51 protein-coding genes (2 of these 51 cut by a window edge) are annotated in these 56,769 nt (G+C 70.9%); 19 read left to right on the top strand and 32 right to left on the bottom strand.

Annotated elements, in window-relative coordinates; genetic code table 11:
* Positions 1-122: the 3' end of a phosphoglucomutase (alpha-D-glucose-1,6-bisphosphate-dependent) gene (pgm, locus tag ACFWH5_RS12190; protein ID WP_378834970.1), read on the top strand. It extends 1,522 nt beyond the left edge of the window; the window shows 122 of its 1,644 coding nt (coding positions 1,523-1,644); its start codon lies beyond the left edge, outside the window; its stop codon occupies positions 120-122.
* Positions 123-565: 443 nt separating this feature from the next.
* On the opposite strand, the gene ACFWH5_RS12185 is transcribed toward pgm, so the two are convergent.
* From ACFWH5_RS12185 to ACFWH5_RS12135, 11 genes are all read right to left on the bottom strand, one after another.
* Positions 566-1,672, bottom strand: coding sequence for a glycerate kinase (locus tag ACFWH5_RS12185; RefSeq protein ID WP_378834969.1), 1,107 nt, complete (start codon positions 1,670-1,672; stop codon positions 566-568).
* Complete coding sequence (locus ACFWH5_RS12180) at positions 1,669-2,694, bottom strand: LacI family DNA-binding transcriptional regulator (protein ID WP_378834968.1); 1,026 nt, start codon at positions 2,692-2,694, stop codon at positions 1,669-1,671. The genes ACFWH5_RS12185 and ACFWH5_RS12180 overlap by 4 nt, the downstream gene beginning before the upstream one ends.
* 9 nt (positions 2,695-2,703) lie before the next feature.
* The gene (locus ACFWH5_RS12175) at positions 2,704-3,480 is read right to left on the bottom strand and encodes a sugar phosphate isomerase/epimerase family protein (RefSeq protein WP_378834966.1); all 777 of its coding nucleotides are present in this window, start codon (positions 3,478-3,480) and stop codon (positions 2,704-2,706) included.
* 25 nt (positions 3,481-3,505) lie between these two features.
* Positions 3,506-4,372: a sugar phosphate isomerase/epimerase family protein gene (locus ACFWH5_RS12170; protein WP_378834965.1), complete on the bottom strand. Its 867-nt coding sequence runs from the start codon at positions 4,370-4,372 to the stop codon at positions 3,506-3,508.
* Entirely contained in the window at positions 4,369-5,538 is a 1,170-nt protein-coding gene (locus ACFWH5_RS12165; protein ID WP_378834963.1) for a dihydrodipicolinate synthase family protein, read from the bottom strand. The genes ACFWH5_RS12170 and ACFWH5_RS12165 overlap by 4 nt, the downstream gene beginning before the upstream one ends.
* 3 nt (positions 5,539-5,541) lie before the next feature.
* Complete coding sequence (locus ACFWH5_RS12160; protein WP_378834961.1) at positions 5,542-6,699, bottom strand: Gfo/Idh/MocA family protein; 1,158 nt, start codon at positions 6,697-6,699, stop codon at positions 5,542-5,544.
* Between the two features lie 117 nt (positions 6,700-6,816).
* On the bottom strand, positions 6,817-7,293 hold the full coding sequence (locus ACFWH5_RS12155; protein ID WP_378834959.1) for a MarR family winged helix-turn-helix transcriptional regulator: 477 nt from the start codon (positions 7,291-7,293) through the stop codon (positions 6,817-6,819).
* A gap of 70 nt (positions 7,294-7,363) precedes the next feature.
* Positions 7,364-7,804 (bottom strand): MarR family winged helix-turn-helix transcriptional regulator, encoded by a 441-nt coding sequence (locus ACFWH5_RS12150; protein ID WP_378834957.1) that lies wholly within the window; start codon positions 7,802-7,804, stop codon positions 7,364-7,366.
* A gap of 1 nt (position 7,805) precedes the next feature.
* The gene (locus ACFWH5_RS12145; RefSeq protein ID WP_378834956.1) at positions 7,806-9,440 is read right to left on the bottom strand and encodes a DHA2 family efflux MFS transporter permease subunit; all 1,635 of its coding nucleotides are present in this window, start codon (positions 9,438-9,440) and stop codon (positions 7,806-7,808) included.
* Between the two features lie 141 nt (positions 9,441-9,581).
* The gene (locus ACFWH5_RS12140) at positions 9,582-10,676 is read right to left on the bottom strand and encodes a substrate-binding domain-containing protein (protein ID WP_378834954.1); all 1,095 of its coding nucleotides are present in this window, start codon (positions 10,674-10,676) and stop codon (positions 9,582-9,584) included.
* Positions 10,673-12,565 (bottom strand): hypothetical protein, encoded by a 1,893-nt coding sequence (locus ACFWH5_RS12135; RefSeq protein WP_378834953.1) that lies wholly within the window; start codon positions 12,563-12,565, stop codon positions 10,673-10,675. Before ACFWH5_RS12135 ends, ACFWH5_RS12140 begins: the two co-directional genes overlap by 4 nt.
* A gap of 144 nt (positions 12,566-12,709) precedes the next feature.
* On the opposite strand from ACFWH5_RS12135, the gene ACFWH5_RS12130 reads away from it, so the two are divergent.
* The gene (locus ACFWH5_RS12130) at positions 12,710-13,726 is read left to right on the top strand and encodes a hydroxyacid dehydrogenase (RefSeq protein WP_378834951.1); all 1,017 of its coding nucleotides are present in this window, start codon (positions 12,710-12,712) and stop codon (positions 13,724-13,726) included.
* A gap of 13 nt (positions 13,727-13,739) precedes the next feature.
* Here the strand turns inward: ACFWH5_RS12130 and ACFWH5_RS12125 are convergent, their stop codons facing one another.
* From ACFWH5_RS12125 to ACFWH5_RS12100, 6 genes are all read right to left on the bottom strand, one after another.
* The gene (locus ACFWH5_RS12125) at positions 13,740-14,414 is read right to left on the bottom strand and encodes a DUF624 domain-containing protein (RefSeq protein ID WP_378834950.1); all 675 of its coding nucleotides are present in this window, start codon (positions 14,412-14,414) and stop codon (positions 13,740-13,742) included.
* A gap of 3 nt (positions 14,415-14,417) precedes the next feature.
* The gene (locus tag ACFWH5_RS12120) at positions 14,418-15,329 is read right to left on the bottom strand and encodes a carbohydrate ABC transporter permease (protein ID WP_378834949.1); all 912 of its coding nucleotides are present in this window, start codon (positions 15,327-15,329) and stop codon (positions 14,418-14,420) included.
* Complete coding sequence (locus tag ACFWH5_RS12115; protein ID WP_378834947.1) at positions 15,329-16,258, bottom strand: carbohydrate ABC transporter permease; 930 nt, start codon at positions 16,256-16,258, stop codon at positions 15,329-15,331. Before ACFWH5_RS12115 ends, ACFWH5_RS12120 begins: the two co-directional genes overlap by 1 nt.
* A 61-nt stretch (positions 16,259-16,319) precedes the next feature.
* Positions 16,320-17,603 (bottom strand): extracellular solute-binding protein, encoded by a 1,284-nt coding sequence (locus ACFWH5_RS12110; protein ID WP_378834945.1) that lies wholly within the window; start codon positions 17,601-17,603, stop codon positions 16,320-16,322.
* A 61-nt stretch (positions 17,604-17,664) separates the two neighbouring features.
* Positions 17,665-19,605, bottom strand: a complete 1,941-nt coding sequence (locus ACFWH5_RS12105; protein ID WP_378834944.1) for a DUF2264 domain-containing protein — start codon at positions 19,603-19,605, stop codon at positions 17,665-17,667.
* 165 nt (positions 19,606-19,770) lie between these two features.
* A complete protein-coding gene (locus tag ACFWH5_RS12100; protein WP_378834942.1) occupies positions 19,771-20,748 on the bottom strand; it encodes a LacI family DNA-binding transcriptional regulator in 978 nt (325 codons plus the stop codon).
* Between the two features lie 55 nt (positions 20,749-20,803).
* Between ACFWH5_RS12100 and galT the strand changes: the two genes are divergently transcribed.
* The 3 genes from galT to ACFWH5_RS12085 all read left to right on the top strand — a co-directional run bounded on the left by galT (position 20,804) and on the right by ACFWH5_RS12085 (position 23,834).
* Positions 20,804-22,039 carry a galactose-1-phosphate uridylyltransferase gene (gene galT / locus ACFWH5_RS12095; RefSeq protein WP_378834941.1) on the top strand — a complete coding sequence of 412 codons (1,236 nt, stop codon included), beginning with the start codon at positions 20,804-20,806 and terminating at the stop codon, positions 22,037-22,039.
* Between the two features lie 61 nt (positions 22,040-22,100).
* Positions 22,101-23,282 (top strand): galactokinase, encoded by a 1,182-nt coding sequence (gene galK / locus ACFWH5_RS12090; protein WP_378834940.1) that lies wholly within the window; start codon positions 22,101-22,103, stop codon positions 23,280-23,282.
* Between the two features lie 27 nt (positions 23,283-23,309).
* Positions 23,310-23,834, top strand: a complete 525-nt coding sequence (locus tag ACFWH5_RS12085; protein ID WP_378834938.1) for a GNAT family N-acetyltransferase — start codon at positions 23,310-23,312, stop codon at positions 23,832-23,834.
* 6 nt (positions 23,835-23,840) lie between these two features.
* Here the strand turns inward: ACFWH5_RS12085 and ACFWH5_RS12080 are convergent, their stop codons facing one another.
* The 4 genes from ACFWH5_RS12080 to ACFWH5_RS12065 form a co-directional block, all read right to left on the bottom strand.
* On the bottom strand, positions 23,841-25,160 hold the full coding sequence (locus ACFWH5_RS12080; RefSeq protein WP_378834936.1) for an MFS transporter: 1,320 nt from the start codon (positions 25,158-25,160) through the stop codon (positions 23,841-23,843).
* On the bottom strand, positions 25,157-26,074 hold the full coding sequence (locus tag ACFWH5_RS12075; protein WP_378834935.1) for a polysaccharide deacetylase family protein: 918 nt from the start codon (positions 26,072-26,074) through the stop codon (positions 25,157-25,159). Before ACFWH5_RS12075 ends, ACFWH5_RS12080 begins: the two co-directional genes overlap by 4 nt.
* Positions 26,074-27,207, bottom strand: coding sequence for an ROK family transcriptional regulator (locus ACFWH5_RS12070; protein ID WP_378834934.1), 1,134 nt, complete (start codon positions 27,205-27,207; stop codon positions 26,074-26,076). Before ACFWH5_RS12070 ends, ACFWH5_RS12075 begins: the two co-directional genes overlap by 1 nt.
* 240 nt (positions 27,208-27,447) lie before the next feature.
* Positions 27,448-28,878, bottom strand: a complete 1,431-nt coding sequence (locus ACFWH5_RS12065; RefSeq protein WP_378834932.1) for a gamma-aminobutyraldehyde dehydrogenase — start codon at positions 28,876-28,878, stop codon at positions 27,448-27,450.
* Positions 28,879-28,978: 100 nt separating this feature from the next.
* On the opposite strand from ACFWH5_RS12065, the gene ACFWH5_RS12060 reads away from it, so the two are divergent.
* The 3 genes from ACFWH5_RS12060 to ACFWH5_RS12050 are packed head-to-tail and all read left to right on the top strand — an operon-like array spanning position 28,979 to position 31,222.
* The gene (locus ACFWH5_RS12060) at positions 28,979-29,446 is read left to right on the top strand and encodes an Lrp/AsnC family transcriptional regulator (protein ID WP_378834931.1); all 468 of its coding nucleotides are present in this window, start codon (positions 28,979-28,981) and stop codon (positions 29,444-29,446) included.
* A 31-nt stretch (positions 29,447-29,477) separates the two neighbouring features.
* Positions 29,478-30,872 carry an NAD(P)/FAD-dependent oxidoreductase gene (locus tag ACFWH5_RS12055; protein WP_378834929.1) on the top strand — a complete coding sequence of 465 codons (1,395 nt, stop codon included), beginning with the start codon at positions 29,478-29,480 and terminating at the stop codon, positions 30,870-30,872.
* The gene (locus ACFWH5_RS12050; protein ID WP_378834927.1) at positions 30,869-31,222 is read left to right on the top strand and encodes a cupin domain-containing protein; all 354 of its coding nucleotides are present in this window, start codon (positions 30,869-30,871) and stop codon (positions 31,220-31,222) included. Before ACFWH5_RS12055 ends, ACFWH5_RS12050 begins: the two co-directional genes overlap by 4 nt.
* 31 nt (positions 31,223-31,253) lie before the next feature.
* Here the strand turns inward: ACFWH5_RS12050 and ACFWH5_RS12045 are convergent, their stop codons facing one another.
* Entirely contained in the window at positions 31,254-32,720 is a 1,467-nt protein-coding gene (locus ACFWH5_RS12045) for a PucR family transcriptional regulator ligand-binding domain-containing protein (RefSeq protein WP_378834925.1), read from the bottom strand.
* Positions 32,721-32,898: 178 nt separating this feature from the next.
* Here ACFWH5_RS12045 and ACFWH5_RS12040 point away from each other — a divergent pair, with 178 nt between their 5' ends.
* From ACFWH5_RS12040 to ACFWH5_RS12030, 3 genes are read left to right on the top strand one after another with little or no spacing between them, the layout of a single operon-like run.
* The gene (locus ACFWH5_RS12040; protein ID WP_378834924.1) at positions 32,899-34,383 is read left to right on the top strand and encodes a CoA-acylating methylmalonate-semialdehyde dehydrogenase; all 1,485 of its coding nucleotides are present in this window, start codon (positions 32,899-32,901) and stop codon (positions 34,381-34,383) included.
* A 24-nt stretch (positions 34,384-34,407) separates the two neighbouring features.
* Entirely contained in the window at positions 34,408-35,817 is a 1,410-nt protein-coding gene (locus tag ACFWH5_RS12035) for an aspartate aminotransferase family protein (RefSeq protein WP_378834922.1), read from the top strand.
* Positions 35,814-37,193, top strand: coding sequence for an aspartate aminotransferase family protein (locus tag ACFWH5_RS12030; protein WP_378834921.1), 1,380 nt, complete (start codon positions 35,814-35,816; stop codon positions 37,191-37,193). The genes ACFWH5_RS12035 and ACFWH5_RS12030 overlap by 4 nt, the downstream gene beginning before the upstream one ends.
* A gap of 72 nt (positions 37,194-37,265) precedes the next feature.
* Here ACFWH5_RS12030 and ACFWH5_RS12025 read toward each other — a convergent pair whose 3' ends face one another.
* Genes ACFWH5_RS12025 through ACFWH5_RS12005 form a run of 5 tightly spaced genes read right to left on the bottom strand, consistent with a single transcriptional unit; the run spans position 37,266 to position 43,079 of the window.
* Positions 37,266-38,921 (bottom strand): amidohydrolase, encoded by a 1,656-nt coding sequence (locus tag ACFWH5_RS12025; protein ID WP_378834919.1) that lies wholly within the window; start codon positions 38,919-38,921, stop codon positions 37,266-37,268.
* 1 nt (position 38,922) lies between these two features.
* Positions 38,923-39,783 (bottom strand): ABC transporter permease, encoded by an 861-nt coding sequence (locus ACFWH5_RS12020; protein ID WP_378834918.1) that lies wholly within the window; start codon positions 39,781-39,783, stop codon positions 38,923-38,925.
* Entirely contained in the window at positions 39,780-40,706 is a 927-nt protein-coding gene (locus ACFWH5_RS12015) for an ABC transporter permease (protein ID WP_378834917.1), read from the bottom strand. The genes ACFWH5_RS12020 and ACFWH5_RS12015 overlap by 4 nt, the downstream gene beginning before the upstream one ends.
* The gene (locus ACFWH5_RS12010) at positions 40,699-41,880 is read right to left on the bottom strand and encodes an extracellular solute-binding protein (RefSeq protein ID WP_378834915.1); all 1,182 of its coding nucleotides are present in this window, start codon (positions 41,878-41,880) and stop codon (positions 40,699-40,701) included. Before ACFWH5_RS12010 ends, ACFWH5_RS12015 begins: the two co-directional genes overlap by 8 nt.
* A 47-nt stretch (positions 41,881-41,927) precedes the next feature.
* Positions 41,928-43,079 carry an ABC transporter ATP-binding protein gene (locus ACFWH5_RS12005; RefSeq protein WP_378834913.1) on the bottom strand — a complete coding sequence of 384 codons (1,152 nt, stop codon included), beginning with the start codon at positions 43,077-43,079 and terminating at the stop codon, positions 41,928-41,930.
* 208 nt (positions 43,080-43,287) lie between these two features.
* Here ACFWH5_RS12005 and ACFWH5_RS12000 point away from each other — a divergent pair, with 208 nt between their 5' ends.
* Positions 43,288-44,730, top strand: coding sequence for a carboxylesterase/lipase family protein (locus ACFWH5_RS12000; RefSeq protein WP_378834911.1), 1,443 nt, complete (start codon positions 43,288-43,290; stop codon positions 44,728-44,730).
* Positions 44,731-44,898: 168 nt separating this feature from the next.
* Positions 44,899-45,792, top strand: coding sequence for a S41 family peptidase (locus ACFWH5_RS11995; RefSeq protein WP_378834909.1), 894 nt, complete (start codon positions 44,899-44,901; stop codon positions 45,790-45,792).
* 9 nt (positions 45,793-45,801) lie between these two features.
* Here the strand turns inward: ACFWH5_RS11995 and ACFWH5_RS11990 are convergent, their stop codons facing one another.
* The 4 genes from ACFWH5_RS11990 to ACFWH5_RS11975 are packed head-to-tail and all read right to left on the bottom strand — an operon-like array spanning position 45,802 to position 49,988.
* Positions 45,802-46,662 (bottom strand): aminoglycoside phosphotransferase family protein, encoded by an 861-nt coding sequence (locus tag ACFWH5_RS11990; RefSeq protein ID WP_378834907.1) that lies wholly within the window; start codon positions 46,660-46,662, stop codon positions 45,802-45,804.
* Between the two features lies 1 nt (position 46,663).
* Positions 46,664-47,128 (bottom strand): hypothetical protein, encoded by a 465-nt coding sequence (locus ACFWH5_RS11985; protein WP_378834906.1) that lies wholly within the window; start codon positions 47,126-47,128, stop codon positions 46,664-46,666.
* On the bottom strand, positions 47,125-48,462 hold the full coding sequence (locus tag ACFWH5_RS11980; RefSeq protein ID WP_378834904.1) for a Dyp-type peroxidase: 1,338 nt from the start codon (positions 48,460-48,462) through the stop codon (positions 47,125-47,127). Before ACFWH5_RS11980 ends, ACFWH5_RS11985 begins: the two co-directional genes overlap by 4 nt.
* On the bottom strand, positions 48,459-49,988 hold the full coding sequence (locus ACFWH5_RS11975) for a multicopper oxidase family protein (protein ID WP_378834903.1): 1,530 nt from the start codon (positions 49,986-49,988) through the stop codon (positions 48,459-48,461). The genes ACFWH5_RS11980 and ACFWH5_RS11975 overlap by 4 nt, the downstream gene beginning before the upstream one ends.
* A 151-nt stretch (positions 49,989-50,139) precedes the next feature.
* Here ACFWH5_RS11975 and ACFWH5_RS11970 point away from each other — a divergent pair, with 151 nt between their 5' ends.
* The 5 genes from ACFWH5_RS11970 (at position 50,140) to ACFWH5_RS11950 (ending at position 55,184) form a co-directional block, all read left to right on the top strand.
* Positions 50,140-51,522, top strand: coding sequence for an ABC transporter permease (locus ACFWH5_RS11970; protein WP_378834902.1), 1,383 nt, complete (start codon positions 50,140-50,142; stop codon positions 51,520-51,522).
* A 9-nt stretch (positions 51,523-51,531) separates the two neighbouring features.
* A complete protein-coding gene (locus ACFWH5_RS11965) occupies positions 51,532-52,209 on the top strand; it encodes an ABC transporter ATP-binding protein (protein WP_378834900.1) in 678 nt (225 codons plus the stop codon).
* On the top strand, positions 52,206-53,225 hold the full coding sequence (locus tag ACFWH5_RS11960) for an FAD-dependent monooxygenase (RefSeq protein WP_378834899.1): 1,020 nt from the start codon (positions 52,206-52,208) through the stop codon (positions 53,223-53,225). The genes ACFWH5_RS11965 and ACFWH5_RS11960 overlap by 4 nt, the downstream gene beginning before the upstream one ends.
* Before the next feature lie 106 nt (positions 53,226-53,331).
* Complete coding sequence (locus ACFWH5_RS11955) at positions 53,332-54,534, top strand: sensor histidine kinase (protein ID WP_378834898.1); 1,203 nt, start codon at positions 53,332-53,334, stop codon at positions 54,532-54,534.
* A complete protein-coding gene (locus ACFWH5_RS11950; protein WP_378834896.1) occupies positions 54,531-55,184 on the top strand; it encodes a response regulator in 654 nt (217 codons plus the stop codon). Before ACFWH5_RS11955 ends, ACFWH5_RS11950 begins: the two co-directional genes overlap by 4 nt.
* Positions 55,185-55,188: 4 nt before the next feature.
* Here the strand turns inward: ACFWH5_RS11950 and ACFWH5_RS11945 are convergent, their stop codons facing one another.
* Positions 55,189-55,800: a GNAT family N-acetyltransferase gene (locus ACFWH5_RS11945; protein ID WP_378834895.1), complete on the bottom strand. Its 612-nt coding sequence runs from the start codon at positions 55,798-55,800 to the stop codon at positions 55,189-55,191.
* A 238-nt stretch (positions 55,801-56,038) separates the two neighbouring features.
* On the opposite strand from ACFWH5_RS11945, the gene ACFWH5_RS11940 reads away from it, so the two are divergent.
* A protein-coding gene (locus tag ACFWH5_RS11940) for an ABC1 kinase family protein (RefSeq protein ID WP_378834894.1) crosses the window boundary here: on the top strand, positions 56,039-56,769 show its 5' portion. It continues 1,228 nt past the right edge of the window; 731 of the gene's 1,959 nt are visible here — the first part of the coding sequence; its start codon is at positions 56,039-56,041; its stop codon lies beyond the right edge, outside the window.

Raw genomic sequence — 56,769 nt, 5'->3', positions numbered from 1 at the left:
CACGCCCGTCGGGCACCGAGGACGTCTACAAGCTGTACGCCGAGAGCCTGCGCGGCGCCGAGCACCTCGCACAGGTGCAGGAGGAAGCCGGGGCGGTCGTGACCGCGGCACTGGGCGGCTGAGCCGAACGAGTCTCCCCGCATCCTTCGGGTGGCGCACATGGTCGCCTCGCAGGCCGGGACGCGGCGAATTGCGCCACCCGAAGAAGATCAGCCCGACGCGCGCCGACCCCCGCATCCCTCGAGTGGCGCAGATGGTCGCCTCACGGGCCAGGATGCGGCGAATCGTGACACCCGAAGAGGACCAGCCGACGCCCCGCATCCTTCGGGTGGCGCACATGGTCGCCTCACGATCCGGGATGTCGCGCCACCTGAAGAAAGCCAGCCCGACCCGCGCATCCCTCAAGTGGCGCACACGGTCGCCTCACGGGGCCGGGATGCGGCGAATCGTGACACCCGAAGAAGACCAGCCCGACCCGCGCCGACCCGCGCATCCTTCGGGTGGCGCACATGGTCGCCTCACGGGGCCAGGATGCGGCGAATCGTGACACCTGAAGGGGATGAGATCAGGCGAGCGCGCGCGCCAGCGTCACCCCGGCCTCGTGCAGCCAGCGCACCGGCTCCGCGAGGGCGGACTCCGAGGAGCCGGCGAGCTCGATGAGCGAGGCGGATGCGGTGAAGCCGGCGGTGTCCGCATCGTCGGCGATGCGCCCGGCCACCAGGGCCGCGCGCACTCCGGCGCCGGCGGCGATCGCGGCGACGAAAAAGGGCACCTTCCCGTCGCCGGACTGCCCGTCGTAGGACCCCTCGCCGGTCACGACGACGTCGGCCCCGGCCACGGCGTCGGCCAGCCCGATCAGCCGCGCGATCTCTCCCGCGCCGGGCAGCAGCCGCGCACCCCAGGCGACCAGCGCACCGCCCACGCCGCCCGCCGCCCCCGCGCCGGGAACAGACACATCGAGCCCCAGCAGCCCGGCCAGGCGGGTCAGTCCGGCATCCGCGCGTGCACGGTCACCGGCATCCGTGAGCCCCTTCTGAGGGCCGAAGACCTCGGCCGCGCCGCGCGGCCCGGTGAGCGGGTTGGTCACGTCGGTGAGCACCAGCACCTCCGGCGCGGCGCGCAGCCGGGAGAGGTCGACGTGCGTGATGTCGGCCAGCCCACGGGCTCCCCGTGCGACCGGGGTGCCGTCGGCGCCGAGGAAGCGCGCGCCGAGCGCGCGCAGCATCCCGGTGCCCCCATCGGTCGAAGCGCTCGACCCGATGCCGAGCACGAGCCGCGACACCCCGTGATCGAGGGCCGCGGCGATGGCCTGCCCGAAGCCGGCCGAGTCGGCGTCCCACGGCCTCAGCTCGTCGAGCAGCTCGATGCCCGAGGTCGAGGCGAGGTCGATCACTGCGGTGCCCTGCGGGGCGCCATCGGATGCGGGCAGCAGCAGCCAGCTCGCCGCGACCGCGGCGCCGGCCGGACCGTCGACGGTGACCGGCATCCGGCGGGCGCCGGGCACGGCCGCCGCGAAGGCCGCCACCGTCCCCTCGCCGCCGTCGGCCATCGGACGCAGCACGACCTCGGCACCGGGGTGGACCGTGCGCCAGGCGCCGGCGAGCACCCGGGCGGCGTCCGCCGCCGTGATCGTGCCCTTGAAGCTGTCCGGAGCGAAGACGATCCGCATCATCCGATCCCGGGCGTGCTGGCGCGCACGAGAACCTCGAGATCGGCGGGAACGGACTGCCAGTCGGCGTCGACGATCGCCCGGAAGGCCTGGTACCCGAGGTCGCTCAGCGGCACGCGGACGGTGGTGAGCTGCGGCGTCACGTCGCGGCTGACAGGCACGTCGTCGAAGCCGCACACGGCGATGTCGGAGCCGACGGTGCGCCCGGCGTCGCGGATCGCGGTCATCGCTCCGATGGCGACCACGTCGCTGAGTGCGAACACCAGGGTGCCGGGCTCGATGCCGTCGGCGAGCGCTGCGGCCATCGTGGCGGCGCCCGACTCGCGCTCGAACGTGCCGCGGTACACGCGGCTCACCTCGCCGCCGTCTGCCGCGAAGCCGGCCGCGAAGCCGCTCAGGCGATCGTCGGAGGTGCGCACCCCCTCGGCCGCCCCCAGGGCGACCGCGCGCCGATATCCGCGCTGCGCCATGGCGCGACCCAGCCGCTCTGCTCCGCCGCGGTTGTCGATGCCGATGGTGCGGTCTCCCCCGGGCCCGAAGGTCACCGTGCGCCCGCCGAGGGCGCGGAACGCGGTCAGCTCGTCGACGGTGACCTTCTCGCTCTCGCCCGAGCGGGATGCCGCGAGGATGACGCCCCTCGGGCGCTGGCCGCGGAGCGCGTGGAGGATGCGCGCCTCGCGCTGGGGCTCGCGCTCGGTGATGGCGACGGTGACGATGAGTCCCTCTTCATCGGCGCCACGCGCGACGCCGGACGCGATCAGTCCGAAGTACGGGTCGGCGATGTCGGCGACGAGCAGGGCGATGACCTGCGAGGTGCCGCGCGCGATCGCCTGCGCGGAGACGTTCGCCGTGTACCCGAGCTCGGCCGCCGCCTGCTCGACACGCTCGCGGAACGACTCGGCGACCTTGCGCTCTGAGCCGTTCAGCACCCGCGACGCGGTGGCCAGCGAGACGCCCGCTGCACGCGCGACGTCGTGCAGCGTCGGGGTCGAGGCGCGTCCCGCGCGCCGTACCGCATCAGTCATGAGCAGAGCCTACCGAGCGGGCGCGTTCTGCTCCGGCGCCGCGGCGATCCAGCCGCGCAGCGTGGCCGCCTCGGCCGCCAGCAGTGCCGGCTCGTCGTCGGGCACGAACTCCAGCAGGGCGTCGCGAGGAGGCTCGGGAAGCGCGGATGCCGCCGCGAAGAGGCCCTGCCACAGCCCGGCCCGCTCGTGCAGACGTCGCCGCTCGGCCGCCGGCCACCACGAGAAGACGTGCACGGCGTCGACGCGCGGGGTCAGCGCCGCGAACTCGCGGAGCGCCTGCGCGTCGGGAGCGTCGACGGCCGGCTGCCAGTACGTGCCCAGCCCCGGCACGGCATCCAGCAGCCGGGTCGTCGACGCGGGGTCGGGCGCGAGGGTGCGCCGGTGGTATTCGAGCGAGAGCCGGATGCCGCGGGCCGAGGCCTCGGCGACGGCCTCGGTCAGCCGCCCGATCACGGCCGTCCAGTCCGCCTCGTCGGCGTCGGCCGCATCGACCGATCCCGCCCACACGCGGATGCGGTCCGCGCCGAGCGCCTCGGCACTGTCGAGGATGGGGGTCAGACGCTCGTCGGAACCCGCCCGGAAGTAGGATCCGTACGAGCTCACGGCCAGGCCGGCATCCGTCGTGAGCCGCGCGACCTCGGCGGCGCGCTTCGCGTCGCCGGGCGGCACGTGCACGTCGCCGCCCCACTCGATCGTCTCGAGCCCCGCGTCGGCGGCGAGGTCGACGATCTGCTCGGGGGTGAGCTGCCGGAACGTCACCGAGCAGAGCCCTGGTCTGATCGTCATCTCCCCATCCTCTCCCGTCCGCCGATCAGGGCAGGTGCGGGCTGATCGCGTCGGCGAAGGACTCTGCGGTGCGGCGTACGACGGCATCCGGTGCGTCGGCCCAGATGTCGGCGTTGAAGATCTCCACCTCGATGTCGCGGTCGTAGCCGGTCTCGACCACGGCGCGGGTGAGTGACCCGAAGTCGATCACGCCGTCGCCGGTGTAGTGCCGCGAGAGCAGCACATCCTCGGCGAGCGGGGTTCTCCAGTCGCACACCTGGTACGTGGCGATGCGGCGCTCACGGCCGGCACGGGCGATCTGCGCGAGCACCTGCGGATCCCACCAGATGTGGAACGTGTCGACGGCGGCGCCCACGACCTCCGGCTCGAAGTCCGCGGCGATGTCGAGCGCCTGCCCGAGCGTCGACACGACGCAGCGATCCGAGGCGTACATCGGATGCAGCGGCTCGATCGCCAGCGTCACGCCACTGCCCTTCGCGTCGTCGGCGAGGTCGCCGAGCGCGTCGCGCACCCGCTCCCGGGCGCCGACCAGGTCGCGTGACCCGGCGGGCAGTCCGCCGGCGACCAGGACGAGCACCGCGGTGGAGCCCTCGGCGCCGGCGGCGGCCAGCGTCGCGGTCTCCTCGATCGCGCGACGGTTGTCGTCCAGCGCGGCAGACCGCTCGCGACCGTCGGGCAGCGTGAAGAACCCGCCGCGGCAGTGCGTCGTGAAGCGCAGCCCGGAGTCGGCCAGCATCTTCGCCGCGACGTCGAGGCCCACGGCGTTCACCGGTTCGCGCCAGAGCCCGATCGCCTGGATGCCGGCATTCGCCGTGACCGCCAGAGCGGTCTCGAGGTCGGCGTACTTGATGGTCGCCTGGTTGATCGACAGGCGGGGATCGACGGCGCTCATGCGTCCACTCCGTTCAGGCGCAGCATCCCGTGCCAGCGCTCGCGCGCGAGCTCCGGATTCTCGAGGGCGAGCGAGGCGTTCGCGAGCTCGACGATCCGGCTGAGATGCGGAAGACTGCGCGCCGAGTGCAGGCCGCCGACCATCTGGAAGGCCGGCTGGTGTCCGTTCAGCCAGGCAAGGAACGCGACCCCGGTCTTGTAGTAGAACGTGGGTGCGGCGAACACCTGGCGGCTGAGCTCTTCGGTGGGACCGAGGATGCGCTGGTACGCGGCGGGATCGCCGGCGTCCAGCGCCTGGATCGCCGCGGAGGCGACCGGCGTGATGGCGGCGAAGGCGCCGAGCAGCGCGTCGGAGTACGGCCGCTCGCCGGCACCGGAGTCGCCGATCAGCGAGACGTAGTTGAAGTCGTCGCCGGTGAACATCCGCACGCCCTCGGGAAGGCGCTCGCGCACCGAGATCTCGCTCTCGGCGTTCAGCAGGCTCATCTTCACGCCCGCCACCTTGCCCGGGTTCTCGGCGATGATGTCGAGCAGCACGCCGGATGCGGTCTGCCAGTCATCGGCGCCGAAGTAGCCCTGCAGCTCGGGGTCGAAGGCGGTGCCCAGCCAGTGCAGCACCACCGGGGTGGTCGCCGACTCGAGGACGGCACGGTACACGCGACGGTAGTCGTCGGCGGATGCGGCGACCCGGGCGAGATGGCGGGATGCCATCAGCACGGGTCCTGCACCCTGCTCCTCGGTGAAGTGCAGCTGTGACCGGTAGGCGTCGATCACCTCGGCGAGGGAGATGCGGTTCTCGTCGACGTGGTCGGTGTTGACGCCGACCACGACGGAGCCGCCCTCCTCGCGTGCGACCTCGGCGCTGCGGGCGATCAGCTCACGGGTCGCCGCGGCGTCCAGTCCCATGTTCCGCTGCGCGGTGTCCATGGCGTCGGCGACGCCGAGACCCCAGGAGTACACGTTGCGGCGGAACGCCAGCGTCGAGTCCCAGTCGATGTCGGCCGGCTGCCCCGGCGTGTTGTCGGCGTGCACCCTCGGCACGACGTGCGCGGCGGCGTAGGCGACACGGCTCTGCAGCGCGGCCGACGGCCGTGCGTACCCGCCGGAGTCGTTCAGCGACGCGTCCGACACCGTGCCGTCCGCGGCGAGAAGTCGCAGTGTGCTCATCGGTCAGTCCAGGCTCAGCGGCGACAGGGAGATCTTGCGGCCCTCGGCGCTCGAGGCCAGCCCGGCCTCGGCGAACTGCACGCCCCGCGCACCGGCGAGAAGGTCGAAGGCGTATTCGGTGCCGAGCACGTACGAGGTCAGGTACTCCTCCCACTGCTGGCGGAAGCCGTTCAGGAAGACGTCGTTCGTCGGCACCGTCTGCCAGTCGGCGTCGTAGTCGTGCGCGTCCTCGAGGTCGGGGTTCCACACGGGCTTGGGGGTGGCGTTGCGCGGCTGGATCTTGCAGCCGAACAGCCCGACGACAGCCGAGCCGTGCGTGCCGTCGACCTGGAACTCGACGAGCTCGTCGCGGTTCACGCGCACGGTCCACGACGAGTTGATCTCGGCGATGATCCCGCCCTCGAGCTCGAAGATGCCGTAGGCGGCGTCCTCGGCGGTGGCGGTGTACTTCTCGCCCTTCTCGTCCCAGCGCTCGGGGATGTGGGTCGCGGCCTGCGCGTACACGCTGCGCACCTCGCCGAACAGGTTCTCGAGCACGTAGTTCCAGTGCGGGAACATGTCGCTGATGATCCCGCCGCCGTCCTCGGTGCGGTAGTTCCAGCTCGGACGCTGCGCCGGCTGCCAGTCGCCCTCGAACACCCAGTAGCCGAACTCGCCGCGCACCGAGAGGATGCGACCGAAGAACCCCGAGTCGATGAGGCGCTTCAGCTTCTGCAGGCCGGGCAGATAGAGCTTGTCGTGCACGACGCCGGTCTTCACACCCGCGCTCTCGGCGAGACGAGCGAGTTCCATGGCCTCATCGACCGACTCGGCCGTGGGCTTCTCGGTGTAGATCGCCTTGCCTGCCGCGATCGCTTTGCGGATCGCGCTCGCACGCGCCTTGGTGACGAGGAAGTCGGCGTAGATCTCCCACTGCGGGTCGGCGAGCGCGGCGTCGAGATCGGTGGTGTAGTCGTCGATGCCGTGCTGCGCGGCGATCTCGGCGAGCTTGGTCTCGTTGCGCCCCACGAGCAGCGGCTTGACGGTCACCTTCGAGCCGTCGGCGAGCTCGATGCCGCCCTGGTCGCGGATCGCGAGGATCGAGCGCACCAGGTGCTGTCGGTAGCCCATGCGTCCGGAGACGCCGTTCATGATGATGCCGATCTGGCGCGCGTCTGCCATGGTTGTCCGTTTCTGTCGTTCGGTCGGAAGTCGTCGCGCTCGGATGCAACTGGTAAGCGCTTTCCCATATGTAAGCAGGTTCGGGTCGCGAGCGCAAGCCCGCGGGTGCGCCTCGTGTCAGCGGCCGAGTTCGTCCAGCAGATCCGCGACGTGGTCGAGGTCCTCGGCCGACCAGCGGCGCAGGCGCGCGCTGAGCCGGCTCTCGTAGGCGGCGCGGGCGGCGGTGACGCGCTCGGTGGCGAGCGGCGTCGCCACGAGGCGTCTCGCGCGCCGGTCGTCCGGATCGCGGACGCTCTCGACCAGCCCGAGCTCGGTGAGCTGGCGCACCTGCCGGCTCACGGCCGACTTGTCGGTCTGCAGGCGCTCGATGATGGCTCCCGCGGTCGTCGCATGCCCGCTGACGATGGACGTCAGCACCTGATAGCCGAGGGGCTGCAGGTCGGGATGCACCGTGGCGGCGGCTTCGCGCCAGCCGACCCGGATCCGGGCGAACAGCCGCCCCAGCTCGCGCTCGACACGGGCGACGGCGTCGTCGAGCGCTTCATCGGCCAGGGTCGCCTCTGACGCGTGCGGATCGGCCGGGACGTCGCTCATGCCGCCAGCTTAACGGCGGGGCCTCCGGCATCCGCCCGACGGGACCGACGTCGGCATCGCCGATACGGCATCAGACCTCGGCGAGCAGGCGGAAGGCCTTGGAGGCGGCCCTGACCTCCTCGGGCGCGAGCTCGGCGAGCACGGCGCGCATCCGCTCGGCGTTCTCCCGGCGCAGCGTCGCGAGCACACGCTCCGCCTCGGCAGTGGCCGTCAGCACGCGCAGCCGCCCGTCGCGCTCGTCGGGGCGCGATTCGAGAAGACCGAAGTCCTCCAGCATCCGGATCTGCCTGCTGACCATCGACTTGTCGATGCCGAACAGCTCTGCGAGCTGATGGGCGCTCGCATCGCCCGTGCGGGCGATGTACGACAGCAGCTTGTAGCCCGAGGGCTGCAGTTCGGGATGCACGCGGGCGGCCGACTCCTTCCACAGCGTCCTGGCGCGGGCGAAGATGAGGTTCAGGTGGCCCTGGAAGTCGGCGAGCGCGTCGTCGGCCGCCTGCGTGGCATCCATCTCAGCGCACCTGCTCGCGCACGCGCCCGCCGTCCTCCACGACACGGATGCTGCCGGTCGACGCTCCGACCTCGGCGCCGGCGACCTCGATGGCCGAGCCCTCGGCCTGCTCGCGCAGCTGCTCCGCCGAATTCTTCGTCGACAGCGGCTTGTTGCGGATGAACGCGATCGCGATCACGCCGATCACTGCGAGCGGCACGGCGACGATGAACGCATCGGCGATGCCGAGACCGTAGGCCGATTCGACGACGCGACGGATGCTGTCGGGCAGCGTCGAGATGTCGGGCACGTTGCCCGAGCCGAGCGACTTCAGCGCCTCGATCTCGCCGGGCGACTTCGGGACGAACGCGCCAAGACCGTCCTTGATGTAGGTGCCGACGTTGGTCGCGAGGATCGAGCCCATGATCGTGACGCCGATGGTGCCCGCGATCGTGCGGAAGAAGTTGACGCCCGACGACGCGGCGCCGAGCTGCTGCGGCGGGGTGTCGTTCTGCACGATGAGGGTCAGGTTCTGCATGACCATGCCGAGGCCGGCGCCGAGCACGAACATGAAGGCCGCGACCAGGACGAACGGGGTGTCGTAGTGCAGCGTCGACATCAGGACGACGCCGATGAGCGCGAGCACCGAGCCCAGCATCATCCAGCCCTTCCACTTGCCGAAGCGGCTCACCAGCTGGCCGATGATGATCGACGCGCCCATCTGCCCGACGATCATCGGGATCGTCATCAGCCCCGACTCGGTGGGCGTCGCGCCGCGCGCGAGCTGGAAGTACTGGGCGAGGAACACCGACGTGGCGAACATCGACACGCCGATCGCGATCGAGGCGATCACCGACAGGGTGAAGGTCCTGTTGCGGAACAGCGACATCGGCACGATCGGCTCTTTGACGATGAACTCGACGACGACGAAGGCGACGATGACGAGGGCGGAACCGATGCCCAGGACCCAACTGGTCGACGAATCCCAGTCGAACTGCGAGCCGCCCATCGAGACCCAGATCAGCAGGGCCGACACGCCGACGGCGAGCAGCGCGATGCCGAGGTAGTCGATCGAGACCTTCGCGTTCTGCGGCTTGGGCAGGTGCAGGGTGAACTGCAGCAGGACGAGCGCGAGCACGGCGAACGGGACGCCGACGAAGAAGTTGGCGCGCCAGCCCCAGACATCGGTGATGAGGCCGCCGAGCAGCGGTCCGCCGATCGTCGCGAAGGCCATGATTCCGCCCACGACGCCCATGTACTTTCCGCGCTCGCGGGGCGAGATGATGAGGGCGACCGCGACCATGACCAGCGACATCAGGCCGCCGACGCCGATGCCCTGCACGACGCGGACGGCGATGAGCATGTTGGTGTCGGTCGAGAATCCGGCGATCACCGTGCCGGCGGTGAAGAGCACGAGCGAGAGCTGCACGAGCACCTTGCGGTCGAGCAGGTCGGCCAGCTTTCCCCAGATGGGAGTGGAGACGGCGGTCGCCAGCAGGCTGGCGGTGATGACCCAGGTGTACTGCGCCTGGGTGCCGCCGAGGTCGGCGATGATGACCGGCAGCGAGGTCGAGACGACGGTGCCCGAGAGCACGGCGACGAACATGCCGACGATGAGGCCAGAGATCGCGGTGAAGACCTCGCGCGCCGAGCGCACGGTTCCTGCGGACGGTGAAGGGGTGGAATTCAAAAGAGTGACGCTCCTGGAGAATGGTTGATCTTCGTCAACGATAGCACCGATCGTTGATAGCAGTCAACTATTGCCCGAGCTCAACCATGTCCTCCGATCCAGGGATCGTCAGACGGCGGCCGTGGATTCGCGCGGATGCAGGGTGGGCACCACCTGCACCCGTTCGACCGGCCTGCCCGCTCCTTCCGTGAGGCGTGCGAGCATGACCTCGACCGCCCGCCGGCCGACGTGCTGCTTCGGCGGCCGCAGGGCCGTGATGGAAGGCGAGCCGTTCTCGGCGACCTCGTCGTCGTAGGCGATGATCGACAGATCCTCGGGCAGGGCCCAGCCGCGATCGAGCGCGTTCTGCTGCACGAGCAGTGCCTGCGGGTCGGAGTGGATCAGCATCGCCGACGTGCCGGTCTCGCGCAGCTGGTCGAGCAGGGCGCCGACGAAGTCCGCGCGCTCCGGCCCCTCCATGTCGTCGAGCGATGCATTCAGGTCGAGCGTCTGGGTCAGCCCCAGTTCGGCGACGGCCTGACTCCAGCCGCGTCGCAGCTGCCAGGAGGTCGGCGACTGCGCTGAGGCGAGGATGCCGACCGAGCGGTGGCCGAGGGTGGCGAGGTGCGAGGCGGCCAGGTAGCCGCCGAACACATGATCGGTGGTGACCCATTCCAGGCTGGTGAGCGCGAGCGACGACGGTGTGCGCCGCTCGACGAGCACGACGGGCAGGGGAAGCTGCTCGAGCCAGGTGAGCAGAGCGTGGCCGTCGGGTCCGAGGTTCTCGGGGGCCACGATCAGACCGTGGATGCTGCCCGACTCCACCAGCGACGTGATCTGGCGACGCTGATCGGCGGCTTCGTAGCTCGCCCCGCGCAGCACGAGCTGCACGCCGACCTCGGTGGCGGCGGCCCTGGCCCCGATGACCACCTGCGGCCAGTAGTAGCTCAACGACGGCACCACCATGCCCACGCGGTAGCGCGGGGCAGACACCGCTCGCGGCGTGACCGTGGTGTCCAGCCGGCTGCGCAGAGTGGCCCCGCCGTGCACGCGCGTGACGAGCCCTCGATCGGCGAGCTCGCCGATGTCACGGCGGATCGTCAGCTCGGACACCTCGAACTCGCGCGCCAGGTCGGCCACGCGCACCGCCCCGTGCAGGCGCAGCTCGTCCATGATCCGCTCGCGTCTGGCGATTCCGAACACCGGCTTGGCGTCGTCGCTCATCGTGCCCTTCCCCTCATCTCCCAGCGGGGCGTCGCGACCGGCGCGAACAGCATTCGCGTCACGCGGTCGCCCCATGACGTCCTCAGATACGGATCCTCGACCGCCCTGACCTCGAACTCGACGTCGGCAGGGTCGTGCGTCAGCAGCAGCCCGCGGGATCCCTCACGGGCTGGTACGACGATGCCGTCGGCGGTGCGCTCCGGCACACCCGCGCAGATCACCACGATGCGCGTGGCAGGGTCGGTGAGCGCATCCGACTCGTCGACGATGCTCAGCACGCCGTCGGCGGCCGTGACCGTGCGGGTCCAGGCGTCCGCGACCGTATCCCCCGCGGCCGGGTACGCGCGGCCGAGATCGATGCGCCAGCCGCCGTCCACCGCGGCCATCGGCGCGGCCCATCGCTCACCGGCAGCCTGCACGGCACCTCGGGGCATGGGTGCCGAGTGCCAGTCGCTGCGCACGTTCCACAGCTCGTAGCGACGCTCGGAGAAGGTCTGTGCGGTGTACTCGGCGCGGCCGAGATCGGGCAGCAGCGGGATGCCGTCGACGGCGACGGCGACCGACCCGAGGTCGTTGTGATTGTGGTTCTCGCCGTTGTGCCCGCCCTTGGCGACCACGGTCACCGCATCGCTGCGCCGGATGCCGACGCCGATCGATGCCAGGAAGACGGTTCCCGCGGCAGCCATGCGCTCCGCCGATGCGACACGGCGCACGCCGTCTTCGGCAGCCGCGGACGCTCCACCCTCCATGACCGCGGGCACCACGCCCGAGCGGATGTCGGCCAGCTCGGCGAGCATCCGTCCCAGCCCCGCGGCCACTCCCCGGTCGAGACCGCACAGCGGCCGGCTGCGCTCCTCCAGGGCGACGCGGGCGGCGTCCTCGTCCGCGCACAACCGCGCGGCGCGATACAGCGTGTGCCACGGCGTGCCGGCGTCGGTCCGCGCCTCGGCATCCGAGAAGCTCGCGAACCAGCCACGACCGAGGCGCATGCGCTGCGGGAACCGCACGAGCTCGCCGACGCCGGCCAGCTCACCGGAGGAGATCGCTGCGCGGACGGCGCCGCCGCAGAGTTCATCCAGCAGCGCCAGGCCGTCGAACGTCCGCGCCGCTCCCTGCCACCAGTACCCGAAGCCCTCGTCGATGGCCCCGTCGGCAGGCAGCTGGGCGAGGTAGCGGTCGATGCCGTCGACGCACAGCGCGAACACCTGCTCGCGCAGCGCGTCATCGGCGCAGGCGACGGCCGCCACGAGCAGATTGCTGTGGATCCACGGCGCCCAGTTGTGCACCCGGCCCTCCGCACCCTCCCAGTGCCAGTCGCGCCTCTCCACGAAAGGCCGCAGCACGCGGGTGCAGACCTCGGCCGCGAGCCGATCGCGCAGGCCGGGCGCGAGTGCGTCGAGTGCCTCGGCGAGCACGAGCGACGACCAGCCGACGAGCGCGGCGTCCTCCCCCTCACCGAGGTCGACGAACGGGCGCTCCCGGTCGGGGACTCTCAGCCCGCGGGTGAAGACGTCGTCGTGTGCGGGCCAGCACCAGGTGGCCTGCTCGCTCTTCAGCCACAGACCGTCCGCCGCCGCGAGCACGCGCTGGTCCGAGGGCTCGATCGCGGCGGCGAGCACGGCGATGCGGATCCGGCGATTGCGATCGAAGTTCTGGGTCTCGTACCGGGAGCGATCCCCGGTGCGGGCGTAGGCGGACCACTGCGAGAGCAGCGGCTGCGGCCAGGGCTCTCGGCTCGCCCCGTCGGCCTCGGCGAGCAGAACCGCGCGCACGCTGTCGCCGAGGCCGTCCCAGAACAGGCGGTCGGTCGCCACCGGCACGGCGATCCGGCCGTGCGGATCGCCCGACGCCTCCCACAGTGCGCGCAGGGCGCCTCGGGGGATCAGCATGGGCTCTCCTCGCTTCGCGGATGCGCAACGATCGATAATGTTCGAACTCGATTGAGATGTTTCGAACTGGTTGCAAATGTTCGGTGTTCAGTCTTCACTGAGAGGACCGCCATCGCAAGCGGATTCTTCGACGGAGAGACACACATGGCCAGATCCCGGCCCCGAGCACACGCGGTCATGTCGGCCGAGGCCTTCGACCTGCTGTTCGACGACACCCGACGCGCCCGCTTCGCCGACCTGGCGGACGTGCCCGCGCCGGTGCTCCTCGAGGACCTCTCCTCTCCCGACCTCGACGACACCCTCGCCGAGGTCGAGGTGCTGGTCACCTCCTGGGGGGCACCGCACTTCGACTCTCGGCTGCTCGCGCGCCTCCCCCGCCTTCGCGCGGTGTTCCATGCCGCCGGCAGCGTGCGACACCACGTCTCCGACGAGTTCTGGGCACGCGGCATCCGCATCACGACCGCTGCCGAGGCGAATGCCGTGCCCGTGGCCGAGTTCACGCTGGCGGCGATCCTGTTCGCCGGCAAGCGAGTGCTCACGCACGTGCGCACGCCGGCGATGGACGACGCCGGCTGGGGCGACCAGCTGATGCAGCGCTCGATCGGCAACCTGGATCGAACGATCGGCATCGTCGGGTACTCGCGCATCGGCCGGCGCGTCGTCGACCTGCTGCGCGCCTTCTCGGGCCTGCGTGTGCTCGTCGCCGATCCGTTCGCCGATCCGGCAGCCGTCGCCGCGACGGGAGCGACGCTGGTGCCGCTGGAGCGGATGCTGCCGCAGGTCGACGTGCTCTCCCTGCACGCGCCCGCGCTTCCCTCCACGACCCACATGATCGCGGCCGCGCAGCTGTCCGCGCTTCGCGACGGCGCGACGGTGATCAACACCGCGCGCGGCTCGATCCTCGACCACGAGGCGCTGCTCGCCGAGGCGCGCACGGGGCGCCTGGATGCGCTTCTCGACGTCACCGAGCCCGAGCCGCTGCCCGCCACCGCCGAGTTGCGCAGTCTGCCGAACGTGGTCATCACACCGCACATCGCCGGCTCGCTCGGCACCGAGACCCGTCGGCTCGCCGATGCCGCGCTCGACGAACTGCAGGCGTACGTCGCCGGCGCCGAGCCCCGGTACCCGGTGCGACCCGACGACCTGGGGCTGAGCGCCTGAGGCGCGCTTCCGTTCACCGGTCGGCCGGCGCCTCTTCCCGCTCCAGCACCGGACGCAGGCTGTGTCTGCTGTTCGCCCACACCACGTACAGTGCGGCCGCGGCAGTGATGCCGATCGCGACGGCCGGCATCACGGTGAAGACGGCGCACTGCACGCCGAGCACCGCGAACGAGAGAGCCTGCAGGTACCAGCGACGCACGCCGAGGTACAGCGCCGCGCGCACCACGTCGCGCAGACGGGCCTGAGGCACCTCGGCGACCGCCGCCAGCGACAGCAGCGTGACGACCGCCGCGAGCGCCACCAGCAGCAGGAGCAGCGGCACCACCACGACGGATGCCGCCGTAGCGGCCAGCATCCGGACGTCGACCAGCAGCACGACGACCGCGACCGTCGCCGCGGTGCCGATGAGCAGCGACGCGCGCGCCGTGGCGCGCCAGGCTCGCAGGAAGGCCCGCACCACCTGCGTCTCACCCTCGTCGTGCGCACGGAACGTGGCGAACGCCGCGGCGAGCGCGGGGGCCGCCGGCGGCGCCGCGAGGGCGAGCAGCGGCCACGATCGCATCGGGTCGGTGGTGACGAGCAGCACGACCAGCGGCGACGCGGTGACCAGCACGAGCAGGTTCACCATCAGCCCGAGGTGGATCACGCCGAGGATCGACGCCCACGTGTCGTGCCGGATGCGCTTCATGGCTCAGCCCTTCATGCCGCTGGTGGCGATGCCCTCGACGAAGTACTTCTGGCCGAGCAGGAAGATCACCGCGATCGGGATCACCGAGATCGACAGGCCGGCGAACAGCAGGGCGTAGTTCGTGTCGAACAGGTTCGACACGAAGCTCTTCAGTCCGAGCTGGATCGTCCACAGATCGGGGTTGCGCAGGTAGATCAGCGGGCCCAGGTAGTCGTTCCAGGTGTTCACGAACGTCAGCAGCGTCAGGCTCGCGATGGCCGGCACCGACAGCGGGATCATGATGCGCCGCCAGATGCCGTACTCGCTCAGCCCGTCCAGCCGGGCGGCCTCGCTGAGCTCCTCGGGGATGGTCTCGTAGTACTGCTTCATGAGGAAGACGCCGAAGGCGCCGAACGCCTGGATGAGGATGATCGCCCACAGCGTGTTGGACACCTTGAGGTTCGACAGCAGGATGAACTGCGGGATCATGTACGACTGCCATGGCACGGCGATGGTGCCGATGTACGCCAGGAACAGCACGTCGCGCCCGGGAAAGCGCATACGCGAGAAGCCGTACGCGGCGAACGAGCCGGTGAGCACCTGCAGGAACGTCACCACGACCGCCAGCAGCAGCGTGTTGCGAATCCAGGTGAGCATGTCGGCCTTCGCCCAGATGTCGAGGTAGTTCTGCCACACGAAGGTCTCGGGCCACCACACCACCGGCACCGAGAACACGTCGTTCGCGTTCTTCAGTGAGCTGAGCACCATCCAGGCGAACGGAGCCAGCAGGCCGATCGCGAACACGATCAGGGCCAGGTAGCCGAACCCGCGGGCGATGCTCCGGCCCCCGCTGGGCTCGCCGACGCGGGGCTGCGGCTGGTCGGTGAGCTTGCGGAGCTTGCTCTCGCCGGCCACCAGAAGCTGGGTCTCGGTCATCACACGCTCCGCTTCTTGTTCCAGAGGAACTGGGCGATGGTCACGAGGATGCAGATGAAGAACAGCGCGACGGCCGCGGCCGAGGCGTATCCGAACTGCGACTCCTCGAAGCCCTTCCGGTAGATGAACTGCGACAGCACCATGGTCGCCTGACCGGGTCCGCCGTCCGTCATCACCAGGATCAGGTCGAAGATCTTCAGGGAGTTGATCGTGAGCATCACGGTGACGAAGAACATCGTTGGCCGCAGGCACGGCAGGGTCACGTTGGTGAAGCGCTGCCAGACGTTCGCCCCGTCCATGCGCGCGGCCTCGTGCAGCTCGCGCGGCACGGTCTGCAGACCTGCGAGGAACAGGATCATGTAGTAGCCCATGTCGCGCCAGGTGCTGACGATCACGACCGCCGGCATCGCCCAGTCCTTCGAGGTGAGCCAGCCGGGCGGGCTCTCGAAGCCCACGGCGCGCAGGATCGCGTTGATCGGCCCGTAGTCGGGGCTGAAGAGCAGGTTCCACACCACCGCGATCGCCACGATCGACGTGATGTAGGGGAAGAAGGCGGCGGTACGGAAGAAGGCGACGCCGCGGAGCTTGTTGTTCAGCAGCAGGGCGAGACCCAGCGAGACGACGATCGTCAACGGGATGTGCATCACCGAGTAGTAGATGGTGTTCCAGAACGCGGTGCGGAAGCTGCCGTCGCCGAGCAGTCGCTCGAAGTTGGCCATGCCGATGAAGTCGGCCTTGCCGAAGACGTTCCAGTTGGTGAACGCCATGTAGAACAGCACCACCACCGGCACGAGGGTGAAGGCGGCGAAACCCAGGAAGTTCGGCAGGATGAACGTCCAGCCGATCAGGGTGTTCCGGCGGCGCAGCGCCGAGCGACGGCGGCGACCGGTCGCCCTGGCGGCGGCATCCGGCGCGGTGGTGCTGGTCATGCGGTGGCTCTTTCGTCAGCGGATGTGGGGGGCCGGCCCTCGCGGACCGGCCCCGGGGGGATCAGTCCAGACCGACCTCGTTGGCGACGCGGTCCTGCGCCTCCTGGAGAGCGTCATCGACGTCCGTCGAGCCGGACATGATCGCGGTGTGCATGTCGCCCAGGATCCCCTGGATCGCGGCCGTCTTGCTCGAGGTGGGGTTCTCGGCGAGCACCTCGTGCGTCGACCAGGCGAACTTCGACAGGTCGTCGGTCGGCGCACCCTCGACGCCGAAGTAGACCTCGGTGACCGCGTCGTTCGTCAGCGCAGGGGTGATGCCGATGCCCGCCAGCACCGTGGCGGCCTCCTCGCTGGCGGCGAACTCGAGGAACTGCTTGGCGGCGGCCGCCTTGTCGCCGCTGAGCGCGGCGTTGATGCCGAAACCGGTCGGGTCTCCGAAGGTCACCGGAGTGCTGTCGGTACCGGTCGTCGACGAGTCCCGCTGCGGCGCGGGAGCGATGCCCCACTCGAAGTCGTCCGCCTCGCCGGACGCCTGCTGGGCGATCAGGGTGGCGGTGTACCAGGTGCCCATGGGCATCATGGCCGCCTTCTGCGTACCGAACTCTCCCTGATAGGTGAGCTGGTTGGCACTGGAGGTGTTGAAGTCGACCTGCGCGCCCTCGTCCTGGAGCTTCAGCGCGAGGTCGTAGTAGTCCTTCATGTGGCTGTAGTCGCCGTCGAGCGCGCTGACGTCGCTCTGCGCGTTCGCGAAGCCCTGCACCACCGACTGCCAGCGGTGCAGGTACGCGCCCTTGACGTCACCCGAGGTCAGCTTCGTCGCGGCGTCGGCATAGTCGTCCCACGTCCAGCTGCCGTCGGGGTAGTCCACACCGGCCGCGTCGAACAGCGCCTTGTTGTAGTACAGCACCCAGGAGTCCTGGCGGTACGGCACGGCGTAGGCGGTGTCGTCGACCTTGTACGAGTCGGCGCCGCCGATGCCCTCGGGAACCTTCACGTCGGAGACGTCGAGCAGCTGGCCGCCCTCCTGGAAGGTGGTGAGGTACTTGACCTCCTTCTGGGTGATGATGTCCGGACCCGAACCGGCGGCCAGGTCGGCGGTGACCAGGGTGTTGTACTCCGCGGCGTCGTACTCCTTGAGCGTGATGGTGACGTCGGGGTTCTTCTCGTGGAAGGCGTCTGCGAGCGCCTGGAACTCGGGCGTGGTGTCGATGCTCCACCCGGAGAGGGTCAGGGTGACGGGTCCGGAGGGCTCCGACGGAGCGTCGCCGCCGTCGCTGCTGCAGCCGGCCAGGGCGAGCGCCGCGACGGCGGCGATGCTGCCGGCGGCGAGGATCTTGCGGTTCATGCTGTGGTGCTCCTTTGCGATTGCGGATGGCCCGCGATGGGGGTTCGGGTGTTCGGGCGGCTCAGGATGCCGTCCGGCGTTCTTCGGATTCGAGACTCGTGACCGTGCGGATGCCGTCGGGCCAGGTGACGGCGACCGCGTCGCCGTCGAGCTCCACGGCGGGTGCGGCCGACGGGGACGACCTTCCCAGGTGCACCGCGACCGCCCTCGGCACGCCTGCGGCGACCGGGTAGCGCACGACCGGAACCGCGGCGATCGGCCCCAGCGGGCTGGCGTGCTCGCGCTTCTCGAGCCCGGTCGCCCCGCCGGGCGTCAGCGGCAGGATGCTGGACACCACGCGGCCCGCACGGGCGCGGCCGACGGCATCCGTGCTGTCATCCTCGACGGTTTCGCCGGCGACGGGCCACCCGCCGATGCGCAGCTGCACCGGTGCGGCCCCGTCCTCGACGCCGTGGATGACGACGACACGCACCTCCCACGCACCGCGCACGATCGACCAGGTGGTGACATCGCCGGCGATGTCGACGTGACCGGTGATGCCCGAGCCGTGCCGCGTCTGCACGGCATCCGGCTCGATCCAGTGCGCCCGCGCCGACGAACCCGCGACGGCGATGCGTCCTTCCCTGCCGGCGCGCCGCAGCGTCATCCCCGCGCGATGGGTCGCCCGGCCGCGCGCGTCGATCAGGGCGACCGACTGCTCGAGCGGCTCAGCCCAGGCGTCGCCGTTGTGCAGCGGCGCGGTGGCGGTGGAGTATCCCAGCCGGGCGTACAGCGGCGAGTCGCCGACGAGGGCGCCGGGCAGGGCGTGGTCGGTGCCGTGATTGACGACACGCACGATGCCGTCGTCGGCGGTGCCGGACACGATCCAGCCGGCCGCCTCGACAACGCGCAGCCCGTCGGCGACCGCCGTCGGCAGCGGTGCCTCCGCCGCGGCCCAGACCGGGTGATCGGCGGGCAGCGCGATGCCGAGCATGCCCTTCGCGGCCCAGTACGGCGATGCGGGACCGGAGTAGTTCTGCGCGAGCCGCCGCCAGGGCCCGAACCAGCCCATGGTCAGCAGGTCCTGCTCGTCCGGCGCGCCGTGCTCGTCGAAGTGCGCCGCGATCGCGGTGGCGCATGTGCGCAGCACCCCGACTGGGGTGGAGGGCACCTCGGCGATCGCCCCCGCCCAGAAGGGCGCGGCGGCCGCGAAGCGGTAGATGAGGCTGCGGCCCTGGAACAGAGGGGCGCCGTCGCCGCCCACCAGGTGCACCGCATCCTGCAGGTAACGGTCCAGTGCGGCGATGTCGCGCTCGATCCGCTCAGCGGCACCGAGGTCGTCCGCCCCCTGCATCCGTGACCACAGCACGGGGTAAAGGTGCAGCGCCCAGCCGACGTAGTGGTCGTACGCGCGCTCGTCGCCGTCGGAGTACCAGCCACCAGGGCGCACGAACGACTCGTGCAGGGCGAGATCGGCGGCGACGTCGTCGGGCGACCAGGGCCCGCCCACCGAGCGCAGGAAGGTCTGCACGACGAGGCGGAACCAGAGCCAGTTGTTGCGCGGGTAGGTGTCGTCGCCGACGGCGGGGGCGAGGTAGTCGATCACCCGCTGCTGCGTGCCGGCGTCGAGGCGGTCCCAGATCCAGGGGCGGGTCATGTCGAGGATGAGGGCGATGGATGCCGCCTCGACCTTGGCCTGCGGGTGCTCGTCCAGCCGCACCCACCGATCGGGGGCCTCAGGGTCGACGCCCGCGGTGATGCCGCGGGTGTAATCGGCGATCAGCGAGTCGACGCCGTGGCCGCGGGCGCCGGCGATGCGGAACCCCGCCAGCAGGAAGGTGCGCGCGAATCCCTCCAGACCGTCCACCTCGGTGCCGTATCCGCCCGGGGCGCCGGGCGGGGTGATCCGGGCGAAGCTCGGCGACGCCCAGGCAGCGGCTCCGCGCAGCAGCCGATCCGCGTGCGCGATCAGCGCATCGCGCGATCCGCTGCGCAGAGGGCTGGGCGAGGTCGGCCTGATCACTGGGTCCCCTTTGAGCGTGTGAGCGGTCACCGGACGAGGTGACTGATTCAGGAGATTAGCAACGGAATGTGTTCCATTCAAGGAGATTTATGTTCTACCGTGAACGTTTATGATCGATTCGCGTCTGCGGCCGCTCACGCCGTTTCTGGACCGGGCGCTCTCTCGTCAGGCGCTCTCCCGCAGCACGAGGGCCGGCGCGAGGCGCTCATCGGCGTGCTCGTCCCGGTCTTCGATCAGGGCGATGAGCAGACGGAGCGCCCGCTCGCCCAGGGCGTCGAAATCCTGACGCAGGGTGGTCAGAGCGGGGCGGTACTGGGCGGCATCCGCGACGTCGTCGAATCCGACCACCGCGACGTCCTCGGGAACACGCCGGCCTGCGGACGCCAGAGAGCGCAACACGCCCAGCGCCATCTGATCGTTCGCGACGAACACCGCCGTCGCCTCCGGCGGCAGACGTTCGCCGCACACCTCTCCCGCCGCCGCGGACCAGTCACCGCGCAACGGCTCCGGCGCGGCGATCCCCGCCTCATCGAGCGCCTGCCGCCAGCCCCGCTCCCGCTCGTCAGCGGCGTAGGATGCGGCGGGGCCCGCGACGTGGTGCACGGTGCGATGGCCTCGCGCGAGCAGGTGCCGCACGGCGCGGCGCGCGCCTTCGGCGTGATCGGTCGCGATCACGGTGAAGCGCTCGTCGGGTGGAGAGTCCACGACGACGAGATGCAGCCCGGTCGATGATGCATCCTCGCGCGCCAGCGCGCTCGCCTCGTTCAGCACGATCGCCCCGTCGACTCCCTGGTCGTGCAGCCTGTCGAAGGCGCCGGCGATGTCGCCGTCCTCCCCGAGGGTGACTACGGTGAGGGCGTAACCGCGGGATGCCGCCGCTTCGGCCACCGACTGCAGCATGCGCGAGTTGCCCACCGTGGCGAGCGTCTGTGCGACCAGCCCGATCGTGCGCGTGCGGCCGGTGCGCAGCGCACGGGCTGCCCGGTTCGGGCGGTAGCCGAGTTCGGCCATGACCTGCTCGACCCGGCGCCTCGTCTCCGGGTCGACCCGCGGGCTGTCGTTCGCCACCCGAGAGACGGTCTGCCCCGACACCCCGGCCCGCTCGGCGACCATCGCCATCGACACCCGTCTCGCCTGCGGCATCCGCACCCTCCGTTCGCATGTTGACGTTATCACGGCCTCGCGCTACTGTGTTTACGTGAACATCGACGAGTCTGCTGCGCTGTCCGCCGAAGAGCTAGGGGCAGGCGTGGTCAAGCGCAGCGGCACGCTGGCCGACGGTCGCGAGCTGTTCTACTACGACGACCCCGGAACCTCCCTCGGCCCCGAGCGACGGGTGGATGTGCGGGCGCTCGATGCTCGGCCCGACACCGCCACCATGCGACAGGACGTGCTCAGCGGCGATTGGATCACCTTCGCCACCCGACGGCAGAACCGGGTGATGCTGCCCAGTGCCGACGCCGACCCCCTCGCACCCCAGACGCCGTCCAACCCCTCCGAGATCCCGTCGCGCTACGACGTCGCGGTCTTCGAGAACCGCTCCCCGTCGTTCGGTCCGGCGCTGACCGAGGCGACCGGCGGTGCCCCCGAAGCATCCGATCCGCCCCGCGATCTCGATGACCTCGCTCACCTGGACCTCGGCCGCACCCGTACGAGCATCGGCCGTTGCGAGGTGGTCTGCTTCAGCCCCGAACACTCCGGTTCGTTCGGCACGCAGTCGGTCACCAGGGCACGCACCGTGATCGAGGCGTGGGCCGACCGCACCGCCGCCCTGTCGGCGCTTCCCGGGATCGAACAGGTCTTCCCGTTCGAGAATCGCGGAGAGGCGATCGGCGTCACCCTGCCCCACCCGCACGGCCAGATCTACGCCTATCCGTACGTCACCCCGCGCACCCAGCGGCTGCTCGACAGCATCGGCCGCACCGCACCCGACCTGTTCGCCCGTGTGCTGGAGTTCGAGCAGGCCTCCGAGCGGGTCGTGCTCAGCGGCGAGCACTGGACCGCCTTCGTGCCCTTCGCGGCGCGCTGGCCGCTCGAGGTGCAGCTGATGCCCCACCGCCATGTGCCCGACCTCGCCGCGCTGAACGACGCCGAACGCGACGAGCTCGCGCCGGTGTACCTGCGTCTGCTGCGGGGGGTCGATGCCCTGTACGCCCCCGAGCGCACCCCGTCCGCCGGCGTCGGGCAGGCAGAAGCATCGGCGCTCGTGACCGCCCCGACGCCGTACATCGCCGCATGGCACCAGGCGCCGGTGCACGTCGGACGAGGCAGCGTGCGACTGCGACTGGAGCTGACCAGCCCCCGACGCGCCGCCGACAAGCTGAAGTTCCTGGCCGGATCCGAGTCGGCGATGCACGCCTGGACCGCCGAGATCCTGCCCGAGACGGCCGCAGAGCGCCTGCGCGCCGCCGTCGAATCCGTCCCCGCGCCCTGACCCGCCTTCGACCCGCAGATCTGCGAAGAAGCGCGACCTCCGACCCGATCCGGGAGACACCATGACCGCCCTGCACGACGCCCGCGGCCTGTTCGCCGACCTCACCGACCGAGAGCCCGACGGCGTCTGGTCGGCGCCGGGGCGGGTGAATCTCATCGGCGAGCACACCGACTACAACGAGGGTTTCGTGCTGCCGTTCGCCATCCCGCACCGCACCTTCGCCGCCGCCGCGGCACGCGATGACGACCGCATCCGAGTGGCCTCGACCTTCGCCGAGCAGCCCGTCGAGGTCTCCCTGCGCGACCTGGAGACGCTGTTCCCCACCGCCTCCGGCAGCGCGCCCGCCGTGCCGGAGTGGTCGGCCTACCCGCTGGGCGTGGCGTGGGCACTCCGCGCGCTGCGCGCGGACAGGACGATGTTCGGCGTGGACATCGCCATCGCCTCGGATGTGCCGGTCGGTGCCGGGCTGTCATCGTCCGCGGCGATCGAGGGCGCCGTGGCGGCTGCGCTCGCCGAGCTGTGGGCGCTCGGCATCGACCCGGTCACACTCGCGCAGGCCGGGCGGCGCGCCGAGAACGAGGCCGTCGGCGCCCCCACCGGCATCATGGACCAGATGGCGTCGACGCTCGGCCGCGCGGACGCCGCCACCTTCCTCGACTGCCGCACGCTCGAGACCCGTTCCATCCCCACCGGATTCGAGGCCGCGGGTCTCGAGCTGCTGGTGATCGACACCCGGGTGAAGCACGCGCACTCCACCGGCGGGTACCGCGAGCGACGGGAGGCCTGCGAGCGAGGGGCCGGCCTGCTCGGCATCCGGTCGCTGCGCGACGCGACCACCGCCGACCTGCCCCGCGCGGCCGCGCTCATGGACGACACCACATTCCGCCGGGTGCGTCACGTGATCACCGAGAACCAGCGCGTCCTCGACACCGTCGCGGTGCTCGAGGCCGAGGGACCGCACGGTATCGGCCAGCTGCTCGTGGCATCGCACGCCTCGATGCGCGACGATTTCGAGATCTCGGTCGCCGAGCTGGACGCCGCCGTCGACGCTGCTCTCGCGGCCGGCGCCATCGGCGCGCGGATGACCGGCGGCGGATTCGGGGGCGCGGCGATCGCCCTCGTCGAACGCACGCAGGTCGCCGCCGTCGCGGATGCCGTCGAGCGCGTCTTCGTCGATGCCGGCTTCACCGCCCCGCACATCTTCACGGTCACCCCGTCGGAGGGACCGCGCCGCGACGTGTGAGGCGCTCGCCTCGGGCAGAATGATCGGATGCTGAGGGGCGAGATGCTGCTGAGGACGGCCGAACCGCGCGACGCGCACGGCATCGCCGTGGTGCACGTGCGCGGCTGGCAGAAGGCGTACCGCGGCCTCATGCCGCAGGATGTGCTCGACGGCCTGTCGATCCCCGACCGCGAGGCCGGATGGAAGAAGATCCTCGACGACCCGGAGCGCCGCTCACTCACGTTGGTGGTGGAGCGCGACGGCGCGATCGCGGGCTGGGCAGGGTTCGGCGCCGCGCGCGATGCGGATGCCCCGGGCTCGGCCGAGCTGTGGGGCATCTACGCCCATCCCGATGCCTGGTCGACCGGGGTCGGTCACACGCTGCTGGTCGGGGTCGAGGAGGCGCTGCGCGCCGAGGGGCATGAGATCGCCTACCTGTGGGTGCTGGCCGGCAACGAACGCGCGTCGCGGTTCTACGAGCGGCACGGCTGGCACGCCGACGGCGGCGCGAAGGTCGAGAAGCGGCCCGGCCTGGTGCTCGACGAGCGGCGGCACGTCAAGCGGCTCGGCTGAACCGTCTCACAGATCGCGCGTGCGGATGGGGTACAGCCAGAAGCACAGCCAGGCGAGCGCGGCGAGACCGAACGGCACGATCCCGAGCATGACCCGGATGCCGATGTCCACCGAGCCGGGCTGGGCGTCGCCGAGCGCCGCGTCGAAGCCGCTCGCGTTCAGCACCCCGGCGGCGACGACGGCCTGCAGCACGACCGAGCCGCGCACCACGAAGCCGTTCACCCCGAAGTACACGCCCTCGCGGCGGTGACCGGTGTGCGCGGCATCCTGGTCGATGATCTGCGCGAGCACCACCTCGAGCAGCTGCAGCAGCCCACCCACGCCCACCCCGACACCCACGCCCACGAGCGCCGCGCCGAGCACGTCGCCGGGCAGCAGATACCCCACCACCGCGACGCCGAACGCCGCGACCGACCACAGCAGCGCGGTGCGCGGCGTCGTGCGGCGCACCACGGCGCTCCACAGCACGATCGAGGGGATCGCGGTGACGAACACCGCACCGAGCAGGATGCTGCCGCTGGTCTCGTCGGCCAGCAGCGAGAACTCCACGTAGAACGGGATGGCCGCCAGGATCACCGCGATCGCGCTCTGCACGAGCAGCGAGCCGAGCACGTACGGCACGAAGGCGCGGTTGGCGAACGTGTGACGCAGCTGGTCGAGCCACGGCATCGGCTGCGCGAGCACCGGCGCGCCACGGCGCTCCACCATGCCGCCGGCGAACGACCAGATCAGCAGGGCCAGGCACACCGCAGCGAGCGAGATCGCCATCCCCGGCCACCCGATCGTGCCGTACAGCAGCGGCGCCCCCGCGGTGCCGAGCACCATGCCGACGATCGCGAAGATCTGCCGCGGCACGTTGCCGCGCGCCCTCTCCTCCGTCGTGCGGAACATCTCGGGGAACAGTGCGGAGATGTTCAGCACGACCACCACGAACGCGATGTCGTAGACGGCGACGACGACGAGGAACCAGGCGATCAGTGCCGGAACCGGCAGCGCCGGCGGCATCCAGATCAGGGCGAACGCCACCGCCAGCGGGACCAGACCGAGGCCGATCCACGGGATGCGCCGGCCCCACGGCGAGCGCAGCCGGTCGGAGAGCGCCCCCACGAGCGGATTGAGCGCGGCGTTCAGGACGCCGTGCGCGATCATCGCCGCGGCGACCGCGTCAGCCGGCACGCCGAGCTGCGCGACGTAGAAGTACACCGCGAAGGCCGAGAACGTCTGGGCCATCAGCTGGATGGGGAACCCGGACGCTCCGAAGGCGATCGAGCGGGCGCGGCTGGGGGCGCCGTCGAGGCGGCGCTCGCGGATGCCGGAGAGCGTCACGCTCGCACCTCCGATCCGCGCTGCAGATCGCGCAGCGCACGCCATCCCAGCCGCACGAGACCCTCGTCGGCGATCGCCTGCTCGACCACGGGGTCGTTCAGCAGTCGCAACTCGTATCCGCGCTTGGCGGCGGCGTAATCGACCGCGCCGCGCAACTCGTCGCCGTCGACCATGGGATGCAGGTAGAGCTCGGTCACGCCGGCCGGCACCCGGCGCAGTAGGGCGAGGAAACCGTCGCGCACCTGCTCGTAGGTCTCCTCCTGCGCGGTGCCCTCCGCCGCGAGCTCGAACGGGTGCGTCCACAATCGGTCGGGGATGACGATGCCCGCGGCATCCGCGGCGGCGACGGCCTCGCCGAAGCGCCGCAGCTGATCCGCGTCCAGCGGCACGCCGTCGGGATGCCGCGGCAGCCGGAACGGCAGGCCGTGCCGCGCGGCGAGATCCAGCACGGCCGGGAGGAGATCGCGCCCGGTCTCGAGACCGTAGACGGACCCCATGTGGTTGTCGAGATGAGTGACGTCGACGCCGGCGGCGAGCGCCGCGTCCAGCTGGGCGGCGAGCTCTGCCGCCACCTCACGGGCATCGGCCTGCTCTTCCACGGCGCGCACCGTGCTGGGGAAGAACCCGCCGGGGTCGCTCAGCTTCGCACCGGTGGTGAGCGGACGCCATCGGTAGGCGGTCCACTCGCTGGTGAGCACGAGATGCACGCCCACGTCGAGATCGGTGCGGGCCGCCGCGAAGGCGAGCGCCTCCGGCGACCACGGGCACGGCACCATGACGGTGGCGGAGTCGATCCGACCGGCATCCGACAGCGCCGCGATCGCCTGGTTGGCCGCATGGCACATGCCGAAGTCGTCGGCGTTCAGGATGATCGCCCTGGTCTCCTCGGCGAGACCCAGCCGGGTGGTGAGCATCAGCGTCTCCTGCCCTCGGGGGACAGCGCACGGCCGAACAGCGTCGAGCGCAGGGCGGCTGCCGCCTGGCTGATCGCGCCGACCAGGGGCGCCTCCGTGCCGAACGCCGCGGTCGTGAATCGCAGCGGCAGGCGGTCGGCGAACTCGGCGGCCACTTTCCGCACCGCTCCGGCCAGCTGCGGGTGCGTCGCCGCGCCGGCGAGCACGAACACCTCGGGATCGAGCACGAGCGCGATGGTGCCGCAGGTGAGGACGATGCGTCTGGCGACCTCGGCCACCACCTCGCCCGCCGCGGGATCGCCGTCCTCCGCCGCGGCGAGCTGGCCGCTCAGACCCCGTGCGGGGTCACTGCCGTGGGCGAGCGCGAGGTCGGCGATCACCTCGTCGTTCAGCACCGGGGCGCCGACCGGCAATGGCGTCTGCGGCACGTACTGCACCTCGCCCGCCAAGCCGGAGGCACCGCGATGCAGCACTCCGTCGATGACGATGCCGGCGCCCATCCCGTCGTCCAGCACGGTGAGCAGCGCGAAACTCGTGGTGTCATCGCCGACCGGGCCGGACAGCTCGGCGAGCGCGGCGAGGTTCACGTCGTTCTCGATGCGCACCGGGCAGCCGAGCAGGTCGCCGAGTGTCTGCCGCAGGGCGCCGCCGTCCGGTCCCAGATCGTCGCGCACCTGCCCGTCGGCGGTGACGACGCCAGGGGCGCCGACGATCACCGCGTGCAACGGCGCCGACCGGCGGCAGCCGTCGATCAGCCCGGCGATCGCGTCCGCGCGCTCGCGACCGGTCGGCACCGGCGCGCTGTCCTGCGCTCGCACCTTGCCGGACGGATCGACGATCACGACGTGCGCGGTGTGGTGGTCGAGATGAACGGCGGCGGCGAAGCCGAGGTGCGGGTGCAGCGACACACGGGTCGCCGCCGGTCCTTTCGTCGCGCGGTCCTCTCCTGCCGGTACGACGAAGTCTGCGGCTTCGAGCATCCGCAGCACCTGCGTGACGGCGGTCCGCGACAGCCCCGTCTCCTGCATCAGCTCGGCGCGGGTCAAGCGGCCGCGCCGAGCGAGAGCCTCCAGGAGCGCCCTCGCGTTGAGCGATCGCAGCAGGGTCTGCGGTCCGGCCAGCGGTCGTGTCACGGTGTTCCTTGCGCGTCGATCGGGCCAGTATGGCATTTCGCGTCACACGTGTCGAGGGCGCACGTGTCGAGGCCTGCAGTCCGCCGCCGGTTACGAGGAGGGCAAGGCGCTGCTCGGTCGCCCAGCCCTCCCCGATGTCACACTTTTCAGCATGTGTCACGTCTATCGGAGCGCCATTCGCAGAAAAGTGTGACATGTGGGCGGGTTGCAGCACCGCGGATAAGTGGGCGCGGCCGCACCTCAGCCGAGGGCGGTCATGACGTGTTTCACGCGGGTGTAGTCGTCGAAGCCGTACTGCGAGAGGTCCTTGCCGTAGCCGGAGTGCTTGAAGCCGCCGTGCGGCATGTCCGACACGAACGGCATGTGGGTGTTCACCCAGACGCAGCCGAAGTCGAGCTCGCGGGTGAAACGCATCGCCCTGGTGTGATCCCGCGTCCAGACCGACGCGGCCAGCGCGTACCGCACGCCGTTCGCCAGGGCGAGCGCCTCGTCGTCGGTCTCGAACGCCTGCACGGTCAGCACGGGCCCGAACACCTCGTTCTGCACGGCTTCGTCGTCCTGCCGCATCCCCGACACGATGGTCGGCTCGAAGAAGTACCCGCGGTCGCCGTGACGGTGCCCGCCGGTCTCCACCCGTGCGTGCGCGGGCAGGCGATCGACGAAGCCCTGCACCTGGGCGAGCTGCGCCGCGCTGTTCAGTGGCCCGAAGAAGACGCCCTCCTCGTGCGGACCGCCGGTGCGAGCGTGCGTCCGTGTACGGTCGACGAGCGCGCGCACGAGATCGTCGTGCACCGCGGCGTGCACGATCACTCTGGTGGCCGCCGTGCAGTCCTGACCCGCGTTGAAGAACGCCGCAGCGACGATGCCCTCCGCCGCCTTCTCGAGCGGCGCGTCGCCGAGGACGACCGCCGGAGCCTTGCCGCCCAGTTCGAGATGGACCCGTTTGAGATCGGATGCCGCCGACCGGGCGACCGCCATCCCGGCGCGCACCGATCCGGTGATCGCGACCATCTGCGCGGCCGGGTGCGCGATGAGCGCGGCACCCGTCTCGCGATCGCCGAGGACGACGTTGAGCGCTCCGGCCGGCGTGTGCTGCGCCACGACCTCGGCGAGCAGCAGCGTGGAGCGCGGGGTCGTCTCGGCGGGTTTGAGCACCACGGTGTTGCCGGCGGCGAGCGCAGGAGCGATCTTCCACACCGCCATGTTCAGGGGATAGTTCCACGGTGTGACCTGGCCGATGACCCCGATCGGCTCGCGGCGCACGAACGAGGTGTGCCCGGCGAGGTACTCGGCCGCCGCGCGGCCCTCGAGACTTCTCGCGGCGCCGGCGAAGAAGCGCAGCTGGTCGACGGACTGGTCGATCTCGTCGGCGACGAGTGTCGCGCGGGGCTTGCCGGTGTCCTGCGATTCCAGATCGGCGAACTCCTCGGCGCGCTCGGCCATCGCGTCGGCGATGCGGAACAGCGCCAACTGCCGCTCGGCGGGAGTCGTGTCACGCCAGATGGGGAAGGCGGCGGTCGCCGCCTCATACGCGGCGTCCACGTCGGTGCTGTCCGAGATCGGGATGCTGCCGTGCACCTCCTCGGTGACCGGATCGATCAGTGCGCGTCGTCCCGTGCCTGCGGCGTCGCACGACGCCCCGGCGATGTGGTTCTGCAACGTGGTCTGCATGCGCGACACGATAGCCGCTCTGCTACGAATTCGGCAGTGTTCTGATAGAAACTCTGCGAATTCAGTTGCCAGAGGTGCGCCCTATTGACAGAATCGACACATGACCGACAAGACGAAGGCTCCCGTGCTCGACGATGTGTCCAAGCGCATCATCGAACTGCTGCAGCAGGACGGCCGCCGCCCGTACGCCGAGATCGGTCGCGCGGTCGGCCTGAGCGAGGCGGCGGTCCGCCAGCGTGTGCAGCGCCTCACCGAGTCGGGCATCATGCAGATCGTCGCGGTGACCGACCCGCGCCAGCTGGGCTTCTCGCGGATGGCGATGATCGGCATCCGGGTGCAGGGCGATCCGCGCGAGGTCGCGGAGGCCGTCAAGGCGTACGACGAGATCGCGTACGTCGTCGTGACGCTCGGCGCGTACGACGTGCTGGCCGAGGCGATCTGCGAGAGCGACGAGGATCTACTGGACCTGGTCTCCACGCGGGTGCGCACCATCCCCGGCGTGGTGCACACCGAGTGCTTCCTCTACGCCGGGCTGCACAAAGACTTCTACAACTGGGGAACGCGCTGAGCGTGTGACCGTTCGCAACGGAGCGACACTCATGGGAACAACCGTCTTCGAACGGCTCCGCCCCGCCGCGGCAGTCGTGGACCACGCGCTGCGCGACACGCGGCACGGCGTGTTCTGGCTCGACGAGCTCGAGCGCACCGCCCACCCGGAGCTGACCGGCGAGGTCCGCGCCGATCTCGTCGTCGTCGGCGGCGGGTACGCCGGGCTGTGGACCGCCGTCCGCGCGAAGGAGCGCGACCCGCAGCGCAGCGTCGTGCTGATCGAGGCCAACAGGGTGGGCTGGGCGGCATCCGGTCGCAACGGCGGATTCTGCGAGGCCAGCCTCACCCACGGCCGCGAGAACGGCATGAACCGGTGGCCCCGGGAGATGGCGCAGCTCGAGCGGCTGGGGCTCGAGAACCTCGACGGCATCCAGCGCACGGTCGAGCGCTACGGGATGGACGTCGAGTGGGAGCGCACCGGGCAGCTGGCCGTCGCCGTCGAGCCCCACGAAGTCGAGTGGATGCAGGGCGAGAGCTTCCTCGATCAGGCCGCCGTGCAGGCCGAGGTGGCCTCGCCCACCTACCTCGCCGGCTCATGGGATCGCGACGGGTGCGCCATGGTGCATCCGGCGAAGCTCGCACTCGAGCTGGCCCGCGTCGCGACCGAACTCGGCGTGCAGATCTTCGAGCGCACCCGGGTCACCGGGGTCTCGGGCACCGGCACCCAGACGGTGAGCACCGAGCGGGGCTCGGTCGTCGCCGACCACGTCGCCCTCGCCACCAACGCCTTCCCCTCCCTGCTCACGCGCAACCGGCTGATGACCGTTCCGGTCTACGACTACGTGCTGATGACCGAGCCGCTGACCGCGGCGCAGCGAGAGGACATCGGCTGGCGCAACCGGCAGGGTCTTTCCGACAGCGGCAACCAGTTCCACTACTACCGACTGAGCGCGGACGACCGGATCCTGTTCGGCGGGTACGACGCGATCTACCACTTCGGCGGCAAGGTGCGCGAGCGCTACGAGGAGCGGCCCGAGAGCTTCCGTCGCCTGGCGTCGCACTTCTTCACGACGTTCCCGCAGCTCGAGGGACTGCGGTTCACCCACCGGTGGGCGGGCGCGATCGATTCGTGCAGCCGGTTCTGCGCGTTCTTCGGCACCGCCCGCCGTGGCCGCGTCGCCTATGCCAGCGGCTTCACCGGCCTCGGCGTCGGCGCGACCCGCTTCGCCGCCGACGTCATGCTCGACGAGCTGGAAGGCCTGCGCACGGAGCGCACCGCGCTCGAGATGGTGCGCACCCGCCCGATCCCCTTCCCGCCCGAACCCGCCGCGGCGATCGGCGTGAACCTCGTGCGCGCCGCCATGAACCGGGCTGATCACAATCAGGGCCGGCGCAACCTGTTCCTGAAGGCACTCGACGCCGTCGGGATGGGGTTCGACTCATGACCGGGATCGCGCGGGCCGGCGCCGTGACGGATGCCGCCGGCATCCCTCTCGCGCACGAGCCCCTCCCGGCGTCGGAGCGTCGCAAGGGGGCCCCGCGCGCCGGCGCCTTCGAGCTCGGCGTCTTCGGAGGTGTCGAGATCGGGGTGTGGGAGATGACGCCGGGGGTCGCCGCGGATGTCGAGAGCGACGAGGTTTTCGTCGTGCTGTCAGGCCGCGCCCGGGTCGACTTCGCGTCGCCGGAGCTGCCGTCCATCGACATCGGCCCCGGCGCCGTCGTGCGCCTGGCGTCGGGTATGCGAACCGTCTGGACCGTGACCGAGACCCTGCGCAAGGTGTACCTGGCCTGCTGATCTCCGTCTCGCCGGGCGCTGGGCGCGCTCGTCAATCGCGGTGCGCGAGCACGGCGAGGTGCAGCGCCGCGAGCGTCTCGCCGTCGTCGAGGTCGGCACCGGTGAGTTCGGAGATCAGGGCCAGCCGCTGATAGAACACCGAACGGGACAGGTGTGACGCCCCCGCGGCGGCCGTGCGACTGCCCGGATGCGCGACCACGGCGCGCAGCACCCGGATGAGGTCGCCGCCGGTGGCCTCGTCGTGGCGGATCAACGGCGCCAGCAGCCGCGTGCTGTGCTCGCGCAGCCTGTGGTCACCGCCGAGCTCCGCGGCCAGGCGTGCGAGCGGACGCTCCGCGACCCGCAGCAGCTCGCCCGCGCTCGTGGTGCGCGCGAGCCGGCGCACCAGGGTGAGCGCAGCACGCAGCTCCTCGACCGAGTCGGCCGCATCGCTCACGGCCAGCGCGCCGAGCCCCGACAGGGCGGCATCCGGCAGCCGATGCCCTCGGGGCAGCGAGACCAGCATCAGCCGCTCGGCGCCGACCACCGCAGACAGGCACCGCCCGCCGTGCACCGCGAGCCGATCGGTCAGAGCCTCGGGCAGCCAGGCATCGGCGGGCGGCGTCCCGGGGCCCGCGGCCACGGCGTGGAGTGCGCGCCGGTGCACCGGGAATCCGGCCGCCTGCAGGCGAGCCTGGATGTCCGCCTCGGTGACGAACCGCTCGCCCAGCAGCGCCCCGAGCAACAGATCTCCCCGCAGTCGGGTCCAGACGTCCGAGGGCTCGGCCAGGCGCGAGAGCGCCAGCGTCGTCGCCGCCTGCTCGAGCACCGTCGCCCGTCCGGCGGGGTGCGGTGGCCCGGGCAGCGCGACGAGCTCCCCCCAGTGGATGCCGCGCGCCGCGACCGGAACCCGCGTCCATCCCTCCGGCCGGCGCACAGAGCGGTCGATCCAGCCGGTGAACGCGTCCGCGTCCGTGAGGTCGAACGCGTCGCCGACGACGAGCTCGTGGGTCAGATCCTCCAGCACCACCGGCGCGCGCAGGGCACGGGCCGTCTCCTGCACGACGACCTCCACGGCGGCCCCGCGCAGGCTGAGCCCGGTGTACAGCTCGTGCAGTCGCTGCCGCTCCTGCAGCGCGTCCAGCTGCCCGGCGATGATCCGCCGGTGCACGGCCTCGGTGACGGCGACGAACTTCACCTCGCTCTCGAGCACGATCAGGGCGAGTCCTCGCCGGCGGCACGCCGCCACGAAGGCCGGCGGCGCGACGGCGAAGCGCGTACCCAGCTCGAGCACGACACCGGCGGCGCCGACCGCGGCCAGGGATGCGGCGAGCGCACCGAGCGCTTCGGCGCTTCCCGGCCACCCGGCAGCCGTCGTCAGCACGAGCTCCCCGCCATCGAGCAGCGCCGCGACCCGATCACTGTCGGAGACGTGCACCCAGCGCACGGCGGCGTCGAGTGCGGCACCGCCGACGAGCACCTCCGGCACCCCACGACGCAACGGCTCGACGTCGAGCACGTCCCGCACGCGGGGCAGCGCGGAACTGTCCGGACGATCTGTCCGAACGGACGCGGAATCCCGACGGTCCGAAGGCATACATCCATCCTGTCCTCTGGAAGCATGGCGAGCAAGCCGCGCGACCGCCTCTCGGTCAGACTGTTCGGTGCGGCCCGATCCGACCCGAGGAGGAGAACGCGTGACCACCATCCGACACTTCATCGGCGGCGCAGACGCCGGCGAAGCCGCCCGCACGCTGCCCGTCTACGACCCGGCCACCGGCGACGCGCACCGCCAGGTCGCCGCCGCCTCGGCCGCCGAGGTCGAACAGGCCATCCAGGTGGCGAGGGCGGCGCAGCCCGCCTGGCGGTCATCGACGCTGATCAAGCGCGCCGACGTGTTCTTCCGGCTCCGCCAGATCCTCGCCGAGCGGACGGACGAGCTCGCCGCGATCGTCACCAGCGAGCACGGCAAGGTGCTGTCGGACGCGGCGGGAGAGGTGTCGCGCGGCATCGAGAACGTCGAGTTCGCCGCCGGCCTGCTGCACCACTTGAAGGGCGAGCGCGCCGAGCAGGTCGCCCGTGGCGTCGACGTGCACTCGGTCAAGCAGCCGGTGGGCGTCGTCGCCGCCATCACGCCGTTCAACTTCCCGGTGATGGTGCCGCTGTGGATGGTCGCCAGTGCCATCGCCTGCGGGAACACCGTCGTGCTCAAGCCGAGTGAGAAGGACCCGTCGGCGGCGATCTGGCTCGCGAAGGCCTTCCAGGAGGCGGGTCTGCCCGACGGCGTGCTCAACGTCGTGAACGGCGACAGGGAGGCCGTCGACACGCTGCTCGAGTCGAAGGACGTCGCTGCCGTGAGCTTCGTCGGCTCCACTCCCATCGCGAAGTCCATCTACGAGCGCGCCTCGGCGAACGGCAAGCGGGTGCAGGCGCTGGGCGGAGCGAAGAACCACATGGTCGTCATGCCGGATGCCGACATCGACGGCGCGGCCGCCGCCGCCGTCTCGGCGGCATACGGTTCCGCCGGAGAGCGGTGCATGGCGGTGTCCGTGCTGGTGGCGGTGGGCGACATCGCCGATGACCTCGTCGAGGGCATCCGCTCCCGTATCGGCGAACTGCGGATCGGGCCGGGCACGGATGCCGCGAGCGAGATGGGCCCGCTGATCACCCGCGAGCACCGCGACCGAGTCGCCTCGTACGTCGCGGGCGCCGAAGCCGAGGGCGCCACGGTCGTCGTGGACGGCACGACGAAGAGCTTCGACGGCGACGGCTTCTTCATCGGCGTCTCGCTGCTCGACCGGGTGCGGCCGGGCATGAAGGTCTACGAGGACGAGATCTTCGGCCCCGTGCTGGCCGTGGTGCGCGTGGACAGCTATGCCGAGGCGGTCGACCTGATCAACGCCAACGCGTTCGGCAACGGCACCGCGATCTTCACGCGTGACGGCGGCACGGCCCGGCAGTTCGAGTTCGACATCGAGGTGGGGATGGTGGGCGTGAACGTGCCGATCCCGGTGCCGGTCGGCGCGTTCTCGTTCGGCGGGTGGAAGAACTCCCTGTTCGGCGACTCGCACATCTACGGTCCGGAGTCGATCCACTTCTACACCCGCTCGAAGGTGGTCACCACGCGCTGGCCCGACCACACCCCCGCCCAGGTCGACCTCGGCTTCCCGAGCAACCACTGACGCCGACGGCGAAGGAGCACAGACATGGCACAGTTCACCGACCGTCACGGCATGACGCACCCCCTCCCCTCCCCGGACGCCGAGGCGCAGGTGCGGGCCGACGACCGCAGGCACGTCTTCCACTCGTGGAGCGCTCAGGCTCTCATCGACCCGGTGCCGGTGGCCGCGGGCGAGGGGTCGACCTTCTGGGACTATGCGGGCAACGCGTACCTGGACTTCTCCAGTCAGCTGGTGAACCTGAACCTCGGTCACCAGCATCCCGACCTGGTCGCCGCCATCCAGCGGCAGGCCGGCCGCCTCGCGACCATCCAGCCCTCTGTCGCCAACGATGTGCGCGGCGAGCTCGCCCGGCTCATCACGGAGGTCGCGCCCGACGGGTTCGAGAAGGTGTTCTTCACGAACGGCGGCGCAGAGGCGGTCGAGTACGCGGTGCGCATGGCCCGGCAGTCGACCGGCCGCCGCAAGGTGATGTCGATGTACCGCAGCTACCACGGCTCGACGTCGACGGCGATCTCGCTGACCGGCGACCCGCGCCGCTGGGCGAACGATCCGAGCGACATCGGCGCGGTCCGCTTCTTCGGCCCGTACCTGTACCGCTCGCCGTTCCACTCCGACACGGCCGAGCAGGAGGCCGAGCGCGCACTCGCCCACCTCGAGCAGACCATCCTGCTCGAGGGCCCGGCGACGATCGCCGCGATCATCATCGAGACCGTGGTCGGCACCAACGGAGTCATCCCGCCGCCACCCGGCTACCTGCAGGGTGTGCGCGAACTGTGCGACCGGCACGGCATCCTCTACATCGCCGACGAGGTGATGGTCGGGTTCGGGCGCCTCGGCGAGTGGTTCGGCATCGACGCGTTCGACGCCGAACCCGACCTGATCACCTTCGCGAAGGGCGTGAACTCCGGCTATGTGCCGCTGGGCGGCGTGGTGATCTCCGACCGGGTCGCGTCCCATTTCGACACCGTCCCGTTCCCCGGCGGACTCACCTACTCCGGCCACCCCCTCGCCTGCGCGGCGGGTGTCGCGACCTTCGAGGTCTTCCGACGGGACGGCATCCTGGAGCGCGTGCGAGACCTGGGCGAGCGCGTCGTCGGCCCGACCATCCGCTCCTGGGTCGACCGGCATCCGAGCGTCGGCGAGGTGCGCGGCCTCGGGCTCTTCTGGGCCGTCGAGCTGGTGCGCGACAGGCAGACCCGCGAGCCGCTCGTGCCGTTCAACGCCTCGGGGCCGGATGCCGCCCCGATGGGCGCGTTCGCGTCGGCGGCGAAGAAGGCCGGCGTGCGGCCGTTCACCCACTTCAACCGCACGCACATCGCCCCGCCACTGGTGATCTCGGAGGAGGAGCTCGTCCGCGGACTCGGCGCGATCGACGAGGCCCTGTCGGTGGCGGACGAGTACGCGGATGCGGCGGACGAGAGGACGACGGCATGAACGCGCGGAGCGAGCGGTGGCAGCAGCAGGCGTCCGATCACCTGTGGATGCACTTCACCCGGCAGTCCACGATGCACGCCGGGCACGTGCCGATCATCACCAGGGGCGAGGGGCACCACATCTGGGATGCCGACGGCCGCCGATACATCGACGGGCTCGCGGGACTGTTCGTGGTCAACGCCGGGCACGGCAGGCGCCGTCTCGCCGAGGCCGCAGCCCGGCAGGCCCAGGAACTGGCCTTCTTCCCGCTGTGGTCGTACGCGCACCCGTCGGCGATCGAACTGGCCGACCGACTGGCGGATCACGCCCCCGGCGACCTCGACCGGGTGTTCTTCAGCACCGGCGGCGGTGAGGCCGTCGAGACCGCCTTCAAGCTCGCCAAGCAGTACTGGCGGCTGGTCGGCAAGCCGGGCAAGCACAAGGTCATCTCGCGGTCGGTCGCCTACCACGGCACCCCGCACGGCGCGCTGGCGATCACCGGCATCCCGGCGATGAAGGAGATGTTCGAACCCGTGACGCCGGGGGGCTTCCGAGTGCCGAACACGAACTTCTACCGCGCCGCCGAGATGGGCGCACCCGCCGACGACCCCGAGGCGTTCGGCCGCTGGGCCGCCGATCGCATCGAGGAGATGATCCTCTTCGAAGGCGCAGACACGGTGGCCGCCGTCTTCCTCGAGCCGGTGCAGAACTCCGGCGGATGCTTCCCTGCCCCTCCCGGCTACTTCCGGCGGGTGCGCGAGATCTGCGATCGGCACGACGTGCTGCTGGTCTCCGACGAGGTGATCTGCGCGTTCGGGCGGCTGGGCCACATGTTCGCGTGCGACGGGTACGGATACGTGCCCGACATGATCACCTGCGCCAAGGCGATGACCAGCGGCTACGCGCCGATCGGGGCGACGATCGTGTCGAACCGCGTCTACGAGCCGTTCTCGAAGGGGCAGACCTTCTTCCCGCACGGGTACACGTTCGGCGGGCACCCCGTGTCGGCGGCCGTGGCGCTGGAGAACCTCGACATCTTCGAGGAGGAGGGCCTGAACGCGCACGTGCGCGAGAACTCTCCCCTGTTCCGCGCCGAGCTCGAGACGCTGCTCGACCTGCCGATCGTGGGCGATGTGCGCGGCGACGGCTACTTCTTCGGCATCGAGCTCGTCAAGGAAAAGTCGACCAGGGAGACCTTCGACGCCGATGAGTCCGAGCGGCTGCTGCGCGGGTTCCTGTCGAAGGCGCTGTTCGACGCCGGCCTGTACTGCCGCGCCGACGACCGCGGCGACCCCGTCATCCAGCTCGCCCCGCCGCTGACCATCGGGCAGCCGGAGTTCCGCGAGATCGCCGACATCCTGCGCGGGGTGCTGAGCGAGGCCTCCGGCATCCTCTGAGGCGTCCGGACGACGAAGGCCGCCCCGTCCCTCCTCCTCGGAGGCCACGGGGCGGTTCTCGTCTGACGCGTCTCAGCCGGCCTCGTAGACCCGCTCGCCCTCGACCCACGTGCCGAGCACCCGGGTGTCGCCGATCTCGTCGGCGGGGCCGTCGAAGGGATCGCGGTCGAGCAGGGCGAGGTCGGCGAGCATCCCGACCCGGATGCTGCCGGTCTCGGGCAGGCTGTTCACCCGGGCGGATCCCGCCGTGTACGCCTGCAGCGCCGTGCCCAGGTCGATCGCCTGCTCGGGCAGGAACGCCGGATAGTCGCCCTCCCACTCCGACGGGGCGGAGCGCCGGTTCACCGCGGTGTGGATCGCGGCCATCGGATCGGGTGTGGAGACCGACCAGTCGCTGCCGGCGGCGAGCGCGGCGCCGGCGCGAAGCAGGTCGCCGAACGGATACTGCCAGCTCGAGCGCTCATCGCCGAGGAACGGCAGGGTCAACTCGACCATCTGCGGCTCGAGCGTCGCCCACAGCATCTGCATGTTGGCGGTCACCCCGAGCCGCCGGAAGCGCGGCACGTCGTCGGGGTGCACCACCTGGATGTGCGAGATGTGATGCGGGTTTCCCCGCGGGCCGTTGCGGCGCAGCGCCTCCTCGGCGGCGTCGAGGCATTCCCGCACCGCGCGGTCGCCGATGGCGTGGAAGTGCAGGGTGAACCCGAGGGCGTCCAGCCGGGCGGCCGCCTCTTTGAGCAGCTCGGGCTCCACGAAGGAGATGCCGGAGTTGTCGGTGCGGTGTCCGTGTCCGTCGCAGTAGGGCTCCAGCATCGACGCGGTGAAGTTCTCCGCCACGCCGTCCTGCATGATCTTGATGCTCGTCGCGGCGAAGCGGCCCGCCCGCCCCGCCGCGCGCATCGCGACGAGGTGGTCGATCTGCTCCAGCCCCTTGTTTCGGTCCCACCACAGCGAGCCGACGACGCGGGCGGAGAGCTCTCCCGCCCGGGCGGCCGCGACGTAGACCGGCAGCGGATCACCGGCGTCGCCGTACTGCGTGCCCACGATGGCGTCCTGCCAGGCGGTGATCCCGAAGGAGTGCAGATGCCGCTGCCCGACGGCGAGCGCTTCACGCAGGCGTGCGTGCGGCTCGGGCGGCAGCAGCCGGTTCACGAGCCCCATCGCCCCCTCGTGCAGCGTGCCGGAGGGGTGACCGTCGGCGTCGCGTTCGATCCGGCCGTCCGCCGGGTCCGGGGTGTCGCGGGTGATGCCGGCGAGCTCCAGCGCGCGGCTGTTCACCCACGCGCCGTGCCCGTCGCGGTTGGGCAGGAAGGCCGGCCGGTCCGCGACGGCGGTGTCGAGCGCGGCGGCCGTCGGGGTGCCGCCGGGGAAGGCCGACATTTGCCATCCGCCGCCGAGCACCCACTCGTCGCGCGGATGCTCTTCCGCATAGCGGCGGATGCGATCCAGGTACTCGTCCTGGGTGCCGATGTCGGCCAGATCGCAGCGCAGCATGTCGAGTCCGCCCCACAGCGGGTGCACATGGGCGTCCTGGAACCCGGGAATGAGCAGGCGGCCGTCGAGGTCGACGACCTCGGTGCCGGCGCCGATCAGCTCGGCGGCATCCGCACCGACCGCGACGATGCGGCCGTCGCGCACGGCGACGGCGTCGGCGCGGGCGCGCGACGCGTCGGAGAGGAACACGCGCCCGCCGTGGGCGCCGCCGGTGAAGACGAGATCGGCGGGCATGTCAGCCTCCTGCCATGGTGCGGGCGATCTGGGACGCCGAGTCTCCAGCGCGCTTGAGGACGAGGGCGACCAGCCCGAGTGCGACCAGGGTGAGCGCCAGCATGACGGTCGACACGGCCGCGATCTCGGGACGCAGGCCGCTGCGCAGCGAGCTGAGCACGTACACCGGCCACGGCGTCGTGCCCGACACCTGCACGAACGCCGACACGATCGTGTTGTCCAGGCTCAGGGTGAACGAGAGCAGGAACCCGGCGAGCACCGCCGGCATGGCGAGCGGCAGCGTGACCTTCAGGAACGTGCGCGCGGGCGTCGCGTAGAGGTCGGCCGAGGCCTCCTCGAGACGCGCGTCCTGACCGACCAGGCGCGCTCTGACGATGTACGACACGATCGCGATCGAGAACAGCGAGTGGCCGATCACGAGTCGCGCGGTGCCGTCGCTGAAGAGGGCCATGCCCAGGTCCTGGCCCAGGAAGACGAGCCAGGGCAGCAGCGCGACCGCGTCGACGATCTCGGGCGTCACCGACACGAGCAGCAGCAGCCCGAGGAACCACCAGGCCCACCGGCCGGGACGCCGTGCCATCGCGATGCCGGCGAGCGTGCCCAGCAGCGATGCCAGCAGCGCGGCGATGAGGCCGGTGCGCAGCGACACCATGACGGCCTCGCGGATCACCGGCCGCTCGACGAGGGCGGCGAACGGCGCGAAGCTGAAGCCGTCCCACGCGACGAGCAGGCGCCCCGAGTTGAACGACGAGATGATGATGACCACGATCGGCAGGAACAGGAAGGCGAACACCAGCACCGCCCAGACGGTCAGCATCCGGTCTCCGGCGCGGCCTGCACGACGCCGTGACTGCGCGGTCATACGGCCGCCTCCTTCGTGACGGGGCCGGCGGCGGACTCCACCGGCACGGGTCCGAGCACGAGGCGGCTCCGCATCCGGAACGGCAGCGACACCAGCCAGAGCACCGCGGCCGCGACCGCCACGGTCAGGGCGATGACCAGGATCAGCATCACCGCCATCGCCGAGCCGAGCGCCCAGTTCTGCGCGGTGCCGAACTGACTCGCGACGAGCTGCCCGATCATGTTGCCCTGGGCGCCGCCGAGCACGGTCGCCGTGATGTAGTCGCCCATGAGCGGGATGAACACCAGCAGCACGCCGGCGATGATGCCCGGCCGGGCGAGCGGCACCGTCACCCGCAGGAACGTCGACGCCGGGCCGGCGCCGAGATCGTTGCTCGCCTCGCGCAGCGGGGCGGTCACGCGGTCGAAGGCGACGAACAGCGGCAGGATCATGAGCGGCAGGTAGTTGTAGACCACCCCGATGAGCACGGCCGAGCGCGTGTAGAGGATCTCGAGCGGCCCATCGGTGAGCCCCGCGCCCTGCAGCAGCGACGACAGCCACCCCTCCGGCGCCAGCACGACCTGCCACCCGAGCGTGCGCACCAGGAAGTTCGTCCAGAACGGCACCATCACGAGCGCGAGCAGCAGCCCCCGGCGTTCCGGCGGCGCCTTGACCGCCATCCAGTAGGCGACCGGCAGTCCGATGATCAGGCACAGCAGCGTGCCGAGCACGCCGACCCAGAGGGTGTTCTGGAACGTGGCGAAGAAGGTCGGCGAGAGGGCTTCGAGGTATCGGTCGAACGACAGCCGGTCGTTGGCGTGCGTGCCGAAGATGCCGGGCTTGTAGCCGAAGCTGAACCACACCACCATCGCGATGGGCGCGACGAAGAAGATCAGCAGCCACGCCCACGCCGGCAGCGCCAGCGCGAAGCGCGGGCTACGCACCGGCGGCGGCCTTCGTCTTGTTCCAGATCTCGACGATGCGCTCCTGCGCCTCGGTGACCTCGCCCTCGTGCATGGTCTTCACCTGCGCCTCGTCGAAGAAGACCATGTCGAGCATCTCGAGCCCGGCCTCCTCGGCGGCCTCGCGGATGCCCTTCGCGCCGGTGTCGTAGCCGATGTAGTCGACCTGCGCGAGCTGGTTCTCGGGGGTGAGGATGAAGTTCAGGAAGGCGTGCGCGGCCTCGGGATGCGGTGCACCGGTCGCGAGGGCCCAGTTGTCCATCCACAGTTCGGTGTCGGGCGCGCCGAGCACCCACTGCCAGCGCTCCGGGTCGGGCGATTCCATGATGCCGATGCGGGCGTCGCCGTTCCACACCTGCATGAGCACGTGCGAGGCCTGCGGGATGGCGCTGCCACCCGGGTAGGAGTCGAACGCCGAGATGTGCGGCGCGAGCTCCTCGACGAGGAACTTCTCGCACGCGTCGAGGTCCGCAGGATCGGTGGTGTTCCAGTCGATCCCGTTGGCCCAGTAGTAGATGCCGCCGAGCGGCGCCGGGTCGTCGAGCACGGAGGTCTTGCCCGAGGCCTCGTTCTGGGCGGCGTCGATGAAGTCGTTCCAGGTCTTCAGCTCGCGCGTGATGACGGTCTTGTCGTACACGAATCCCGTGGTGCCCCAGGCCTTGCAGATGGAGTACTCGTTCTCGGGATCCCACTCGCGGCCGAGGAACGCCGGGTCCATGTGCTCGATGTTCGGGATCAGGTCGAGGTTGAGCTTGGCGAGCAGGCCGTTCTCGATCATCTGCGGGATGAACACGCCGGTCGGCACGACGAGGTCGTAACCGCTCGTGCCCTTCGCCGCGACGAGCTTGGCGATCATCTCCTCGTTCGACGCGAACGTGTCCATCACGACCTTCGTGCCGTGCTCGTCGGTGAACGCCTCGACGACCTCCGGGGCGTCGTACTCTCCCCAGCTGTAGACCGAGAGAGTGTCTTCGACGGTCCCGCCGGTGGCCTGCGGTGCGGGTTGACCTCCGCCGCCCGGCGAACACGCCGTGAGGACTCCCGCGGCGCCCAGCGCCGCGAGGGTGCCGATGAATCCGCGGCGGGTGAGCTGGTGCCGCAGCACGGGTGCGAGGCTGCTGTCGGCGAGGATGCGGATGCCGGATGCGTCGTTCATGTGTGCACTCCTTCGTGCGTTTCGGGCAGTGGTCGGTGGTTCTCCGGTCAGGCGTTCACCGTGTCGGGGAGCGCGATGACGTGCGTGGCGGTGGTGGGGACGCCCTCGGCCGCGAAAAGCCGGACGTGCTCCGGCGACCAGGCGCAGCGCACCGGATCGTCCTCGCGCACGCGGGGCGCGGTGGGCGCCGGAGTGCGCACGAGCAGGGTCTGCCCGTCGCCGATCCCGACCACCACCTGCAGTGTCTCGCCCAGGTGCGAGACGCCGAGCACGCGCCCGTCCACGCCGGTCTCGATGGAGTGCGGACTCTCCAGCCGGATGAACTCCGGCCGGATCGCCGCGAGCGCAGGTGCTCCCGCGGCGACCCGTTCTCCGCCCCAGCGCCCCGCGAACGTGCCCCGTGTGGTCTGCACGGCATCGGCCTCATCGGCGGTGCCGTGCAGGAAGTTCTGCTGTCCGATGAACGAGGCGACGTAGGCCGAGGCCGGCTCGGCGTAAATGCTCGAAGGGTCGCCGAGCTGTTCGATGCGGCCGTTGCGCATCACCGCGATCCGGTCGCTCATCGACAGCGCCTCGCCCTGATCGTGGGTGACGAACACGAAGGTCGTGCCGAGCCGCGCCTGCAGCAGCTTGAGCTCGACCTGCATCTCCTCGCGCAGCTGGCGGTCCAGGGCGGCGAGCGGCTCATCGAGCAGCAGCACGCTCGGGCGGTTGATGAGAGCCCGCGACAGCGCGATGCGCTGCTGCTGACCGCCCGAGAGCTGGGTGGGCTTGCGGTCGGCGAAGCGGCGCAGTTGCACCATGTCTAGCGCCTCGGCGACCCGCTGCCGCTGCTCGCTCTTGGGCACCCGCCGCTGCTGCAGCCCGTATGCGACGTTCTCGGCGACCGTCATGTGCGGGAAGAGCGCGTACGCCTGGAAGACCGTGTTGACCTCGCGCCGGTGCGGGGGAAGGCCGAGCACGCTGCGGCCGGAGATGCGGATGTCGCCGTCGTCGGGGTGCTCGAAGCCCGCGATCATGCGCAGCGTCGTCGTCTTGCCGCATCCCGACGGGCCGAGCAGCGAGAGGAACTCGCCCGGCTGGACGGACAGCGACAGATCGTCGACGGCGGTCGCGTCGCCATAGGTCTTCGTGACCCCTGCGATCTCGACTCCGCCTGTGCGCGTGCCGCCGTCCGGCGACGTTGCCTCCGCTTGCATGAAACCTCCGCATCGAGGATTACCGTGCCGACAGTCAACCACATGGAGACCCGGTTGGGAACCGAAAAGCGAAGAAGTTTCGCGTGAATGCGACGGGATCCGTTGTGAGATCTCCTTTCGACAACGAATCCACCGATCACACTCCCGTCATTCACAGGGATGCCGTATGCGGGCCGATGCGGCGATACTGGAGGCGGGGGTGGTGCTCATGGCCGATGGACCCGTGGTGCGGACGGTCGAAGGTCCGGTGCGCGGGCTGCGCCGCTCCGGCGACCTCGCATTCCTCGGCATCCCGTACGCCGCGGCGCCCACCGGCCGCCGTAGATTCCTCGCCCCGCAGCCGGTGGAGCCGTGGACCGAGGTGCTCGACGCGACCGCGTACGGAGCCACTCCGCAGCGCCGGGAGGAGCCGAACGCACTCATCCCCGAACCGAGCGTGCCCGGCTCCGCGACGCTGAACGTCAACGTCTTCACGCCGGACACGGACGGCGCCCTTCCCGTACTGGTATGGATCCACGGGGGCGGATACTCGGCCGGCTCCTCGGCGAGCCCGTGGTACGACGGGCGATCCTTCAGCCGCGACGGCGTGGTCACCGTGAGCATCTCGTACCGGCTCGGGTTCGACGGCTTCGGCATCATCGACGGCGCACCCGACAACCGTGGCGTGCGCGACTGGATCGCCGCTCTCGAATGGGCACAGCGCAACATCGCCGCCTTCGGCGGCGACCCGGCGAAGGTGACGATCGCCGGGCAGTCCGCGGGAGGCGGGGCCGTGCTCACCCTGCTCGGCATGGCGAGCGCGCAGCACCTGTTCCGCGCCGGCATGGCCTTCAGCGCGGCGGGCGGAGACCTCCCGCGCGAACTCGCCCGAAAGCGCAGTATCCGGCTGGCGGAGATGGTCGGTGCGGCGGCGCCCACTCTCGACGGCTTCCGCGCCGTGCGGGAGCGCGAGCTCACGCGCCGGCAGTATGAGGCGTCGCTGCTCGGCAAGCGGGGGCTCGCCGCCACCACCGCCGTGCTGACCGACGGCCTGCCGTGGGGTCCCGTCATCGACGGAGAGCTGATCGAACGGCCGGCACCCGCATCGCTCGCCCTGGGCGTCGGAGCCGACAAGCCGCTGCTGCTCGGCGCCACCGACGACGAGTTCACGATGGCCTTCGACACGGCCCCGCGGATGCTGCGGCGCGTGCCGGCGAGACTCGCGCTGCGGCTGCTGGAGGCCGCCGGCCCTCTGCGGCGTCGCTGGCTGCACGCGAACCGGACGCGCCGCGGAGCCGTCGCCGTGCTGGGACGGTTCGTCACCGATCGCGTGTTCCGCTCGCTCGTGGTGCGGGTGGCCGAGACGCGGCGAGCGTCGGACACCTGGGTGTACCGGTTCGCCTGGGTCTCACCGGCGCAGCGCTGGGCGTGCCATTGCCTGGACGTGCCGTTCTGGTGGGACTGCCTCGACGAGGAGCACGTCGCGAAGCTCGCCGGCGACGCTCCGCCGCAGACGCTCGCCGACGACATGCACGCCGCTGCGGTCGCCTTCGTGCGCGACGGGGCTCCGGGTTGGCCGGCGTGGCGCACGGAACCCGGCATGACCCGCGTCTTCGGCGACCAGCCGGCCCTGTCGCGGTCGGCCTACGACGACGCGCTCGCGCTGATCTGAGCCGCTCGTCGTACCCCACCATCCCGCTGCCCACGCGCCGTCGCGCGGGTGACCGCCATGCGACTTCGACGACGATCGACGCGAGTCGTCGCTTCGGGGCGACATCGCCTGGACGGGACTGCTCACTATCGTGGCCGGCACCCCGTTGCCGCACAGAGGAGACGCGTCGTGGCGAGCCCCACCAGCCTTCCCGCCCAGTCCATCCGCTGGATCACGGCATCCGCCCAGCGGCGGGCGCTCGACGGGCTTGCGGACCTCATCGAGAAGCACTACGTCTTCCCCGCCGTCGCGGACGTATGCGCGACCGGATTGCGTGGCCGCCCGGTGCGTTCCAGCGGCCTCTCCTCGTCGGTGTTCGCTCGCGAACTCACGGCGCAGCTGCGCACCCAGGATCGCCACTTCGCGGTGACCTGGGGAGCGCCGTCATCGTTGAGCCGCTGGGTTCTCCAGGACGATTCCGATCCCGCGATGAGCATGCTCGACGTCGGCGGAATCGGCATCCTCACGGTCCGCAGGTTCGACGACGCGATGTCGGCGGATGCCGTCGCACTCGCCGACGACTGCCTGACCCGCCTCGAGCACAGCGAAGCGGCCATCGTCGATGTGCGCGGCAACCCTGGCGGGTGGCCGTCGATGACCGAGCACCTGCTGTCCGCGTTCCTCGGACCGGAGGCCGTGCACATCCTCACCTTCACCCGTAGGGGCGAGTCGGCACGGGTCGTCCGCACTCGTCCGCGCCGGCCGGTCGGCCGGCTCGCAGAGATTCCGCTTGTCGTCCTCGTGGATGAGCGAACGGCGTCGGCGGCGGAGAGCCTGACCTACACGCTGCAGACCACGAGCCGAGCCGTGATCGTCGGGCGGCGGACCGCCGGTGCAGCCAACCCGGTGGAGAGCTTCGCCGATCGCAGCGGCTTCCATGTACTCATCCCGACCGGGGCCCCGGTCGATCCGCGCACCGGCACCAACTGGGATCAGGTCGGCATCAGTCCGGATGTCGTCGTCGGAGATGCCGATCATCCGCTGGCGCGCGCTCTGGCGGAAGCGCGGCGGCTGCTGCGCTGACGGCCACGCTCATCGCGTCGCGGCGAAGGTGTGCGCGAAGGTGCGATCGGCGTTCGCGAGATAGTCCGCACGACGCTCGGGATCCTGCACAGCGAACGCCACGTCTTCGATCCATTTGCATCGGGCGTGGAACACGATCCTGCGGAACTCCGCTTCGGTCACCGCGATGCCCAGGCCTGCTGCCACCCCGCGGGCCACATTCTCGCCGAAGTCACGGAAGATCGAGCCGAGGTCGCGGGCGGGGTCCGCGAGCGCGGCATCGGCCCAGTCGACGATCCCCGTCACCCTTCCCGCGTCATCCACCAGGACGTGCTCGGCACCGAGGTCGTTGTGCTGCGGCACGGTCCCCGTTCGTGTCGGCGGCGGAGCCGCTTCGAGGAACTCCTCCAGGAGACGGATGCGTTCGCCGGGAAGCTGCCCCCGGACCGCACGGAACTGCTCGACCGCGTCGGCGTGCCACAGGTCGTTCGGATACGGGTCGGCGGGCAGCCCCACGCTTCCGCCGATGCGGCGCAGTGCGATCAGCGTCTCGATCAGCGCACGCGGCAGCGATCCGGGGTCGCGCCGCACACGGCCGATGACCGGAGTGCCGGGCAGCCGTCGCGTGATGAGCACCCCGAGGGCAGCCTCGTGGACGAGGGGGGTCGGCACGAGAACAGCCCCCGCGCTCGCGAGCGCGGCGAGCAGCGTCGCTTCCCGCGAGACGGCGTCGCCGTCGGCGTGCCGGACGATGCAGCCGCCGATGGCGAAGGTCGTGCTCTCGACGCGCCTCGCGAGCACCGTCACCGCGTCGGCGTGGCTCCAGAGCCGGTGGCGGCTGTTCACGCGACGGAGCAGGTCTCTTTCCTGCTCATCGGGCCCGATGCTCACGTCAGACCTCCTCGCCCGGATCGGGCGGCCTCCGCAGGGACCGCATCCACCACAGCGATCGTGCCAGCATCGCCGCCGCCGCGCCACTGACCGCGGGGGCGCCCGGACCGATCACCGATGCCCAGTACACGGCAGCGTCCCATCCGCGCAGGACGCCGAGGACGACCGCGACGACGAGTGCGGCGATCGTGCCGGCGAGGCGGACGCTGCGCTCGCGAACCCCCTTCCGGCGTCGGGCGATCGCCGCCACCAGCGCGGCGGCCTGCAGGACGGCGGACGTCAGCGCCGCACTCACTGCGAAGGACACGATCGCGACTGGCAGGGGAAGTCCGCGGGCCAGCACGGTGAACGCCGCGCCACCCGCCGCCATGCCCGCGGCGGCCGTCAGGGCGCGACCCGTACGGCGGGCCGCGGCGGCGTGGCGCGCGTCCGGCACGCCGCGCTGCGGATGGGGCTCGATGCTCACAGCAGCGTGTCCCCCAGATATCCGCCTTCCCGGCAGCCGGGAAGTACGGCGAACAGAGCGCTGCCGGTGTGCGTGATGAATCTGCTCAGGCGATCCGATTCGGCGCTGCGGCGCTGGGCGGCTATGAACTGGCGCTCCGGGTCATTGCCGTACGCGCAGAACAGAAGTCCGACGTCGATCTGCCCGTGCCCCACGTGCGCATGCTCATCCGCGCCGTGCACATGTCCCGGTGCGCCCTTCGGATGCTCATGCCGCGAGTCGGCAGCGGGTTCGGGATGCCCGCCGGCGGTGGCGATGAGCTGCCCGTAGTCGTAGCTGTAACTGCGCCGCAGCATGGGGAACCCTCGCACGCGCCGGATATGGGCGTCCGCGGCGATCACCGGGTCGGCCCCGACCGTTGCGTCGAAGTCGGGCTCGTCGAATTCCTGCCGACCGGTGAGTGGTGCGCCGTCCGAGCGACGCCGCCCGATGACGGCGTCCTGCTCATCACGGCCGGTCAGATCCCAGTCCGCCGTCTTCATACGGATCTTGCGGAACACGAGGTAGGTGCCACCGGCGAACCAGCCGGGTTCGTCATCGCGGGCCCAGACCGTGTCGTCGAACGCGGCCGTGCCCGGGCGCGGATTGGACGTCCCGTCCTTCTGACCGAACATGTTCCGCGGCGTGCCGCCCGCCGGGGGCGCGCTCGAGAACCCCGACTGCGTCCACCGCAGAGTGGCGAAACCGGGCATCCGGGCCCGGAGCGACCTCATGGCCGCGCTGAGGACCTGCGCATCATCGGCGCAGAGCTGCAGCAGCAGGTCGCCATCGCTCCAGCGCGGATCGAGTGCGTCACCGTCGAAGGCCGGCAGCGGCCGCAGCCGACGCGGTGGTGGCGCTGCGATTCCCGGCAGCGCGAGAACCCGGAGTCCGAGTCCGACCGTGACGGTGAGACGTGCAGGGGGCAGGCCGGTCGCGAAGTCGGTGACTGTCGACGCACCGGGACTCAGCATCCCGGATGCGGGAGGATGGTCGCCGCGCGTGATCCGGGTGATGGTCGCGGTCAGGTCTCTCAGGAAGGTCCGCAGCGTCGCTGCATCCGGAACGGTGAGATCGGCCGAGACGAACATGGCGTGACGCTGCTGCGGAGTGTCGACACCGGCCTGGTGAGCACCGAACGGCGAGACGACACCATGCTCGCCTTCGGCGGGAACCGGCGGCCCGCCGCCCGCGAACAGGGCCGAACCCGCGAGACCGAGGGCGGCGGACCCGCCCACGGTCGCGATCGCGGAGCCGAGCAGGGCGCGTCGGCTCAGGCCGGCGGTGCGGGGTTCACCGCCCGGTAGCGCGGTCAATGCCCGTGTCCGTCACTGGAGCCGGCGTCCTGACCGGAGTTGCGGCCGGGAGGGTCCGTGCTCACGACGAACTGCGACATGAGTCCCTCGTCCTCGTGGAGCAGCAGGTGGCAGTGGATCATGTACGGCTTCTCGTCGTCGACGTAGTCCTCGAATCGCATCATGATCCGGTACCGCCGTCGCGGTTCGAGGTAGATGGTGTCCTTCCAGCCGCTGAGTTCCGCCGGCGGGGCGTCTCCGTCGATGTCGAGCACCTGGAACTGCACGTCGTGCACGTGCCAGTTGTGCGGGAAGAGGTCGCGATTCGTGACATTCCAGAGCTCGGTCGAGCCGACCTGCATCACCTCGTCGATGCGGTCCATGTCCATGCGCAGGCCGTTGATCTCCCGGTTCTGCACGTCGAACGTCCGGGTGTTGTCGGCGTCCGCCTCGGCGAATCGCTCGATCTCGGCGAACTGCCCTGCGAGTGGCGCGGACGGCTCGAGCGCATCGGCCGCTCGCAGCAGGAGCACATCGAACTCGGCGTTCCCTCCGAAGGCGAAGGGTGCGGCGACGTCACCGAGATCAGGTGGCAGAGAGCGCAGCATCGTCTCCTCCCCCGGCTGCATGGCGACGACCATCTCGGCGCGCTCGCCGGGTGAGAGCCGCACATGATCGGTGCTGAACGGCCGCTCGAGCAATCCTCCGTCGGTGGCCACGAGCGCGAAGTCTCGTCCGTCGTCGAGCGCGAAGTCGTAGGTCCGGGCACTGGAGCCGTTGAGGATGCGCAGCCGCACGAGTTCGGTCGTCACGTCCAGCGCCGCACCCCAGGTGCCGTTGACGAGCACCATGTCTCCCAGCAGGCCGATCTCGTTGCCCTGGGAGTCCAGTTCGAACTGCCCGTCGGAGCGGAGCCGCTTGTCCTGCACGATCACCGGGATGTCGTCGACACCGTACCGGGTCGGCAGGCCGAGCGAGCCGGACGTCTCGTCGTCGAGGATGAACATCCCGGCGAGTCCGCGGATCACGTGCTCCTCGGTCTCGCCGTGCGGGTGCGGGTGATACCAGAGCGTCGCCGCCGGCTGGTCGATGCGCCACTGCGGACGCCAGCTCCCGCCGGCTTCGATCGGCTGATGCGGCCCGCCGTCCATGGCGGCGGGAAGGTGCATGCCATGCCAGTGCACCGTCGTCGTCTCGGCGAGGTCGTTGGTCACGTCGACGGCGACCCTCTCCCCGCGCTTCGCGCGAAGGGTCGGCCCGAGGTAGTCGCCGTTGTAGCCCCAGGTCGTGGTCGTCACGCCGTCCACGAACTCCGACGCCCCTTCCTCGGCGGTCAGCGAGAAGATCCGCACGCCGTCGACCACCTCGGATTCGGCGAGGGGCGGGATGGGCAGGGGCGTGTCGAAGGACGGTGGGCTCTTGGGCGCGAAGACCGTGGAGTCCGAGCGGAAGTCCGACTCGAAGGCGCAGGCGGTGAACGTCGTCGCCACACCCAGCACGGTGGCGCCGAGGAGGATGCCAGGACCGATCAGCCTGCCGACACGCATCCGGCTCCGTCCATGCCGGTCATGATCTGGTCTCCGCGTCATATCGGGGACGATATGGATCGCGGAACGGCCACCGCGTCCGTCCGCGATCGACACACCCGTCGCCCGGAGGCGACAGCGCCGCGGAGCCGCGTTCGTCTAGACACATGTCATGCTCTTCACCCATGTGCGCCGTGAGCTCACTCGCCGCCGTCGCCAGACGGTGATCCTGGCGACCGGGGTCGCCGCGGCGATCGGCCTGGTGATCGTCGTCGACGCGGCCTCGGAGGGAGTCCGTGAGGCGCAGTCGTCCGTGCTGCAGTCGATGTACGGCGTCGGCACGGATGTGACCGTGAGCGAGAGAGCGGAGCCGGAGAGCGGCAGCGGGATGCGGTTCGAGATCCCGGGCGCGGCCACGGGCGACACCGGGGAGCTGCGGCAGGTGCGGCTCGGTCTTCCGCGTGGCACCGGAACCGTGCCGGCTTCGCTCGTCGACGACATCGCCCGTCTCGATTCCGTCGCCGGCGTCGGCGGAGGCCTGACGCTGAACAACACCACGCTCAGCGGTACGCTCCCCCCGGCCGGAGAGCGAACGGACCGACGCAGCGCCGGCCCGGGTGCCGGCGCGCTCGACATCGATTCCTTCACGGTCAGCGGTGTCGACCCTTCCGCCGAGATGGTCGGCCTGCTGTCGGGTGTGACGGTGGAGGCAGGGCGGCTCCTCGATGAACGCGATCACGGTTCGCACGTCGCGGTCCTGGACAGCTCTTATGCTCTGTCGGCCGGCATCGGGATCGGTGAGAGCGTCACCGTCGAGAATGTGCCGTTCGAGGTCGTCGGGACCGTCGCATCCGCCACGGCCGAGGCGACCACCGCCTCGGACGTCTACGTGCCGCTCGACGTCGCCCAGACGCTCGCAGGGCTCGAGGACCGGCTGAGCACGATCTACGTGCAGGCGCGGTCGGCGGCGGGGATCGAGGAGCTCGAGGCCGAGCTCGCAGCGCTTTCACCGACCGCGACGGTGCAGACGCAGGCCGAGCTCGCCGGCGATGTGACCGGCTCACTGGGCGCGGCGTCCGATCTGGTCAGCGGTCTCGGTACCTGGCTCACAGCGATCGCACTCGCGACCGCGTTCGTCCTGTCGATGCTGTCGGCGGTCACCGGGGTGACGAGGCGCACCCGCGAGTTCGGAACGCTGAAGGCCATCGGATGGAGCAACCAGCGCATCGCCGCGCACGTGGGCGTCGAATCCCTCGTGCACGGGCTTCTGGGCGGCGCGCTGGGTGCACTGGCCGGCCTCGGCGGCGTACTCGTCGTCAATGCCACCGCACCGGTGCTCACGGCCGCACCGCCCCGCCCTGCCCGACCGGTCGGCGCGGGTCTGCCCGGGCTCGCGGATACAGGCACCGAGGTGATCCTCCAGGCTCCGGTCACGCCGCTGATGGTGCTGGCCGCCGTCTCGCTGGCCACCGTCGGTGGCGTGCTCTCCGCTGCCATCGGTGGGTGGCGAGCCGCCGCACTTCGTCCAGCCGCTGCGCTGCGCAGCGTCGAGTGAGGGGAACCCGTGTACACCGTCGAGCACCTGAGCAAGGAGTATCCCGGGAGGAACGGGGCGGTGCGCGCATTGCGCGATGTCACCCTGACCATCCGATCCGGCGAGCTCATCTCCATCCAAGGTCCCACCGGGGGCGGCAAGTCGACGCTGCTGCAGATCCTCGGTGCCCTCGACCGACCGACCAGAGGCCGGGTGCTGTTCCAGGGGAAGGATCTCGCAACGTCATCCGACCGGCTCTTGACCGCGTACCGCGCCCGCCACGTCGGATTCGTGTTCCAGTCGTTCAACCTCATCCCCACGCTCACCGCCCGCGAGAATGTGGAGTCCGCGCTGGTGCCGCTGCGGGTGCCGGCACGCGAGCGGCGCGTACGCGCCCTGGATGCGCTCGAGCAGCTGGGCGTCGGTGACAGGCGCGATCACCTGCCGGCCGAGCTGTCGGGCGGCCAGCAGCAGCGCGTCGCGATCGCACGTGCGATCGTCAAGCGTCCGTCGATCCTGCTCGCGGACGAACCGACCGGGAACCTCGACGGGCAGACGCGGGATGCGGTGCTGGACGCGCTCTCGTCGATCCGGCGCAGTAACGCCATCACGACGGTGATCGTCACACACGACGACCAGGTCGCGCGACGGGCGGAGCGGCGACTGCGTGTGCAACGGGGCGAGGTCACCGCGGAGCGCGGATCATGAGCCGGCACGCGATCGTCATCGGTGCGGGCGTCGCCGGGCTGGCGACGGCGGTGGCGCTGCGCGACGTCGGATGGAGCGTCGAGGTGCACGAGCGGGCCGGCGGCCTCCCTTCCGGCGGGACGGCGCTGGGGATGTGGCCGGAGGCGATGGATGCGCTCCTCCGTCTCGGTGTGGACGAACCCATCCGCCGTTTCGCCGCCCACAGCCGCGGCGCCAGCATCCTGGACCCCCGCGGCGCCGTGGTCGGCCGGATCCCGGCTCGTCGGAGCGCTCATCTCGTCTCTCGTGAGCGGCTGCTTTCCGCGCTGCTCGACCGTCTGCCGTCGGATGCCGTCCACTGGGCGCACCCCGTCACCGCACCGGAGGATCTTCCGGCGACCGATCTCGTGGTCGGCGCCGACGGCATCCGCAGCCGTGTCCGGGCACAGTACTGGGGACGGGGTGCCGAACGAGCGCTCGGCACCGTGGCCTTCCGCGGCGTGCTGGATCGACCCGCCGATTCGGTGACGGAGACGTGGGGACCTGGCGCGCTGTTCGGCCTGACGCCGATGGACGGCAGACGGACGAACTGGTTCGCCTGCCTCCGCCGCGGGCGCGCCGGAGACCCTGGCGACGACGCCGTGCCCGTGCTTCGCCACGCGTTCTCCGCGTGGCATCCGGCGGTGCGGACGGTCGTGGAGGAAGTCGAGGAGGTCGACGTCGACCGCCGCGAGCTCTTCGACGTCTCCATACCCGATCGATGGGTGCGCGGCCGGGTCGCCCTCGTCGGGGATGCCGCGCATGCGATGGCGCCGAACCTCGGTCGTGGCGCCTGCGAATCTCTCCTCGACGCCGTCTCGCTCGCCCGCGCGCTCGACGCCGAGCCGGACGTCCGCTCAGGGCTGCTGCTCTACGACCGGCATCGACGTCCCCGGGGCCGTCGTGTGGTGCGCGCCGCGCGAATGCTCAACCGTGTTGCCACGGCCGAACGTGCCACGCGAGTGCGTGACGCCGCCGTTCGTCTGCTGATGCGGTGACCCGCCACGGCATCCGCGCGGCGACCGCGTGGCGTGCGCCGCGCGGAGTCGGGATGTCGCCTGCGGACGACTCCCCCGCGATGACGGCAGGATCTAGCATGACTGCATGACAGGCAAGGGCCCCGTGGAGGACGGTCACATCGCGCAGCAGCGGCCGTGGGTGCTCGACGCCGTGCTCGGGATGGCAGTGATGCTCATCGTCTCGCTGTTCATCGTGGCCGACATCGAGAACGCCGATCCGGACGGGTGGGCGTACGTATGGGCACTCGGTCTCGGCGGTCTCATGCTCGCCCGCCGGCGGTACCCGGTCGTGGTCGTCGTCCTCTCGGCCGCCGCAGTCCTGTCGTATTATGCGGCGGGATACCCCGCCATCGGCGTCGCCGTGCCCCTCGCCGCTGCGGTGTTCTCCGCGGCGGAGCGCGGGCGGATCACGGCGGCCGTCGTCACGGCGGCGTCCCTCCTGCTCGTGTCCGTCGCATACCGCCTCGCCGTGGGGCAGGCCCCGGCCGTGGTGGTCGGCTACGACCTGCCGGGGCATGCGCTGCTCCTCGGCGGGGCCATCGCCTTCGGTGACAGCGTGCGCTCCCGGCGGTCATTGCGGCAGCGAGCGTCCGAGATCGCGGCATTGGTCGCCGAGCGGTCACAGCGAGAGGCGGAGAAGCAGGCCATGTCCGAACGACTGGTGATCGCCAGAGAGCTGCACGACTCCGTCGGTCACGCGCTGACGGTGGTGACCCTGCATACGCAGATCGCCGAGGAGGCCCTGGATGCCGACGAACGACCGCACCCGGACGAGGTCACCATCCGCGATGCGCTCGGTGTGATCTCCGAGACGGCGTCGGCCTCGTTCGAGGAGCTCCGGCGCACCGTCGCGCGCCTGCGCAAGGAGGACGGCGCAGCACATGCGGCGCCCAGGCTCAGCGAACTGGAGACGGCGATCCGTCCGGCGCGCCAGGCCGGGCTCGCGGTGCGCACGCAGGTGTCGGTGCGATCAGCGCTGCCGCCCGGCGTGGAGGAGGCGATCTACCGGATCGTCCAGGAGTCGATCACGAACGTCGTGCGCCATTCCGCCGCGTCACGAGTAGACGTGGAGATCGCCCAGCGGGAGGGCAGCGTGGACGTCAGCGTCATCAACGACGGGGTGATGGATCGAGCGACGGCGGATTCGCGTGACCGCGTCGAGAAGGGACGCGGTCTCGCTGGGATGCGCGAGCGCGCCACGCTCCTCGGCGGCAGCTTCTCGGCCGGCCGAGAAGAAGGCTCGCGATTCGCCGTGCGCGTGTCGCTTCCGGCGGAGTACGCGCGATGACCACCGTCGTGCTCGTCGATGATCAGGACCTCGTGCGGACCGGATTGCGGACGCTGCTCTCGCGCGACGAGGCGATCCGCGTGGTCGCGGAGGCGACCGACGGGCGTCGCGGCGTCGAAGCGGTGCGCAGGCACCGCCCCGACGTGGTGCTGATGGATCTGCGCATGCCGGTCATGGACGGTATCGAGGCGACGCGGATGATCCGGGCGGACGACCTTCTCGCGGGTACCAGCGTCGTGGTTCTCACGACGTTCGACGACGACCGGGACATCGTCGAGGCCATCCGGGCCGGCGCCGTCGGCTATCTGCTCAAGAACACGCCCCGCGACGAGCTGCGCTCCGCCGTCCACCGCGCGGCGAGCGGTGAGCGCCTGCTGTCGCCGGCGATCACCGAGCGGCTGATGGACATGGTGGCGACGGGGCCCGGCGCACCCTCACCCGACCCCCGGCTGGCGTTCCTCAGCACCCGCGAGCTCGAGGTGCTCGGCCGGATCGGCCACGGCGACACGAACGATGAGATCGCCGCCCGGCTGCACCTGAGCCCGGCCACCGCACGAACCTACGTCAGCCGCATCCTCGCGAAGCTCGGCGCTCGTGACCGACCGGAGTTGGTGGTGATCGCGCACAGATCCGGGCTGGTCGTGGAGTGACCGATCACGCCGCCGGTCGGCGCATGAACCAGGTCGGTACGCCGAGAACGTCCTCTTCGCCGACGATCGCGTAACCGAACCGGCTGTAGAAGTCCACTGCTTCGGGGCGGTCCGTCTCCAGGTATCCGACCGCACCCACCGCATCCAGCCTCCCGACGTGACGCAGCAGCAGCAGACTGCCGATGCCTCTGCCGCGGAGGTGGCGATCGACCGACACCGGGCCGAGATGCACGTGCGGTTCCGTCGGGTCATGACGCGCCCATATCCCGTTCCATTCGAGCAGCCGCGAGAGCGTCGGCGCTCCGAGCGCCGAGGCGGTCGCCAGCAGTCTCATCCGTGCCGAGGCGCCCGGCTGGCATCGTCCTGGCGCGGCGGCGGCGGCGACGCCGATGAGCTCACCGGCCTGCTCCACACCCTCGATGTCCAGCGCTGCCGACGTCGCCAGCAGCGTTCGCGTGATCCGCGCGTGACAGCGGGCGCGGTGTCGCTCATCACCTCGGTACACGGCGGCATGGACGGGATTGTCGGCCATCCCTCGCCCGAGGAGCGCCGCGACGTCGTTCGCGGCGGTGCGGTCGAGGCGGACGACGTTCAGGTTCGGCTCGTGGATGCTCACGTCGGTCCTTGCTGGTCGGGGGATGATGCACGGACATCCTGCTCGTCATCCGAGGGCGCCGAAGCCCTCGGCGGGCGACTCTTCCTGCGATCCCGGAGGACGGTCGCGTCGCTCCGGGGCGACCTCGCCTGTCGACCGGCGACGGCGCGGAGCGGGGCGCACGGCCGGCACCATGAGGATGGGCTGACCGGGCGGCCGAGCAGTTCCGTCGAGCAGTGCGAGCGAATGCGGGGGCGACATGCTGGCCACGATCTTCGCGTCCGTGCTGGTCTGCGGTTACGTGATCGCTCTCGGCCTCGTCGTCCGCTGGCTGCTCGGGGCGCCGATCGGCGCCGTGCGCACCGTGCTCGCCGGCGTCGTCGGGTTCTTCCTCGTGCTGCCCGCCGCCTTCCTCGCGGCCGGTGCCACGGCGATCGACGCGGAACGACTGGGGCAGGTCGAGACCCTTCCCGGCGACGTCGCCGTCGTGCTCGTCTCTGCACTGTGGGTGTTGGCGCTGAGCGCGGCCTTCGTGGTCGCCTCCGAGTTGCTCTGGCCGTCCCGACGGAGCGTCGGCCTGCTCGCGCGCCTTCGAGGCTGGCGGGACCGCCTTCGCCGGACGGCGCGCTACGTCCAGATCGTCCGCATCGCGATGCGGCACGGCCTGGGGCCGTTGCTCCGTGGCGGCGCCGTGCGCCTCGACGAACTGGGGCCACCGCTGGTGAGCGCGCTGAACGAGGCCGGCGTCGCCTTCGTCAAGCTCGGTCAGGTGCTCGCGTCTCGGCGGGATGTGGTGCCGGCAGCGCTGGCCGATCGGCTCGCGACACTGCAGACTCAAGCCGTCCCCGAGAGCTGGGATGACGTCGGGGCTCTGCTCCAGGCAGAGCTCGGCAGGCCCCCATCGGACGTGTTCGCTCACCTCGACCCGATTCCTCTCGCCGCAGCATCGATCGGCCAGGTTCACGTCGGGACGCTCGCCGACGGTCAGGA

It is taken from the genome of Microbacterium sp. NPDC058345, from assembly GCF_042723855.1.
Lineage (GTDB): Bacteria > Actinomycetota > Actinomycetes > Actinomycetales > Microbacteriaceae > Microbacterium.
This window is presented reverse-complemented; position numbering and strand designations above follow the sequence as displayed.

What these genes read in the sequence shown, in the direction of transcription:
- ACFWH5_RS12185 (WP_378834969.1), bottom strand. Translation starts at nt 1,672, where the DNA reads ATGATGCGGATCGTCTTCGCTCCGGACAGCTTCAAGGGCACGATCACG.
- ACFWH5_RS12180 (WP_378834968.1), bottom strand. Translation starts at nt 2,694, where the DNA reads ATGACTGATGCGGTACGGCGCGCGGGACGCGCCTCGACCCCGACGCTG.
- ACFWH5_RS12175 (WP_378834966.1), bottom strand. Translation starts at nt 3,480, where the DNA reads ATGACGATCAGACCAGGGCTCTGCTCGGTGACGTTCCGGCAGCTCACC.
- ACFWH5_RS12170 (WP_378834965.1), bottom strand. Translation starts at nt 4,372, where the DNA reads ATGAGCGCCGTCGATCCCCGCCTGTCGATCAACCAGGCGACCATCAAG.
- ACFWH5_RS12165 (WP_378834963.1), bottom strand. Translation starts at nt 5,538, where the DNA reads ATGAGCACACTGCGACTTCTCGCCGCGGACGGCACGGTGTCGGACGCG.
- ACFWH5_RS12160 (WP_378834961.1), bottom strand. Translation starts at nt 6,699, where the DNA reads ATGGCAGACGCGCGCCAGATCGGCATCATCATGAACGGCGTCTCCGGA.
- ACFWH5_RS12155 (WP_378834959.1), bottom strand. Translation starts at nt 7,293, where the DNA reads ATGAGCGACGTCCCGGCCGATCCGCACGCGTCAGAGGCGACCCTGGCC.
- ACFWH5_RS12150 (WP_378834957.1), bottom strand. Translation starts at nt 7,804, where the DNA reads ATGGATGCCACGCAGGCGGCCGACGACGCGCTCGCCGACTTCCAGGGC.
- ACFWH5_RS12140 (WP_378834954.1), bottom strand. Translation starts at nt 10,676, where the DNA reads ATGAGCGACGACGCCAAGCCGGTGTTCGGAATCGCCAGACGCGAGCGG.
- ACFWH5_RS12135 (WP_378834953.1), bottom strand. Translation starts at nt 12,565, where the DNA reads ATGCTGATCCCCCGAGGCGCCCTGCGCGCACTGTGGGAGGCGTCGGGC.
- ACFWH5_RS12130 (WP_378834951.1), top strand. Translation starts at nt 12,710, where the DNA reads ATGGCCAGATCCCGGCCCCGAGCACACGCGGTCATGTCGGCCGAGGCC.
- ACFWH5_RS12125 (WP_378834950.1), bottom strand. Translation starts at nt 14,414, where the DNA reads ATGAAGCGCATCCGGCACGACACGTGGGCGTCGATCCTCGGCGTGATC.
- ACFWH5_RS12120 (WP_378834949.1), bottom strand. Translation starts at nt 15,329, where the DNA reads ATGACCGAGACCCAGCTTCTGGTGGCCGGCGAGAGCAAGCTCCGCAAG.
- ACFWH5_RS12115 (WP_378834947.1), bottom strand. Translation starts at nt 16,258, where the DNA reads ATGACCAGCACCACCGCGCCGGATGCCGCCGCCAGGGCGACCGGTCGC.
- ACFWH5_RS12110 (WP_378834945.1), bottom strand. Translation starts at nt 17,603, where the DNA reads ATGAACCGCAAGATCCTCGCCGCCGGCAGCATCGCCGCCGTCGCGGCG.
- ACFWH5_RS12100 (WP_378834942.1), bottom strand. Translation starts at nt 20,748, where the DNA reads ATGCCGCAGGCGAGACGGGTGTCGATGGCGATGGTCGCCGAGCGGGCC.
- galK (WP_378834940.1), top strand. Translation starts at nt 22,101, where the DNA reads ATGACCGCCCTGCACGACGCCCGCGGCCTGTTCGCCGACCTCACCGAC.
- ACFWH5_RS12085 (WP_378834938.1), top strand. Translation starts at nt 23,310, where the DNA reads ATGCTGAGGGGCGAGATGCTGCTGAGGACGGCCGAACCGCGCGACGCG.
- ACFWH5_RS12075 (WP_378834935.1), bottom strand. Translation starts at nt 26,074, where the DNA reads ATGCTCACCACCCGGCTGGGTCTCGCCGAGGAGACCAGGGCGATCATC.
- ACFWH5_RS12065 (WP_378834932.1), bottom strand. Translation starts at nt 28,878, where the DNA reads ATGCAGACCACGTTGCAGAACCACATCGCCGGGGCGTCGTGCGACGCC.
- ACFWH5_RS12060 (WP_378834931.1), top strand. Translation starts at nt 28,979, where the DNA reads ATGACCGACAAGACGAAGGCTCCCGTGCTCGACGATGTGTCCAAGCGC.
- ACFWH5_RS12055 (WP_378834929.1), top strand. Translation starts at nt 29,478, where the DNA reads ATGGGAACAACCGTCTTCGAACGGCTCCGCCCCGCCGCGGCAGTCGTG.
- ACFWH5_RS12050 (WP_378834927.1), top strand. Translation starts at nt 30,869, where the DNA reads ATGACCGGGATCGCGCGGGCCGGCGCCGTGACGGATGCCGCCGGCATC.
- ACFWH5_RS12035 (WP_378834922.1), top strand. Translation starts at nt 34,408, where the DNA reads ATGGCACAGTTCACCGACCGTCACGGCATGACGCACCCCCTCCCCTCC.
- ACFWH5_RS12030 (WP_378834921.1), top strand. Translation starts at nt 35,814, where the DNA reads ATGAACGCGCGGAGCGAGCGGTGGCAGCAGCAGGCGTCCGATCACCTG.
- ACFWH5_RS12025 (WP_378834919.1), bottom strand. Translation starts at nt 38,921, where the DNA reads ATGCCCGCCGATCTCGTCTTCACCGGCGGCGCCCACGGCGGGCGCGTG.
- ACFWH5_RS12020 (WP_378834918.1), bottom strand. Translation starts at nt 39,783, where the DNA reads ATGACCGCGCAGTCACGGCGTCGTGCAGGCCGCGCCGGAGACCGGATG.
- ACFWH5_RS12010 (WP_378834915.1), bottom strand. Translation starts at nt 41,880, where the DNA reads ATGAACGACGCATCCGGCATCCGCATCCTCGCCGACAGCAGCCTCGCA.
- ACFWH5_RS12005 (WP_378834913.1), bottom strand. Translation starts at nt 43,079, where the DNA reads ATGCAAGCGGAGGCAACGTCGCCGGACGGCGGCACGCGCACAGGCGGA.
- ACFWH5_RS12000 (WP_378834911.1), top strand. Translation starts at nt 43,288, where the DNA reads ATGGCCGATGGACCCGTGGTGCGGACGGTCGAAGGTCCGGTGCGCGGG.
- ACFWH5_RS11975 (WP_378834903.1), bottom strand. Translation starts at nt 49,988, where the DNA reads ATGCGTGTCGGCAGGCTGATCGGTCCTGGCATCCTCCTCGGCGCCACC.
- ACFWH5_RS11970 (WP_378834902.1), top strand. Translation starts at nt 50,140, where the DNA reads ATGCTCTTCACCCATGTGCGCCGTGAGCTCACTCGCCGCCGTCGCCAG.
- ACFWH5_RS11960 (WP_378834899.1), top strand. Translation starts at nt 52,206, where the DNA reads ATGAGCCGGCACGCGATCGTCATCGGTGCGGGCGTCGCCGGGCTGGCG.
- ACFWH5_RS11955 (WP_378834898.1), top strand. Translation starts at nt 53,332, where the DNA reads ATGACAGGCAAGGGCCCCGTGGAGGACGGTCACATCGCGCAGCAGCGG.
- ACFWH5_RS11950 (WP_378834896.1), top strand. Translation starts at nt 54,531, where the DNA reads ATGACCACCGTCGTGCTCGTCGATGATCAGGACCTCGTGCGGACCGGA.